Source organism: Vreelandella sp. L-15, assembly GCF_056857635.1.
Map to the genome: position 1 here is coordinate 1 of NZ_JBSXNN010000029.1, position 41,629 is coordinate 41,629.

The following is a 41,629-nucleotide window of genomic DNA, read 5'->3' on the forward strand; positions in this document are numbered from 1 at the left end:
CTGAGAAAAACCAACGCACAAAAAACGGAATCGGTTGACCCATCGTGACCGCTCAGCGTACAAAACTCTCTCCAGCGTGAAGGCCGTGTGCAAATCGGTCACGATCACCGTAATGACCGGTCACGTTCGCCGGAATACGCAGTTGGGCCAGATTGTCATCAAAGCCGAGTTTTCCCAACTTGGTTCTGGCCGTGCCGCGAAGATCGTGGACGCGGCGCTTGTCGAATGAGAAGAGCTTTTTCTCAAAGAGCTTCTTGAGCGCATGGTTCAGCGTGTTTTCACACACATGCGGAGTCCGTGCCTTTTTACTGATCCTGCGAGCTGGAAACACCCAATCACTCCCACAGGAGCGTACTTTCAGTTCATTCAACCATTCCACGGCGGGTTCCGCCAACGGGATATCGATGGCCCTTCTCTTTTTGGTCCTTTCCTCGGGCAGGTACCAGATACGGCTCTCCAGATCGAATTCCGACCAAGGCGCTGCCAGAAGCTCCATTTTTCTCGTACAGGTCGCAATCAACAAAGCACAGGCCAGGTAGTTTTCACGGCTGAACTGCGCCGGAATCACCCGGAGCTTGTTGAAGAACTCGATAACCTCGGGTTCCGTCATTGGGTAGTTGGCGGCCTTCTCCTCCCCGCCGGCGTCCCGGGGGCGGAATGGCGAGGCTGGATTGAACCTGGTGACGTCCAATTTGATGCCATGATCAAACAGGTTTCTCAGCAGGCGCATCAAATCATTTGATAGGGTTGGGCGGGGCTTATTGTCGTCATAGCCAGTGGCCACGTCCCGCAGGATTTCACTGATATCCACTGGTCGGATCTTTTCAAGTTCCACCTTTCCGATGCGCCAGGCGACCTCACGCTCGTACAGGCTCTTCTCTTTATGGTGGGACGCGATTTCTCGTTTGCGAAGCTCGTAGTAGTCCGCGTACAGGTCATTTAGCGTTTTGAAGGGGTTTTGGTTGACCTTCTGCCGCTCCTGAACCGGGTCAGCACCCTCACGCTTGATCGCCAACCTCAGCTTCGCCGCCTCATCACGGGCGTCGGCCAATGACCAGTCGTCCACCTTGCCGATGGTGTATTCGCGCCGGAGCTTGGTAGCTGGGGTGGTATAGCGCAGCATCCAGTAGGCATCGCCGCGCTTCGGGGTCATGAGGTAGAGGCCATTGCCGTCGGCATGTCGCACGGATGGATTCTCTTTGATCAGTTTCTTGACGGTCTTGTCGTGTAGCTTGCCCACTTTCCTGCCTTAAAAAAATTGGGGAGTACAATCTCGCTGATACAATATAGCGAGAAAATACTCCCCAATCTACTACCCATCACTACCCAAACTTGGCAGAACTTACATGAACGCGGTGACTGTAAAAATTACATAACCATTTGATTTTTAAAGAACTAAAGAACAACGATAAACACCCAAGAACATCACTCTATGTTTTGAATCTGCTCCCGCATCTGCTCGATCAACACCTTCAGCTCCACCGCGCAGCGGGTCGTCTCTGCTACCACCGATTTTGACGAGAGCGTATTGGCTTCCCGGTTAAGCTCCTGCATCAGGAAATCCAGGCGGCGGCCTTTGGGGCCTTTTTGGGCGAGCTGGTGGCGCACTTCTTCAATGTGCGCGGTCAGGCGGTCGAGTTCTTCATCCACATCGGCTTTTTGGGCGACCAGTACCAGCTCGGCTTCCAGGCGTTGGGGATCGAGTTCGGTTTTGGCGACTTCTAAGCGCTCTAGCAGCTGGGCGCGTTGGCGTTCCAGAATCTGCGGCAGCAGGCTGCGTACGGTGGCTACTTGCTCGCTGACGGCGTCCAGGCGAGTGGTGATCATCTCGGCCAGTTTTTCGCCTTCCCGGGCACGGGCGTCGATCAGTTCATCCAGCGCTTGGTTAAAGAGCGCGTTGGCGGCGGCTTTGATGGCGTCTTGGTCGAGGTGCTGGGTTTCCATCACGCCGGGCTGGTTGAGCAGTGCCAGCGTGGTGGGCGGCACGGCGCTGGGCACCTGCTGCTGAATGGCAGCCAGGGCGTCTGCAATCTCTTTTAGGCGCTGGGCGTTCACTGCCGGTGCTTGGGCGGTGTCGGCGCTCTCGAACCGCACGCTGCACTCTACCTTGCCTCGGGCCAGGCGCGTGCGCAGTGCTTCGCGCAGCAACGGCTCTAAATCTCGCAGGCTTTCATGAAGGCGAAAGTGCGGCTCTAGGTAGCGCTGGTTCACCGAGCGAATCTCGACCTGCAGGGTGCCAAACGGGGCGGCCTGCTCGGTGCGGGCGAAGGCGGTCATGCTGTGTACGCGGCGGGAAGCGGCCATAAGTCGATGCATCCTTTCCATCAATGTGATTCCGGACAGTCTAACCGATAGGCCCATCCGCGCACGCTCAGACGTGTACAATAGAGGGCTTTTCCACTTTTAAGATGATGTGAGGTGCTATGCGTCCTGATGTAGTTCGCCCCAGCGGTCGCGAGGCCGACCAGCTCCGTGAGATTCGCTTGACCCGTGATTACACCCGCCATGCGGAAGGCTCCGTGCTGGTGGAGTTTGGCGATACCAAGGTGCTGTGTAACGCGAGCGTGGAAGCGGGCGTGCCGCGCTGGCTGCGCGGTAAAAATCAGGGCTGGATTACCGCCGAATACGGCATGCTGCCCCGCGCCACCCACTCCCGCAGTGGCCGCGAAGCGACCCGCGGCAAACAGGGTGGCCGCACGCTGGAGATTCAGCGGCTGATTGGCCGCAGCCTGCGCGCAGCGGTGAATTTGAAGAAGCTGGGTGAGTTCACCATTACCGTGGATTGCGATGTCATCCAGGCCGATGGCGGCACGCGTACGGCGGCGATTACCGGCGGCTGCGTGGCGCTGGTGGATGCGCTTCGCTACCTGCAGCGAGAAAAGAAGATCAAGGGCGACCCCTTCAAGCAGCTGGTCAGCGCGATCTCGGTGGGCATCTACAAAGGCGTGCCGGTGCTGGACCTGGATTACCCCGAAGATAGCAAAGCCGACACCGACCTGAACGTGGTGATGACCGAAAGCGCCGAGCTGATTGAAGTACAGGGCACGGCGGAAGCGGGCGCGTTCAGCCGCCAGGAACTGAACGCCATGCTGGACCTGGCCGAAAAAGCCGGTGAAGAGCTGCGCGAGAAGCAGCGTGAAGCGCTGGGCATCCGCGGTTAAGGGAACTCGGTATTACGGAGTCCTGAACGCAACAGGCCAGCGGTAAGCTGGCCTGTTGCCGGTGCGACGCGGGAAGTAGCTAACGCTTAAAGCGCTAGATCATACTCAACGATCAGCGGTGCGAACTCGGAGAAGGTCGCATCGTAATCAATCCACGCGTCGACCACGTGACGACGGAAGTTGGGGCCGACCAGTTGGTAGTCGATCCGCCAGCCTTCTTGACGATCACGGGGCACGTCTTGGTCAAGTTTTGGCCACCAGGTGTACTCGCCTGCATCGCGATTAATTTCGCGGAAGGTGTCGATAAAGCCGGTGGGGCCAAGCACCTGATCCATCCAGGCACGCTCTTCCGGGCGGAAGCCCGAGGTGAGCTGGTTGTCCGACCAGTTGGCCAAATCGATGGTTTTATGGGCGATGTGCCAAGTACCGCAGATGATGTATTCGCGTCGTTTGCGGGACATCTTCGTCAGGTACTCTTGGTACTGCTCCATAAACGCCTGTTTGGCTTTTTGGTCACTTCCATCAGGCATCAAGAACGTGGCGATGCTGAAGCGGTCATAATCCGCTTGCAGAAAGCGCCCTTCGTGATCGCACTGAGGGAACCCCAAGCCATACATAATGGCTTTGGGGATTTTGCGGCAATAGAGTGCCACACCGGAGAAACCATCCTCCTCGGCATCCAGGAAGTAGCCTTCGTAGCCTTCCGGATAGAGGATGTGGTCACCCAATTCGAAACTTTTCGCCTTGATGTTCTGCACGCAGACCACGTCGGCATCCTGCTGAGCCAGCCAGTCCAGGAAGCCACGGTCGACGGCATCACGTATACCATTGACATTGATGCTGGCAATTTTCATAAATCGTCCCTTTTGCGTCGCTGCTGTATGATACCCGACGTTTAGACGTTTGGGTAAAGGCAGCGAGTAAAACTTGCCATTTACCCTACTTTTATTGTTGCTTTCGTGCCGATTGAAACCTACCGCTTAGTGAGGAATGCCGTGGCCACCACTCTACAACCCTACCAGCGCGATTTCATTGCTTTTGCCATTGAACAGGGCGTACTTAAGTTTGGCGAGTTTACGCTGAAATCTGGCCGCGTTAGCCCCTACTTTTTTAATGCTGGGCTGTTCCAAACCGGTCGGGCGCTGGCCAAGCTAGGCCGCTTTTACGCCCAGGCCATTGTAGATAGTGGCTTGAAAGCCGACGTGCTGTTTGGCCCGGCCTACAAAGGCATTCCGCTGGCGGCGGTCACCGCGGCGGCGCTGGCCGACCACCACGACCTGGATATGCCTTACTCCTTCAATCGCAAAGAAGCCAAAACCCACGGCGAAGGCGGCAACATTGTGGGCGCGCCGCTGTCTGGCGATATTTTGATCATTGATGACGTGATCACCGCAGGCACCGCGATCCGTGAAGTAATGGGCCTGATTGAGCAGAGCGGTGCCCGTGCCGGTGGGGTGATCATTGCCCTGGACCGCCAGGAGCGCGGCCAAGGCGAACAGAGTGCCATTCAAGAAGTGCAGGCGCAGTATGGCATGCCGGTGGTCAGCATCGTGTCGCTTGAGCAAGTGCTCACGTATCTGGAAGAGCACGCGGGCGGCGAGATGCTCGCCTACGCCGATGCGGTACGCACTTACCGCGACCAGTACGGCATTGCCGGGTAAGTCTAGATCGCGAGGGCGCCGGCGTAATCCTGCTGGCGCCACGCTTCATAGCTCACCACCGCTACCGCGTTGGAGAGATTCAAACTACGGTTATTAGGCTGCATGGGGATGCGCAGTTTATGTTCCGCCGGAAGCATGGCGTGCACTTCTGGAGAGAGCCCGGCGGTTTCGGAGCCGAACAGCAGCACATCCCCCGGTGCGAAGTTGGCATCACTGTGGGCGCGGGTGCCCTTGGTGGTAATCGCCCAGATGGTGCGCCCCTGCATGGCGGTGTAAAACGCCGTAAAATCCGCGTGACGGGTCACGTTGGCAAGGTCGCGGTAGTCTAAACCAGCGCGGCGCAGCTTTTTCTCTTCGAGATCAAAGCCCAGCGGCTCGATCAAATGGAGACGGCAGCCGTTGTTCGCCACTAGGCGCATAATGTTGCCCGTATTGGGAGCCATGCGCGGCTCGAATAGCGCTACTTCAAACATCACCACCTGCCTATGAGTTACCTGCTGTATTAGCCTGCTGCGCCTTCGTCAGCGCTGCTGATTGTAATAGAAATTGCCCCGAAACACTTGTAGAGGTCACCCTTCGCCATGACGCCCCAACCGCCAAAGAGCATTCTTAGCCGTATCAAAGGGCTCAACCCACGCCAGCAAGAAGCGGTGCGCTATATCGATGGCCCCTGCCTGGTACTGGCGGGTGCGGGGTCGGGCAAAACCAGCGTGATCACCACCAAGATTGCCTACCTCGTGCAAGAGTGTGGCATGAGCGCACGCAAAATTGCTGCAGTGACCTTTACCAACAAGGCCGCCCGAGAGATGAAAGAGCGGGTGGGCCAGATGCTGAAGGGCAAGGAGGGCCACGGGCTGACGGTCTCGACCTTCCACAACCTGGGGCTCAACATCATTCGCGGCGAGCTGAAAACCTTGGGCTACAAGCCGGGGTTTTCGCTGTTCGACCCGGAGGATGCCAAGGCGCTGCTGCGCGACTTGATGAATAAAGACGCTCAGGTGGATGCCGAGCAGATCAACGCCGTGCAGGCCAAGATATCCCAGTGGAAAAACGACCTGGTGCTGCCCGGGGATGCGCTCTCGTTCGCTGCCGACGATGATGAACACTTCGCCGCGCGCGTCTATGAAGCCTACGTTCGCCACCTGAAAGCCTACAACGCGGTGGATTTCGACGACCTGATTCTACTGCCCGTGGTGCTCTTGCAGCGTGACCCGGAAGCGCTGGCCCGCTGGCGGCGAAAAATCCATTACATGCTGGTGGATGAGTACCAGGACACCAACGTCTCCCAGTATCTGCTGGTAAAGCTGCTGATGGCCGAACGCGCCACCTTTACCGTGGTCGGCGACGACGACCAGTCGATTTACGCCTGGCGGGGCGCACGGCCGGAAAACCTGGTCACCCTGGGGGAGGATTTCCCGCGCTTGAAAGTCATCAAGCTGGAGCAGAACTACCGCTCTACCGGCACGATACTGCGCGCCGCCAACACGCTGATTGCCAACAACCCCCACGTCTACGACAAAACCCTGTGGTCGGAGATGGGTGACGGCGCGCCGATTCGCGTGGTGGTGAACCGCCATGAGGAGGCGGAAGCGGAGCGGGTGGCCAGCGAGATGCTGACGCGTCGCATTAAAGAAAACGCCGAATGGCGGGATTTTGCGGTGCTTTACCGGGGCAACTTCCAGGCGCGGCTGCTGGAATTGAAGCTGCAGCACTACCAGATTCCGTACAAGCTCTCCGGCGGCACGTCGTTTTTCTCCCGCAACGAGATCAAAGACGCCATGGCGTATCTGCGCCTGCTGATCAACCCTGCCGACGACAACGCCTTTTTGCGCATCGTCAACGTGCCCCGCCGCGAAATTGGCCCCGGTACGCTGGAAAAACTCGCCAACTATGCCACCGAGCGCTCGATCTCGCTGTTTGCTGCCTGCCATGAGCTAGGGCTTGAACAAACCCTGCCTACCCGCGCCGTGGAGCGCCTCTCGCGCTTTACCCACTTTATTGATGGTGTGCGCAAGCGGATGGATCAGGGCGATGCCATTGCCGCGATCCGCGATATGCTGCGGGATATGGATTACGAGGCGTGGCTCTACCAAAACGCCAGCACCCCTACTATTGCCGAGCGGCGCATGGCCAACGTATGGATTTTGATTGATCAATTAGAGAAGTCGCTGAACCGCGATCCGGAAGACGCAGATGACTCTACCGCAACAGAAACCGACGGCGTAGAAGCGGCCATTTCACGCTTAGTGCTGCGGGATATTTTGGAGCAACAGGCCGAAGAGGATGACTCTGACCGGGTGCAGCTGCTCACCATGCACGCCTCGAAAGGGCTAGAGTTCCCCCACGTTTACTTGATGGGCCTGGAGGAGGATCTGCTGCCCCACCGTAACGCTATCGAAATGGGCACCGTAGAAGAAGAACGGCGTTTAGCCTACGTGGGCATTACCCGCGCCCGACGCACGCTAACGCTGACGCTGGCCCGCCAGCGCAAGGCCTATGGCGAGCTGATGGACTGCCAACCCAGCCGCTTTTTGGATGAGCTGCCCGCGGATGATTTGGAGTGGGAGGGCCGCGCCGATAAAGAGGACCCGGAGAAAAAGCAGGCACGCGGCAAGGATGCCATTGCAGGGCTGCGCTCGCTGCTGGGATAAGCGTGCTGGGCAAGCGCTATGTATCGCGCAAAAAAATATCCACAGAGGGTTTGGAGCACCCACCTGTGGATATTTTATAACGCCTGGCCTCCCCACCCCATGAGGGCGGGCTGCTAACGCTTACTGTACTTGCGAGACCATGTAATCAACCACGGCCATAATCTCTTCATCGGAAGCGCTGCTACCACCACGCGGCGGCATCACGCCTTTACCGTTGAAGACGCTTTGGTAGAGTGCATCGGTACCCTGCTCAATACGCGGCCCCCAAGCTTCAGCGTCGCCAATCTTCGGTGCACCCGCCACGCCAGCGGCGTGACACGCCACACAGCCCACACTGGCGTAAAGCGCTTCACCGTCTAAACCGCTGCCACCGCTGGAAGCGTCTTCTTCACTGGCGACTGCTTCATCTTCGCTGGCCACAGCATCTGCCGTCGCCATCTCGTCGCTACCACTCTCGTCAGTTGCTTCGGCAGCCGCGCCTTCATCACCGCCACCTAGCTCAGGAACTTCCATGACAGGCTCGACCATATACGCTGTCACCGCTTCCATTTCTTCGTCTGACAGGTTGGGGTTGCCGCCACGGGCAGGCATTGCGCCAATACCATTAATGGCGTGGTCTAGCAGCGTGGCAAAACCTTGCTCAGTACGCTCAGCCCAGGCCGCTTCGTCACCGCGCACCGGTGCTCCAGCGGCACCCGTTTCGTGGCACGCCATACAGACGTTGTTGTAAATACCGGCACCGTCAATTTCACCACCACCGCCACTGCTGGCCGCGGCCGGAGCTGCCGCCGTACCACAGTCTTGGCCTTGAAGGCAGAGTTGTCCTACCGGCGCTAGGCGCTCAGCGATTGCGTCACGCGCTGCATCTTGGGCATAAGCACCGGATGTGCCTGCCATGACGCCGAGGGCCGCCAGCCCGCTCATGATCAGCTTAGATTTCACTCTCACCACCTCTTGAGTTTTATGTAATAAACGCGTTGCGCTTCAAAACGAGTGCGTCCGTTTTTGCTTATGCTGACTACCTAGCGCTTGGAGACACCGCTCTTGCCGAAGTGCGGCCATGCCACTGTCGATGAACGCTGCCACCGGGACACCGAAACGCCAAGACATACGTATAGAGTTAGTATACCGAGAACATAAAGGGTAAGAAAATGCTACTAAGCGCGGCAATTCAACCCACGGTAATGGTGCTCATTCGTTGCGACCGCTGAAGACGACTTCAATACCACCCTAACAGGCGCTCGCGCCCCCGTAGTTCGAAGCCTGTGTGGTCATATACACGCCGTGCGGGTGTGTTTTGCGCATCGACCGTTAAGCTCAGGCTCTGCGCCCCAGCCTCGGCGGCCAACGTTTGCGCATGGCCGATGATGGCTCTCCCCAACCCTTGGCCCCGCCATTCGGGCACCAGCCCCATCAGTTGCAGGCTCCAGTGTGAGGAAGAGGTGCCCAGTAACAATACCCCCACCTCTCGCTGCTGGTACGTCAACCCAAACCAATGCGATGGTTGAGACGACCCCGCCTGAGCCTGGAACCCCGCCAGCAAAGTCGTCACGGGCAGTGCATCGCGCAGCGCTGGGCAATCCAACGACGCTTCCCCCACCCGCGCCAACAGCGCATGCTGCTCAGCCAGAGGAAACATCGTGAACGGACGTAACCCCAGCGATGGCTGGGGAGCAACGGGAGTTTGGCATGTCCATACCCGATGCTCCAGCGTGGCCATGGCCCGCATTCCGCCATGAACCAGCGTTCTTTCCCATGCATCCCACAGCGCGGGTAGCACCACATGGCACAACGCGATGGGCTCGCGACTTACCCACTCTCGTAGGGCGTTTAACAAGGGCAGCGCGGCATCGACGTGTCTGGGCAACCATAGCTGCGCCGTTTGGCTCGACAGCGGCTGCACCCAAGCAGCCGCGAGAATATGCTCGCCCGTCATGGCCACCCATAGGCCTCGCCAATCGGCCGAGCGGGCCGTGGTCAGGGCGTGCTGCAAATCCGCCTGCTGGGTAGTGTCATGAACGGCTGCCAAGTGCAGCAGTGCCTCGCGACGTCGATGCTCGGGGCAGGGCATTACCTGATAGCCGCTGGCGTGCTGGCTCTGCGCGTCATTCGTCACCGTATGCTTCCTTGGTTTGTAGACCTTTGAGATAGATCACCCTACGAAAGAATAGTAGGCCTTTTCGAGCCGCTTAAGTTTTCGTTAAGTAAGCTCAGCGAGAGTGTCGGGAAATACGATGGAGATCGCCCGATGACTCATCTACGTGCACTGCCTCTAACGCCGTTATGCTGGCGAGAAGCGCTCAGTGACCAGGAACACGCACAGCTAAAGCACCTGATACGAGCGCGTTTTGCTCAGCAGCATCAGGCCACGATTCAGCACTTTTTACCGCGCCTGTTCGGGCTGTGGCAGGCCGAGCAGCCTCATGCCGCAGTGGGCGTTCGCATCGCCGACGGTGAACCGCTTTTTTTAGAACGCTACTTGAATGCCCGCGCCGAGCACGTGCTCGACGAACGCTTCGGTAGCGCTCCGCACCGCCAGGATATCGCTGAGATCGGCAATTTAGCCAGCCTGCGCCCTGGTTTGCAGCGCCCACTGTTCCTCCATTTAGCCCACCAGCTTGCCGCAGAAGGCATCGCTTGGCTGCTGTTCACGGCCACCCCAGAAGTCGCCAACGGCCTGCGTCGGTTAGGCTTCGAGCCTCAACCGATCACCCCAGCCGACCCGACCCGCCTGGGGGATGAGCTTCCGCTATGGGGACGCTATTACGCGCATCACCCGTGGGTGATGGCGGGCGACTTACAGCGCGCCATGCGCACGTTTCAGGCCTCTCGTATGCCGTCGAACCTTACTTGGCAGGAGGTGGCTCATGCCCACTCAGCCTAACGCCTTGCTGGCACGTATCGAACGCTATGCGTCCAGCGCGTCTCAACGAATCGCACTGACCGACGGCCGTCTGGCGCTCTCGTACGCGGACGTCCTCGAGCAAATCGGTCGCCGCCGCCAGCGGCTGCGCGACGTTGACGCACGGCGGGTCGCCCTGGCGCTGGATAACGGCTTGGAGTGGGCACTATGGGACTTGGCGCTGATGATGGAAGCATGCGTGGCCGTGCCCATTCCCGAGTTTTTCAGCGACCAGCAGCGCCGCCACATCGTACAGCAAGCCGGTCTCGATAGCTGGATTGGCCACGGCGGCGCCCCCTACGGCTTTGAACCCAGCGATGACGCTGCCATCCAGCGACGTCACGTCGAACATCCTCCCGCGTTACAGACAGGCACCACACGCATCACGTTTACCTCGGGCACTAGCGGCGCGCCTAAAGGGGTGTGCTTGGATAATCAGGCGCTACTGGCCGTCACGGAAAGCCTTGCCAGCGTCGTGGCACCGCTCGATATCCGTCGTCATCTCGCCCTGCTGCCGCTCTCCACGCTGTTGGAGAACATCGGTGGCCTTTATCTACCGCTGTGGTTAGGGGCCTGTAGCGTGCTGCCCGGCATGGCAGAACTCGGTTGGCAGGGTGCCAGCGGTTTTCAAGCTCCCCTCGCCCTCGAGGCAATCGACCGTTACCAGCCCAATAGCCTGATCGCCGTTCCACAGCTGCTACAGGCACTGGTGGATGAAGCCCCCAAGGCGCCCCGTAGCCTCTGCTTTGTGGCGGTGGGCGGGGCGACGGTGGCACCGACCCTTCTGGCCAATGCCCAGCAAAGCGGCTGGCCGGTGTACGAAGGCTACGGTTTATCGGAGTGTACGTCGGTGGTGTGCCTGAACCGGCCTGGCGAACCGAACTGCGGCGTCGGCCGCCCGTTGCCACACGCGCAGGTTCGGCTGGATGACAACGGCCAGCTGCTCGTGCGCGGCGCACTGATGCTGGGCTATCTCGGTGAAGCGCCCAATGGCGAGTGGTATGCCACTGGCGATATCGGTCAGTGGCACGGCGATGCGATTTTGCTCGACGGCCGCCAACGGGAGGTGTTCATCACCGCTTACGGGCGCAACGTCAATCCGCAGTGGGTCGAGGGCGAGCTCTGCACGCAGCCCGTCATTGCACAGGCCATGGTCTACGGCGAAGCGTTGCCCGCTAACCGTGCGCTGATCGTCCCCGCCTCTGCCCGCATCACCGATGCCGATATTAGCGCAGCCATAGAGGCTGCCAATCGAGCGCTGCCCGACTATGCCCAGGTGCATGCCTGGCAGCGTGCCGCCCCTTTTACTCCGCACAACCAGCAACTGACGGCCAATGGCCGACTGCGCCGCGACACGCTTTTGGCAGCCTATGGCCATTGGCTTCAGAGCGCCCCACACACCCTCAAAGAAGGAGCAACACCATGACCGCTTACCAACAGCTGCAAGACGCCACCCAAGAAGCACGTCATTGGCTACTGACGACGCCCATCGTCAATCGCGCCCTGGCGGGTAACGTCACACGAGAGGAGTATCTTGCGTTTCTCGGCCAGGCGTATCACCACGTGCGCTTCACCGTACCACTGATGATGGCCTGCGGTGCACGACTGCCTGACCATCTGAACTGGCTACGTACTGCGCTGGTCGAGTACATCGAAGAGGAGAACGGCCACGAGCAGTGGATTCTGGACGATATCCGCGCCGCTGGCGGTAACGCGGACGCCGCCGCAGCGGCCACCCCAGACCCCGCCACGCGGCTGATGGTGGCCTGGATTCGCGATACGGTCGAGCACGGTAATCCCGTGGCCTTTTTTGGCATGGTGCAGGTACTCGAGGGCACCAGCACGGCGCTGGCGACCCAGGCCGCCGAACGCTTACAGGCGAGCCTCTCGCTGCCCGATAGCGCGGTGCGCTATCTCACTTCCCACGGCAGTCTGGATATTGGCCACCTGGCGTTTTTCGAAGAACAGATCAATCGGTTAGGCACGGAGGACCTGGCCGTGGTGATCGATAGTGCCAACATGTTTTATCGCCTGTACGGCGCGATGTTTAGAGGCATCGAGGCACGCTGTGCAGGTCACAGCGCGGCAGAGGAGCTGAGCCATGCGCTGGCCTAGCGAGGGGACGCTGACTGACGGGTGGGCCAACCAGCGGGTGCTGTTGACCGGGGCTAGCGGCGGCATCGGTGCCGCCCTGGCCGAGGCACTGGTTCAGCGTGGCGCACGGCTACTGATCACGGGCCGCAACCCAACGGCACTCGATGCGCTGGTCGCGCAGTTTCCCGAGCACATCGACGCGGTGTGCGCCGACTTGACCCTTGCCGAGGATCGCCACCGCCTCATCGGAGCGGCTCATCTAGCTGGCTGCAACATGCTGATCAATGCGGCGGGGAGCAATCAGACAGGCTTTTTCGACACGACCACTGACGCTGACATCGAGCAGCTCATTACCATCAACCTGACCGCCACACTGCAGCTGACCCGCGCCCTGCTGCCGCAACTGATGGCCCATCCCCAGGCGACCATCGTGACGCTCGGCTCTACGTTTGGTCAGTTGGGTTATCCAGGCCAAGTCTCCTACTGTGCCACCAAGTTCGCGCTACGCGGCTTTAGCGAAGCGTTACGACGTGAACTGGCCGATACGCGGGTACGAGTCATGTACATCGCTCCTCGCGCCACGCGCACTGCCATGAATTCGCCGCAAACCGACGCGCTGAACGCGGCGCTGGGTAACGCCGTCGATATGCCCAGCGCGGTGGCGCTGGCAATCGTCCGGGCTGTCGAACATCGCCGCGAGGAGCTGCAAATTGGTCGACAGGAGCGTTTCTTTACCCGCTTGAACTCCCTTTGGCCAGGCGCGGTGGATCGCGCCCTGCTACGTCAACTTCCCATGATTCGCCGCTTTGTGACTTCGAAGGAGCCCACACCATGACGCGTTCGATCGACATGTTCACTACGAAGGCTTTGCGTCGCACGCTGTTCGCCACCGCTGTTGGACTGTTCAGCCTGCCCAGCGTTGCCAGCGACCTCGACACGCCGACAGTCGCCGACACCCTAGCAGAGTTACAACAGCGCTGGGCAGAGATTCAATACGCCTTACCACAGGAGCAGCAAGAAGCCGCCTTGAGCCAGTTAGGGGATTACGCCGACCAGTGGGTCGAGCGCTATCCGGAAGCTGCCGAGCTGCATATTTGGGCAGGTATCGTTCGCTCCAGCGAAGCGGGGGCCAATGGTGGGCTGGGCGCGCTGGGACTGGTGAAGGAAGCCAAACGAGAGTTCGAGACGGCGCTCGAGCTCGATCCGCTGGCGCTCGAAGGCTCGGCGTATACCAGCTTGGGAGCGCTCTACTACCAAGTACCCGGCTGGCCGATTGGGTTCGGCGATGACAAGAAAGCCGAGTGGCATTTGCAGCGCGCTTTGGCCATTAATCCCGAAGGGATCGACAGCCTCTATTTCTGGGGCGACTATTTACATGAGCAAGGCCGCGATGCCGAAGCACGCCAAGTCTTGGAGAGTGCGCTCTTGGCACCGCCCAGAGAGGGCCGCGAATTGGCCGATAGCGGCCGCCGTGGCGAGATACGTCAGCTACTCGCTGAGCTAGAATAGCCCCGATAGAACAAGGAGCCTTATGCGCATTTTGTTGGTAGAAGACGACCCTAGCTTAGCCTCGGGTATCCGTTTGGCGTTAAAGCCCGAACACTACACCGTGGACCACCTGAGCGATGGGGCGACCGCGCTCAATGCGCTCACCGAGGGCGAGCCGTTCGATGCGGTGATTCTTGACCTGGGATTACCGCGCCTGGACGGCATGGAAGTGCTGAATGCCGTGCGTCGTCACGGCAGTCACGTTCCCATTCTCGTTCTCACTGCCCGCGATGCGGTGGATAACCGCATCGCGGGGCTCGACGCAGGGGCCGACGACTACCTCATCAAACCCTTCGAGGTGGCTGAGCTCAAGGCCCGTTTGCGCGCTCTGTTACGGCGCAGTCAAGGACAAACCAGCAGCCTGCTCACCTATCGGGGGATTACGCTAGATCCTCATACGCTGCACGTTGGCTACCAGGGGGCGTCCGTAACGCTATCTCGCCGCGAGCTGACGCTACTGCAGGAGTTCATGAGCCATCCCGGCCGCGTCTTCACCCGCGACACGCTCACGCGGCTCGTCTACGGCTGGGAAGAGGACGTCGAGAGCAATGCCATTGAGGTGCACATTCACCACCTGCGGCGAAAACTGTTTTCCGATGTTATTCGTACCGTACGCGGCATCGGCTACGTCATGGATAAACCCACTAAGGACGAGGCATGACATCGATTCGTCAACGCACCTTGGGGCTGGCCCTCTTAGTATTTGGTGCCAGCATGCTAGTGATTGGTTTCATTAGCTATCGCTATGCCGCCCATGAGATCGAAGAGCTTTATGATGCCAGCCTGGCCCAGAATGCACGCCTGCTAGAAGGGTTACTGCAAGCACCGCTGCCCGATGACGACCGCGATGTTCTACTAAACAGCTTGGAAAATGCGCTGCTACGCGCCGAGCAGTCGGATAAACGCTTTGCAGGGCACCGTTATGAAAGCAAGCTGGCCTTTCAGCTATGGGAAGAGGACCGACTGTTACTACACTCCGCCAGTGCCCCCGATGCTTCGCTAGCGCAGCAACCCGTTGGCTACTCCACGCTGACCGTTGGGGAGCACGACTGGCGAGTGTATGTGCTAGATGTGCCAGACTCCTCAAGCCGTGTGGTGGTCAGCGAACGTGAAGACGTGCGCGGCGAGCTAATCAGTGCCGTGGCGCTGCGCACCTTGCTGCCGGATCTTATCGGTTTGCCTTTCTTAACACTGCTGCTTTGGTGGTCGATTGGCTGGGGGCTGGCCCCTCTATCTCGCATGGCGGAGCAAATCCGCGACCGCGACCCGCATAATCTAAAGCCCCTATCACTCTATCCACTGCCCCAGGAGCTAGACACCATAGCCGGTGCGCTCAACCGGCTGCTGGAGCGGCTGCGCCAGCTGCGCGTGCGCGAGAAACGCTTTATTGCCGACGCCGCCCACGAGCTGCGCACCCCGCTGGCCGTGCTGGACCTTCACGCCCAGAATGCTCTCACCGCCGATAATGCGGAGGACCGCGAAGAGTCGCTGCACCACCTGCGCAGCGGCGTTGCCCGCTCGACGCGGCTGGTCTCCCAACTGTTAACGCTGGCCCGCCTGGACCCTGAAGAGGAACCGTTGCCTGAACTGCGCCATGCCAACGTGCTGCTGGAAACCCGAGAAACCCTGGCCAAGCTCTCGCCACTGGCGGCAGAGCGCCAACAGCAACTGCTGTTAGATGCCGATGACCAAGCCGACTGGACGATGGAAGAGGAGCCTGGCGCGATTGAAACCCTAGTGCAAAACCTCGTCGGTAATGCGATTCAACACTCTCCCGAGCAAAGTACCATCACGGTTACCCTAGAATCGGACTTACTGGGCATCACGCTGATGGTAGATGACCAAGGGCAGGGCATACCGATTCACGAGCGCAGCCGGGTAGTAGAACGCTTTCAGCGCGCAGGCCCAGGGGCGGGAGCAGGGCTAGGGTTATCCATCGTCGAGCGTCTAGTAAAGCGCCATGAAGGCTTACTGCGACTCGAAGATGCCCCCGGTAATGGCCTGCGCATCAGAGCAGTATTAGCAAGAGACGCGCTGACCCAGCGCCATGCAAAAGAATGAGAAAAAATGTAACACCGGCGGACTCTTAAGATTGTGATAAGAATTCCGTGCAAATGTGAAGGTACAGAGCAGGCGTGTGGTTAATGATCTGCTTCTTCACACCACGGAGGTACCCCCGATGACTACATTACTGAACACCCATAAGCCGTTAGTGCAATTTGGCGCCACCCCGTTACTGACCACACCCGCGCCCAAGCACTTAACCCCTGAAAGCCCAGCGATGTCCGTGCTGACCGATTTTACCCAGGTTATGCCGCAGTCCATTGCGGGCGATACCCCGATTGATGACGCCCACCTGAAAATGCGCCATGGCGGCATTCGCTTACTGTTCGTGATGGACAAACAGGCTCACTGTGTCGGTGTAATGACCGCCAAAGAGGTGATTGGCACTCGGCGTATCAACCTTGCCATGCAGCAGCGCAACCTGGAACGCGCAGAAGTCACCGCCGCCATGATCATGACGCCCTGGGAAAAGCTCAGCGCCATGCCCTTAGAGCAGTTGGCATCGCTGACCATTGAAGATTTATTGCTCTCCATGGAAAGCTTCACCGAACAGCACCTGCTGATCACCGAGCGTAAGCCGAATCAGGAATTGAGCGTTCGCGGCATCATCTCTGCCACTGATATTCAGACAGTGATGGGTAGCCGAATCCCCGCCAAGCTACCCACCACGGTGGTACCCATGGCGCGCAGCTTTGCAGATATCTGCCAAGTGATTACCGGACACGATCTATAAGCCCTAAAATTAAAGGCACTGATATTAATAGTACTGTGATTAAAAGTACTGTGATTAAAAATACTGTGATGAAAGTAACCCGTTTTTAAGCAGTTTATGCACGCAAACGCCCCTTATCGAAAGATAAGGGGCGTTTTGTTTGCCTGCTTAGCCGTCCTGCTTAGCCATAGAGGCTAAGCAGGCCAAGGTGCTAACAAACGGGTTAGAACATACTTGCATTCACCAAGAGATGCGCTGCGATGCTGGCCACGTAGCCCAGAAAAATAGCGGGCACCCAGCGCAGGTGAACCGCAAAAGTGTAGATGCCTCGTGCCTGGCCCATCAGTGCCACGCCAGCAGCGGACCCCATGGAGAGCAGGCTACCGCCTACCCCTGCGGTCAGCGTAATCAGCAGCCAGTTGCCTTCCGACATCTCCGGTGCCATCGAGAGCACGGCAAACATCACGGGGATGTTATCTACCACTGCAGAAATTAGCCCCAACACAACGTTGGCCCATACCGGGTCCCAGCCGCCGTAGAGTGTCTCGGAGAGCAGGCTCAGGTAGCCCATAAACCCAAGGCCCCCCACACACATCACCACTCCGTAGAAGAACAGCAGCGTATCCCACTCGGAGCGGGCAATTTTGCTGAAAATATCAAACGGCACCACGCTACCCAGTTGCTCCAGCTTTTGCCAGTCGCCACGGCGAGAGTAGCGCTCACGCTTGCGTTCCAGAGAGCGCGGCAGGCTGCGGCGCAGGTAGTAGCCGAAGAACTGCAGCAGCCCTAGACCAAACATCATGCCCATGGCAGGCGGTAGGTAAAGGATTGAGTGGCATAGCACCGAGATCGCCACGGTAATTAAAAACAGGACGATGATGCGTTTAGCGCCACGTTTCATCCAAACGTTCTCGGTGAGCGCGGCTGGCTGACGGTTAACAAGGAAGAAGTTCATGATTACCGCAGGCACCATGAAGTTTACTATCGCGGGGATTAACAACGCGAAGAAGCCTTCAAAGGGCACTTGTCCTGCCTGCCACACCATCAGCGTGGTGATATCACCAAACGGGCTAAACGCACCGCCTGCGTTGGACGCCACGACGACGTTAACGCAGCAAAGGCTAATAAATTTGTTATCCCCTTCCGCCACCTTTAGTACGACCGCACACATCAGCATGGCAGTCGTCATGTTGTTGGCGATGGACGAAATACCGAACGCCAAACAGCCGGTAATCCAGAATAGGCTCCGGTAGCTAAACCCCTTGCGCACCAGCCACGCACGCAGTGCATCGAACACACGACGCTCTTCCATGGCGTTGATGTACGTCATCGCCACCAGGAGGAACAGCAGCAGCTCGGTATACTCGAGCAGCGTCTCTTTGAAGGCGCTCTCTGCCTCATGGGGCATACCTGCTTGTACGTAGACCCACGCGACCATAGCCCAGATCAGGCCAGCAGCCACCAGAACCGGTTTGGATTTACGCATGTGGATGATTTCTTCACTCATGACCAGGGCATAGGCCAGAATGAAAATGGTCACGGAGACAATACCGGCAAGTGAGGTGGTGAGATCGAGGGGGCCAGCAGCAGCAAAAGCAAGAGAAGGAAAAGCGAAGAGGCAGAGTGCGGTCAACAACCAAGCAACGCGGCAAGCGGGATGCCGAGTTGCGAGGGCGTTAGGTGGTTTCATAGCAGCATGATCCTGGCAAGGTGAGAGAGTACCGCCACGATAATAAGCACACTAACTATGTGCTGCAACGCAGCGATGGCGCATAAGATGCGGCCATTCGCCGCATCTTGTAAAGCGCTTTATGCCAGCTAACTGTTATTAATTGTGACTCGCTGATTATTCGACGGTCACGCTCTTGGCGAGGTTGCGCGGCTGATCCACATCGGTGCCTTTTAGCACCGCTACGTGATAGCTCAACAGCTGCAACGGTAGCGTGTAGAGCAGTGGTGCCAACGCTTCGTGTACTTCGGGAAGCTCCAACACACGGATATCATCTTGAGGGCTGATTCCCACCTTTTGGTCAGCAAACACAAACAGCTGGCCGCCGCGGGCGCGCACTTCTTGAAGGTTGGATTTCAGTTTTTCCAGCAAGTCATCATTGGGTGCTACTGAGATTACCGGCATCTCGCTATCCACCAGTGCCAGCGGGCCATGCTTCAGCTCCCCGGCTGGATAGGCTTCGGCATGAATATAGGAGATCTCTTTGAGCTTTAACGCGCCTTCCAAGGCAATGGGATAGTGCGCGCCGCGTCCTAAAAAGAGTGCGTGATTCTTTTCGGCAAATGCCTGGGAGAGCACTTCAATCTGCTTATCGAGCGCTAGCACCTGTTGGCAGAGCGCCGGCAGCGCTTGTAGCGCGGCAATAATTTCTGGCTGCTCGGGCTGGCCTTTCGCTTTACTAACAGACAGCGTCAGCAGCATCAGTGCCACGAGCTGGGTGGTAAACGCTTTGGTCGAGGCAACGCCAATTTCGGGGCCTGCGCGGGTCATCAACGACATGTCTGATTCACGTACCAGCGAGCTGCCGGGCACGTTACAAATAGCCAGCGAGCCGACATAGTTGAGCGTTTTAGCAAAGCGCAGTGCCGCCAGCGTATCGGCCGTTTCCCCAGATTGGGACAGCGTCACAAACAGCGTGCCCTCCGGTACCACCGGGTGGCGGTAGCGGTACTCAGACGCCACTTCGACCTGTACCGGCACCCCGGCATAGCGCTCCAGCCAGTAACGCGCAACCAAACCCGCATGGTAGCTGGTGCCACAGGCAATAATATGCACATGGCGCGTTTTCTGGAACAGCGCCAGCGCATCCGGCCCAAAACTCTCTACCAACACGCCGTGGCTACTTAAACGCCCTTCCAGCGCGGCACTAATAACGGCGGGCTGCTCAAAAATCTCTTTGAGCATGTAATGACGATACTCGCCTTTGCTAGCCGCGCCGTCGCCATGTTCAAAGGTATGGATAGGGCGCTCAACGTCGTTGCCTTGGCGGTCGACAATGCGAATCACCCCATGCTCACGCAGCTCGACCAAATCGCCCTCTTCCAGGTAGATAAAGCGGTCGGTCACTTGAAGCAGCGCCAGCGGGTCCGAGGCTAAAAAGGCTTCATCAATACCAACACCCACCACCAAGGGGCTGCCTTGGCGTGCGCCCACGACCACGCCGGGCTCGGCTGCACTCATCACCCCCAGGGCGTAGGCACCGCCCAAGCCACTGACAATCTCTTGTGTCGCATCAAACAGCGTCTTGCCCGTAGCGAGTTTGTCCGCCAGTAAATGGGCAATCACCTCGGTATCGGTTTCCGAGGTGAAGGTATAGCCACTGCCCTGCAGCGTCTCTTTAATCTGCTCGTAGTTTTCGATAATGCCGTTATGCACCACGGCGACGTTATCTCTGCTGTGGTGCGGATGGGCATTGGCCTCGGAGGGTTTGCCGTGGGTGGCCCAGCGTGTATGCGCGATACCGCTGTTGCCTGGCAGCGCGGCGGCGTCCAGCTGTTCAGCGAGCGCCGCGACTTTGCCCAAAGCCCGGTGACGCGTTAACGCACCGCTGTTAAGCACCGTCATGCCAGAAGAGTCGTATCCGCGATACTCCAAGCGTTTCAGCCCTTCCAACAAGATTCCCTGCACATTGCGCTGCGCAACCGCCGCGACGATGCCACACATAACTCTTTCTCCTAGGGCGTTTGCACGCCGTATTATTCAACGTGTCGATGCACTTATTTAGTCGTTTTCACCGGGCGCGGCCAGTCGGGCTTCTCTAGCTGTCGGCTGCGGGTGACCGCTAATGCATACTCAGTCACATCTTTTGCAATCGTGGAACCAGCGCCCACAGTGGCACCCTTACCTACCGTGACAGGTGCCACTAAGGCAGTGTTGGAGCCGATGAAGGCGTTATCGCCAATTTCGGTGCGATGTTTGTTCACGCCATCGTAGTTGCAGGTAATGGTGCCCGCGCCCACGTTCACATCGCGCCCCAGGCGCGCATCACCCACGTAGCTTAAATGGTTGATTTTACTGCCTTCACCCACGTCGGCATTTTTGGTTTCGACAAAATTTCCCACCTTGGCTTTCACGGCTAAGCGCGTGCCAGGACGCAGCCGTGCGTAGGGGCCGACCTGGTTAAGACCCGCCGCCACGGTCGTGTCGATGACACTGTGGCTGTGAATCTCACTCTCTGCGCCAATGGTGCTGTTTTTGATAATGCAGTAGGGGCCTACCCGCACGCCTTCGCCAAGTTCGACGTCCCCTTCAAAAACACAGCCTACGTCGATGAAGACGTCGTGGCCGCAGGTAAGCTTACCGCGCACATCAATTCTCGCTGGGTCAGCCAAGGCAACGCCTTGGGCCATGAGCGTCTCTGCCGTCTGCTGCTGGTAAGCGCGCTCCAAGCGGGCCATTTGCGAGCGGTTATTGACCCCCTCTACCTCGGTGGCGTTATGGGGCTGCGCCGTGGCGACCTTGACGCCTTCGCTGGCTGCCATGGCGATAACGTCCGTCAGGTAGTACTCGCCCTGGGCATTTTCCGCTGATAGCTGGGGCAACCAGCGCTTCAACTGGGCACTGGTCATGGCCATGATGCCGGTATTGCACTCGTTAATCGCCAGCTGCGCCTCATTGGCATCTTTCTGCTCGACGATCGCCACGGCGTGGCCCTCGGCATCGCGCACGATACGCCCATAGCCACTGGGGTCTTCCAGCGTGACGGTGAGCAGGCCCATGTGCTGCTCATCCACCTTGGCCAGCAGGTCGGCCAACGTATCGCGACGAATTAGCGGCACGTCGCCATACAGTACCAACACGATACCGCTGCCCAACTGAGGCTGCGCCTGAGCCACCGCATGTCCGGTGCCTTTTTGCTCTTCTTGCAGTGCAAACGAGACATCATACTCCGCCAACGCGTCGCGAAGTTGGTCAGCACCATGGCCAATCACCACGTGGGTACGACTCGGGTTCAGACCACTGGCCGTTGCCAGTACGTGCTCTACCATGGGCTTACCCGCTAGCGTGTGCAGTACTTTGGGCAACTGAGAGCGCATCCGTGTGCCTTTACCTGCGGCTAAGATGACGATATCGAGGTCGTGCATGTTATTCACCTGTCTCCGTTTGGCGATTCGCCGTGGGCGCCGCCCAGGGTTCGATGCCCAATTCGTCGATCAGCGCATCACCGAAATAGTTGACGAAGGCCGGACTCGCCAGGCTGCGCCAGCGATCCCCTTCGCGTACTAGCATCAAAATATTGAGATTGTTTTCGACGGCCAGCTGCATCCCCTGTTCGCTCCCGACGACGGTGAGTGCCGTGGCCCAGGCATCGGCCCAGGCGTTCGAGGGGTGAAACACCGATACCGACGCCAATTGATGCTTGATGGGCCGCCCGGTTCGCGGGTCCAGAAGATGGGAGAAGCGCTCACCGTCGACTTCAAAGTAGTTACGGTAATCACCGGAGGTAGCCACTGACATGCCCTCCAACGCAATCACATGTTGCGCTTCCGGTACCCCGCTTTGCGGCACTTCAATGCCGACACGCCAAGGCGTTTGATCTTCGATGTCCCGGTAACCACGGGCAATCAGCCCGCCACCGATATTGACCAGGTAATTATCGATGCCCTCCTGATCCAGATACGCCGCCACGCGATCGGTAGCGTGGCCTTTGGCGACGCCAGAGAGATCGGCAAATACATCCCGGAGGCGACGCGCCTGCATCCGCTGGGTATCCACCTCGACTGCATCGAACCCAATCGTGGCCATGCGCTCGCTTAACTCGGCCTCGCTAGGCACCTCTTCGGGACGTGCCTCGGGACCAAAGCTCCATAGATTCACCACATCGCCAATGGTGATATCAAACGCCCCTTTGCTTGCTTCCGACACCGAGCGGCTTATCGCCAGCACTTCGATCAGCTCGTTAGAGAGCGGCTGCCACTCGTTGAGCGGCGCGTCGTTAAAGGCGACTAGTTCTGAATCGTCACGGTAGGTCGACATCGCTTGGTCAACGTCTTCCATCTCGGCCAATATGCCCTCTTCCAAAGCATTGGCTTCGCCCTGCGTCAGCGGGTCGACCAGAGTAATTTGATAATAGGTGCCAAAAATACCGCCTTCAAAGCGCACTGGTGGCTCCAGCGGCCGATCATTTTCTGAACAGCCCGCCAGCAAAACGCCCACCAGCGTCACGACGCCCAGTCGCCTACACGCAGTTTGATAGCCTTTCATCCGATGTCCTTCATTGAACGCGCGGGTTAGAAATGAAAAAACCAGAGTAGCCAGGCACCAAACAGCACGCGGTATACCACGAACGGCTGCATCCCCAGCTTTTTGATTACGACGAGAAAGTAGTGAATACACACGAAGGCGCTGATACCCGATAAAAGCACCCCTATTAGCATAGCGGGTACGTCGATCGAGTGAGGCGCTTTGACGAGATTCACCGCTTCGAGGCCACCGGCGAGCACGATGACGGGAATCGAGAGCAAAAACGAGAAGCGCGCGGCGCCTTCTCGATTCATGCCAACCATCAGCGCCGCGGTCATCGTGATCCCCGAGCGCGACGTACCGGGGATCAGCGCTAATACCTGAGCGCCGCCGATGATCAGTGCGTCTTTTAGCGTCAACTGATACTCGCTGCGGGTACCGCGCATTTTCCAGTCGGCGTAGCCTAGCAGTAAGCCGAACCCTATCAGGCTAAGGCCGATGATCAGCGTCGAGCGCATGTAGCCTGCGATCAGGTCATGGAGGAGAAAGCCGACGATGCACACCGGCAAGGTGGCCACGACTACCCAAAACGCTAGACGCGCATCCTCATTGACGCCGTTGCCTCTTACCGCCGTGAGGCTGCTGGCGATCATTTGCCAAATTTCCTGGCGAAAATAGAGGACGACGGCGCTCAAGCTACCCAAGTGGAGTGCCACATCGAACGCGAGACCTTGATCTTCCCAGGTGGTGAGCACCGGCACCAAAATCAGATGAGCGGAGCTGGAAATCGGAAGAAATTCTGTGAGCCCCTGCACCACCGCCAATACTACCACTTGGAGCCAATCCATAGGTCGTCCTGTCTATGTTCTGTGTTGCGTTATGAAATGAGGTCGTCTCACCTGCAGCGGCGCTTAGGATACACATCCCAACTTTCATTGTCCGCACCGGTAACGCCTGAGAATGCACAAGAGGGTATAGAGCTTGCCCGGCGGTAAGCTACAATGGGCGTCTATTGGAAGTATGCGTCCCTGCAGGTACCTCATGACTCAGACCGTAGAAACGCCAGTGGTTCCCAATCGCGAGTTAGATAGCCAAGAGGCTAAGCGCGTAACCTATATCGGCGCTTGGCTGGACGGTTTGCTGAGCATTATCAAAGTCGCCGTTGGTTTTTTTGTCGGCTCTGCTGCGCTGATTGCCGATGGTATCCATTCGCTCTCTGATCTTGTGACCGATGGGTTCGTGCTGGCAGCCATTCACTATGGCCGCCAGGAGCCAGATAACGATCACCACTACGGCCATGGCCGAATCGAAACCCTCACCACGCTGCTATTAGGCAGCGTCCTAATCTTCGTGGCGGGGGGTATTGCGTGGTCAAGCGTGGATCGCCTGTTGAGCGGCACAGAAGTGGGCGCCCCGGGGGCGCTTGCGATCGTCATCGCCATACTGGCACTGATTAGCAAAGAGTGGATTTTTCGCTACACCATGCGGGTCGCGAAACGCTTGAAATCCAAGCTTTTAGAAGCCAACGCTTGGCACTCGCGCAGCGACGCACTTTCAACCGCCGTGGTGCTGGTGGCTTTAGTAGGCGCACAGTTTGGCTTGGGCTGGCTAGATGCTGTGGCCGCCATTATCGTTGGCCTGATGGTCGGTAAAGTGGGTTTAGACCTGTTGTGGGAGTCCGCTCGCGAACTGGTCGACACCGCACTCCCCGAAACAGTACAGCAGCAGATGCATGACGTGGCGTGTAGCGTCCCCGGCGTGGATAGCGTGCACGACCTGCGCACCCGTCAATCGGCAGGTTGGGTGATGGTCGATCTGCATGTGGTGGTGGGGCCTAAAATTACCGTCTCGGAAGCTCATGAAATCGGTAATGAAGTGAGCCGCCGTTTGCGCCACGAGTTTCCTTTGCTCACAGATGTTATCTTCCACGTTGACCCAGAAGATGACGCCGGTGAAGGCGACCCCAGCCGCCTACCAGGCCTGCCGCTGCGTCCAGAAGTGGAAGCGGCGCTGAACGAGCGCTGGTACAAACATCCGGTATGGCGCACGCTGAACGAGCTACAGCTCCACTACTTAGAAGATAAGGTATCGGTATCGCTGATTATTGGCGACGCCGTTCACCAGCCGCCTCAGTGTTTGGCGAGCCAGCTCAAGGCGCTCGCCAGCGACATCGAGTGGCTGGGTCATGTGGAGGTCATGTTCATCACCCGGGCGGCCAGCAGCGCCATGCGCTAGGCTACCCTAACCCAGGTCAGACGCCGGCAAGTATGGCCGTTGCAATACTGAAGTAAATCAGTACGCCGGTGGCGTCGATCAGCGTGGTCACCAGCGGAGCCGAGGCCGTCGCGGGGTCTACTTTGAAGCGCTCCAAAACGAACGGCAAGCACATGCCGATCAAGCTGCCAAACAGCACGATGGTCACCATGCTGAGCGCCACGATGATGGCCACCGCTTCCCCGCCACGAAAAATCCCAATGGGGGCGACGGCAATGGCCATGGTCAAACCCAATGAACCAGCCACCAACAGCTCACGCCCCAGCATCTTGCTCCAATCCTTCACGCCTACGTCCCCGGTGGCCATGCCACGCACCATCAGCGTGGCGGCCTGCGCACCGGCATTACCGCCGCTACCGATCAGCAGCGGTAAGAAAAATACCAGCGCCACCTGAGCAGCAATGGTCTCCTCGAAATAAGCGATACCAGCCCCCGAAAAAAGGTTGGCAAAGACCAGTAAGACCAGCCAAAACACGCGTTTGCGGTAAAGACTCCACAGCGGTACCCGGCTCACGCCATCCTCTAGCTGACCGATGGACATCCCTTTGTGGATATCTTCGGTGGCCTCTGACTCAGCAACATCCATGGCATCATCGTGAGTCACGATGCCTACCATACGGCCATCGGCATCAACCACGGGCAGCGCCAGTAAGTCATACCGAGCCACAATTCTCGCCACCTCCTCCTGCGCTTTATCCACAGGGATTTTGATGACATCTTTGATCATGATGTCATCCACCAACGCCCCAGGGCGCGCGACCATCAGTTGACGCAGCGACATGGTGCCGATCAGATGGCCATCATTATCCAGCACGTAAAGCTGGTAGACCGTTTCCGCATCAGGGGCGGTTTGGCGCACGCGCATCATTGCTTGTGACACCGTCATGCCACTGGCTATGGCAACATAGTCAGAGGTCATGATGGCGCCGGCAGTGCCCTCTTCATAGCTCGCCAAGCGCTTGAGATCCTCGCGCTCCTGGTGCGCCATACGACGCAACAGCGCTTCGCGACGGTCTTCCCCAAGCCGGTTGAACAAATCCGCCCGCTCGTCGGAGCCCATCTCTTCGAGCAGTTTGAGCACCTGGCTATCGGACAGCTCTCCCACCACCTCGAGCTGGCTCTCTTTGGGTAGATAGCCCAACACATTGGCGGCTCGCTCGGTGGAGAGAATGTCCAACACCGTCAGGGCCGCACGTAGCTCCTCATCCTTCTCGATCAGCTCTTCCAGCACTTCCCCAATGTCGGCCGAGCGTATTTCAGCGAGGCGTTCCGCCAATTGCGCCTTGTTGGGCTCTTCCTTGACCAGCTCCTCGAGCAGCTCGGTTTTCAATTCCTGTAAGGCTTCTTCGTTTAGCGCCATCGCTCGCTCCTGAGACGTTCAACTCTGGGATGACTCACCCGCATATTAACAGACAAAAAAAACGCCCCTTAAACCCTGAATCGGGTTTAAGGGGCGTTTGATTACGCAGAGCGTCTAATTAGCCTTTACCCGCCTTCTTACGCAACTGCTGAATCGTTCGCAGTTGGGCAACGGCTTCGGCGAGTTCAGCGGCAGCGCGGGTATAATCCAGCTCCGCTGACTTCTCATTAAAGGCTTTCAGCGCCTGCTGACGCGCTTCTTCAGCAGCGGCCTCGTCGAGGTCGCTGGCACGCGCCGCAGCGTCTGCCAGGATCGTCACGACATCTGGCTGAACTTCCATGAAGCCGCCAGAGACAAAGAAGTTCTCTTCCTTGCCATCATCGTGGATCACGCGGATCGGGCCCGGCTGAAGCTCGGTCAGCAGCGGGGCGTGCCCCGGCAAAATGCCGAGGTCACCCATCATCCCGGAAGCAATCACCTGCTCAACCTTACCTGAGAAGATGGATGCTTCTGCGCTGACGATATTGCAAGTGAAGCTATTCGCCATAGCGAATCCCCCTAATGGACGGGATTACTTCTTCATCTGGTTGGCTTTTTCGACAGCTTCGTCGATGGAGCCGACCATGTAGAAGGCCTGTTCCGGCAGATCGTCGTAGTCACCCGCGAGGATGCCCTGGAAGCCACGGATGGTGTCTTTCAGCGACACGTACTTACCGGGCGAGCCAGTGAAGACCTCGGCCACGAAGAACGGCTGCGACAGGAAGCGCTGGATCTTACGCGCACGGGCAACGGCCAGCTTGTCTTCATCAGACAGCTCGTCCATACCCAGAATCGCGATGATGTCCTTCAGTTCCTTGTAACGCTGCAGAACGTTCTGCACGCCACGCGCTACGTCGTAGTGCTCTTCACCAACCACCAGCGGATCCAACTGACGCGAGGTAGAGTCCAGCGGGTCAATCGCGGGGTAGATACCCAGCTCAGCGATTGAACGCGCTAGTACTACAGTCGCATCCAAGTGGGAGAAGGTGGTCGCCGGCGACGGGTCGGTCAAGTCATCCGCAGGAACGTAAACGGCCTGTACGGAAGTGATAGAACCGGTTTTCGTAGAGGTGATACGTTCCTGCAGAACGCCCATCTCTTCGGCCAGCGTCGGCTGATAACCTACCGCAGACGGCATACGACCCAGCAGGGCGGATACTTCGGTACCGGCCAGGGTGTAACGGTAGATGTTGTCGACGAACAGCAGAACGTCGCGGCCTTCATCACGGAATTTTTCCGCAATGGTCAAACCGGTCAGCGCCACGCGAAGACGGTTACCGGGCGGCTCGTTCATCTGACCGTAGACCAGCGCTACCTTGTCGATAACGTTGGATTCGGTCATTTCGTGATAGAAGTCGTTACCCTCACGCGTACGCTCACCGACACCAGCGAATACAGAGTAGCCGCTGTGCTCGGTGGCGATGTTGCGGATAAGCTCCATCATGTTAACGGTTTTACCAACACCCGCACCGCCGAACAGACCAACCTTACCGCCTTTCGCGAAGGGGCAGACCAGATCGATGACCTTGATACCGGTCTCGAGCAGCTCGTTAGACGCTGCCTGATCGGCATAGCTCGGCGCTTTTCGGTGGATCGGCATGCGCTCTTGCTCACCGATCGGGCCAGCTTCATCGATCGGCTCGCCGAGCACGTTCATGATGCGACCCAGCGTTTCCTTACCGACCGGTACGGAAATCGCGGCACCTGTGTTGGTTACGTCCAAGCCACGTTTCAAGCCCTCGGTGGAGCCCATGGCAATGGCGCGTACTACGCCGTCGCCCAGCTGCTGCTGGACTTCGAGGATGGTCTCAACGTTGGAGACCTTCAGCGCGTCGTAGACCTTGGGCACAGAGTCCCGCGGAAACTCTACGTCAATCACCGCGCCGATGATTTGTACGATACGTCCGCTCATCTTGGTTCCTCTCAAAAACCTGCAAATGAAACCTGTCTGCCGGGAGCCACCTAAGCGATGGCAGGCTCCCTAGGCGTTATACGGCTGAAGCGCCGCCGACGATCTCGGAAATTTCCTGGGTGATGGCGGCCTGACGGGCCTTGTTATAAACCATCTCCAGATCGTCGATCAGGTTGCCCGCGTTATCAGTGGCACTCTTCATAGCGATCATTCGGGCGGCCTGTTCGCACGCACCGTTTTCGACTACCGCCTGATACACCTGCGATTCGATGAATCGAACCAACAGGCTGTCTAGCAACGCCTTGGCATCCGGTTCATACAGGTAGTCCCAGCTTCCGGGACGGGCGTTTTCTTCGTCATGCTTAGCGTCTGCGCCCATATCGGACGACAGAGGAAGAAGCTGACGCACTACCGGCCGCTGCGTCATGGTGTTAACGAATTCGTTATACACCACGTACAGGCGGTCTAGGCGTCCTTCGTCGTACGCTTCGAGCATCACCTTAACACTACCGATCAGACCCTCGACGGTCGGTGACTCTCCTAATCCGCTTTTCGCAGCAATCAAGTTGCCGCCGTAGTTGCGGAAGAAGGCACCGGCCTTCGAGCCGAGGGCGCAGAAGTCTAGCTCAGCGCCTTGCTGCTTCCAGGCAACAGCGTCTTTCACCACTGCCTTAAACAGGTTGACGTTTAAGCCGCCACACAGGCCACGGTCGGTGGAAACCACAATGTAACCAACGCGCTTTACCTCGCTACGCTCGACCATATAGTCGTGCTTGTACTCGGGGTTTGCGTCGGCAATGTGGCCTACCACGTTACGAATCTGCTTGGCGTACGGCTGGCCAGCCTTCATCAGATCTTGCGCTTTACGCATTTTCGATGCAGCCACCATTTCCATGGCACTGGTAATCTTCTGCGTATTTTTAATGCTCCCGATCTGGGTGCGTATCTCTTTTGCAGCTGCCATAGCGATCTACCCTTCGTTCGTGGCTCTCAGAAAGCATGCAAGCCCGCCCGCAGGCGGGCCGGACATTACCAGCTCTGAGTCGCCTTGAACTTCTCGAGACCTGACTTCAAGCCGTCCTGAATCTCGCCGTTGTAGTCGCCGGTCTGGTTGATCTTATCGAGCAGCTCGCTGTGCTCAGACTTCATGTAATCGTGCAGAGCACGTTCGAAGTCCAGCACCTTATCGACGCTCACGTCGTCCAGGTGGCCTTCGTTAGCGGCGTACAGAGACAGCGCCATTTCCGCCACTGACATCGGCGAGTACTGCTTCTGCTTCATCAGTTCGGTCACGCGTTGACCGTGCTCGAGCTGCTTGCGGGTCGCTTCATCCAGGTCAGAAGCAAACTGCGAGAATGCCGCCAGTTCACGATACTGAGCCAGAGCCAGACGCACACCGCCACCCAGCTTCTTGATGATCTTGGTCTGCGCAGCACCACCTACACGAGAAACCGAGAGACCTGCGTTAATCGCCGGACGAATACCGGAGTTAAACAGGTTGGTTTCCAGGAAGATCTGACCATCGGTGATGGAGATAACGTTGGTCGGAACGAACGCCGATACGTCACCACCTTGTGTTTCGATGATCGGCAGTGCGGTCAAGGAACCGGTTTTGCCTTTCACTTCACCGTTGGTGAACTTCTCAACGTAGTCAGCGTTAACACGCGCAGCGCGCTCCAGCAGACGTGAGTGGAGATAGAAAACGTCACCCGGGTAAGCTTCACGGCCCGGCGGACGACGCAGCAGCAGCGATACCTGACGGTACGCAACGGCCTGCTTGGAAAGATCGTCATACACGATCAGCGCGTCTTCACCACGGTCACGGAAGTACTCGCCCATGGTGCAGCCAGAGTAAGCGGCCAGGAACTGCATCGGTGCCGGGTCGGCAGCACCTGCAGCGACGATGATGGTGTGTTCCAGCGCGCCGTGCTCTTCGAGCTTGCGAACGACGTTAGCAATGGTCGACTGCTTCTGACCGATCGCTACGTAGACACAGGTAACGCCCTTGCCTTTCTGGTTGATGATCGCATCGATGGCAATGGCAGATTTACCAATCTGACGGTCACCGATGATCAGCTCACGCTGACCACGACCGATCGGCACCATAGCGTCGATAGATTTCAAACCAGTTTGGATCGGCTCATCAACGGACTGACGGGTGATAACGCCGGGCGCTACTTTTTCTACCGCGTCGGTCATTTTAGCGTTGATATCGCCCTTGCCATCGATGGGATTACCCAGCGCATCGACAACACGACCAATCAGCTCAGGGCCTACCGGAACTTCAAGAATGCGACCGGTACACTGAGCGGTCATGCCTTCTTCAAGCTGCAGGTAGTCACCCAGGACAACGGCACCGACGGAGTCACGCTCCAGGTTCAGTACCATGCCAAAGATGCTGTTGGGGAATTCGATCATTTCACCAAACATCGCGTCTTCGAGGCCGTGAATTTTCACGATACCGTCGGAAACGCTGACGATGGTGCCCTGATTACGGGCTTCGGATGCGACGTCAAGCTTCTCAATTCGCTGCTTGATGATGTCGCTGATCTCGGAAGGATTCAGTTGCTGCATGCCATGTCCCTCAGACTCAAGCGGTCAGCGCTTCGGAAAGTCGGTTCAATCGACCACGCACCGAACCGTCAATGACGGTATCGCCGGCACGCAGGATGACACCGCCAATAAGCGACTTGTCCACCTGAGTAGTAATGGAGATTTCGCGATTCAAACGTTTCTTGAGCGCGTCTGCTAGCTTGGTCTGCTGTTCGCCGTCCAGCTCATAGGCGGACGTAACGGTCACTTCAACACGCTGTTCATGTTCGGCACGCAGGTACTCGAACTGTTCAGCGATAAAGGGCAGTGCCGTCAGGCGACCTTGGTCGGCCAAGGTATCCAAAAAGCGTGACAAATCGTCGTTCTGCTGTTCCGGCAACATATCGGAAAGCAGCGCTACTTTTTTGTCATTCTCAAGTTTTGGACTGCCCATCAAGCGACGAAAGTCGCTGTTAGCAACCGCAGCGCTTAAAAAACTAAGCGCCTGAGACCAGCTATCAAGCGCCTCATGATCACGCGCGTATTCAAACGCCGCCTTAGCGTAAGGACGAGCGACGGTAAGTAATTCCGCCATGGGTCACCTCCTTACAGTTCAGCAGCAAGCTCATCAAGTAACTTGCGATGTGCTTTCTCGTCGACCGAAGCTTCTAATACACGCTCGGCACCAAGGATGGCGAGGTGAGAAACCTGGGCACGAAGCTCGTCTTTTGCACGATTCACTTCTTGCTCAATTTCGGAACGAGCGCTTGCCATCAGGCGTTCGCCTTCAGCGCGAGCCTGTTCGCGTGCTTCTTCGATCATTTGAGCAGAGCGCTTGTTGGCTTGCTCGAGAATTTGAGAAGCCTGCTCCTTGCTTTCACGCAGCGTTTGCTCAGCGCGCTCTTGAGCTAGCTCAAGGTCGCGAGTCGCACGGCTGGCTGCGTCCAAGCCATCAGCAATCTTTTTCTGACGCTCATGAAGCGCGTTGCTGATCGGAGGCCACACATACTTTATGCAAAACCAGACAAAGATCGCGAAGGCGATCGTCTGCCCGATAAGCGTCATGTTGATATTCACAGGGATGTACCTCTGACAAGTTCGTGGCGACCGGAGTGAAACAAAACCGAGCGGGTTAGCCGCTCGGCGATGCAATCATTAACCGGCAACAACGAAGATCAGGTACATCGCGATACCAACACCGATCATCGGAACGGCGTCCAGCAGACCGGCCATCAGGAAGGTTTTGGTCTGCAGTTGGTCGCCCAGCTCAGGTTGACGTGCAGTGGACTCGATCAGTTTGCCACCGAGGATAGCGAAACCGATACCGGTGCCCAAAGCGCCCAAGCCGATCATGATGGAGGCAGCAATGTAGATAAGTTCCATGGTAATGCTCCTAGTTTTTCAAGTTTAAGTGCAAGGTTGAGGGTTAAGGTTAAGGGTTAATCTCACGCAAGCGGTGCGCTTAGTGATGCTCGTGAGCAGCACTGAGGTACACGACGGACAGAACAGTAAAAATGAATGCCTGCAGGACAACGATCAGAATATGGAAAATCGCCCACGGCACATCCAACAGCCAAATTGCCCAGAACGGCAGCATGGCAATCAGAATGAAGATAACTTCACCCGCAAACATGTTGCCGAATAGACGCATTGCCAAGCTGAACGGCTTCACCAGCAGAGCGACAATTTCAAGCAACAGGTTGAAAGGAATCAGCGCCCAATGGTTGAACGGCGTCAACGACAGCTCCTTGGCAAATCCACCTACGCCTTTCACTTTGAAGCTGTAGTAGAGAATGAGGCCAAAGACGCCCAACGCTAAGCCTAGGGTGGCGTTAACGTCTGTTGTCGGCACGATTTTCATATAATCGACGCCTAACTTGCTGAACAACACCGGGAAGTAATCGACCGGAATGATTTTCAGCGTGTTCATGAAGAGAATCCACACGAACAGCGTCAGCGCTAGAGGGGCAATAATAGGATTGTGCCCCTTGAACGCACCTTTAATCATGTCTTCTACGAACTCGAAGACCATCTCAACGGCGTTTTGCAAACCGCCAGGCACCCCAGTAGTCGCCATTTTACCGGCTTTACGGAATAGGAAAATGAACAGCAAGCCCATGGCAATCGACCAGCCCATGGTATCCAAGTGGATCGCCCAAAAGCCCATTTCACTTGCTTCTTCAGCAGAGTGCGCCAACGACCAGCCATTCTCTGGGTGCTTACCAAAGGTTAAATTCTGCAAGTGGTGCTGGATATAGTAAGTCGTTGAGACTTCGTTACCTGCGGCCATAGACATGTCACCTCAATTAGTTGCGCGGTGCCTTAGCATCAGCAATGGAGCCAGCCAATGTGTCAGAACAATCGCGACATAAGCGCTAAAAAAGAAAGCTGGGTTTGAGGGGGGCACGGCAACAAATACGGCTGTAAAGAGTGCCACCGTCAAACCAAACTTACCTGCCTCGGCGCGCAGCAGCATCGCTGACCGCTGAGAAACGTTCGTATGTAAAAACCCCATCCGATAGACAAAAAAGGCATGTGGCAACAATGCGACAAGGGCGCCTTTCAGTACTGAGGTCACGCCCGCTAGCTGTGTCGATGAATACGCAAGCAACATAGCCATCAGCGTCACTAGCAGTTGAATAATGGCCAACCGTAGGATGTACGCTTTACGTCGCTGGGTCTCAATTCGCTGCATATTTCCCCAGTACGTCAAATGAACGGCCATTATTGCTTTGGCAGATAGGTGACTTAACACCAACCTGCACAAATCTTGCGCGATTATAGGGAAGCGCTATCACACCTTCAACCGAAGTTGCACGGAATTCGCGCGTTTCAGCCTCGACTTGCGACCAAAGGGCCAAAAATAGGCCGTATCTTTCATTAGCGTGCTATTTAATATGCGCTAGAATTCCATCCAGCTCTTCAAGGCTTGTATAACGAATAGTGACTCGGCCTTTGCCTTTTTGACCATGATCAATCGAAACAGGCGCGCCGAGAAGCTCGCCCAGATGGGTTTCTAAGCGGGCCACATCAGGTGTTTTGGCTGACTGCTTGGCAGAAGATACAGGCGCCTGATGGGTTTGCACCTTTTTCACCAGCGCTTCGGTGTCGCGCACGGTAAGGTCTTTATTGACCACTTCATGGGCGACTTGGCGCTGCTGTGCACTGGTTAACGAGAGCAGTGCGCGAGCGTGACCCATATCTAAATCGCCCCGCTCTAGCAGGGTTTGCACCTCTGGGTCGAGGGCCAGCAGACGAAGTAAGTTGGCAACCTGGGTACGAGACTTACCCACTGCATCAGCAATCTGTTGCTGAGTGAGCTCAAATTCATCGCCCAAACGCTTCAGCGCAATCGCTTCTTCAATCGCGTTGAGGTTTTCCCGCTGGATGTTTTCAATCAGCGCTAAGGCCAGCGCGACTTCATCACTCACATGGCGTATGACCGCCGGAATAACGTCCAGCTCGGCCAGTTGCGCGGCGCGCCAGCGGCGCTCACCGGCAATAATTTCATAGCGGTCTTTACCTACCGGACGCACCACGATGGGCTGCATCACGCCTTGGGCACGGATCGAGTCGGCAAGCTCTTCCAGGGCTTCAGGCTGGATGTCTCGGCGCGGCTGATACTTCCCACGCATCAGTTGCCCAAGTGGCAGACGCTCCAGGCGTTCAGCCATTGCGTCATCCACCGCCACGTCTGGCATCGGGGCGTCGGCGCTCTCAAGCGTTGCGCCACCGGTCAGGTCTAAACTGTCACGACGACGTGCGCCCGCACCAATCAGGGCATCCAGGCCACGTCCTAGCGCGCGTTTACGCGTCATTCGCTTTCCCTCGTACTTTTAACGTTATGTACTTTGAACGCTACAGCGGCAACCGTTACAGCGATAGACGCCGAATCATCTCTTTGGCCAACACGCGATAGGCTTGGCTCCCCCGCGAAAAACGCGCGTATTGAGTGACCGGTACGCCGTGGCTTGGCGCTTCAGCGACTTTCACGTTGCGCGGAATCGTCGTTTTCAAAAGCGCATCGCCGAAAAAGTCGCGTAGCTGCTTATCTACTTCTCGGGTGAGACTGGTGCGCTTATCGTACATGGTGCGCAAAATGCCGGAGACAGCCAGCTCAGGATTCACGCTTTGCTTGATCTGCTCCACCGTATCCAGCAGCGCCGAGAGCCCCTCTAGGGCGTAAAATTCACACTGTAGCGGAATCAGTACGCCATGCGCGGCGGTGAGCGCATTCACCGTCAGCATATTCAGCGATGGTGGGCAGTCGATCAGCACCACGTCGTAATCGTCCGCGACGCTGGCAAGTGCAAGCGATAGGCGGCTTTGACGTTGGTCGCTATCCAGTAATTCCACTTCCGCGGCGGTCAGGTCGCCGTTACCGGGTAGAACATCGTAATGAACCGGCAGCCCGCGAACGATAACCTCGCCCGCAGTGGCTTCGCCAAGCAACACGTCCAGCACGCTTTTCTCAAGATCGTACTTGTCGATCCCGCTGCCCATGCTGGCATGGCCCTGTGGATCCAAGTCCACCAGCAGTACGCGGCGGTCAAGAGCAGCCAGGCTGGCGGCCAGGTTAACGGCTGAAGTGGTCTTGCCCACGCCGCCTTTTTGGTTGGTCAGGGCAATGATCTGGCTCACTACTCAACTCCTTTTGGGGTCAGGATCAACAGCTGCCGCTCGGCCGTTTCAAAGGGTACATTCAACAGGTGGCGCTCGCTGAGTTCAATGCCTTCCGGCAGGTTACGCAGCTCGTCATCAGCACCGGGGCCTTTCATTGCTAGCCACTGGCCATTTGCAGATGGCAGGGGGCGCGTTAGCGTCACGAAATCCACCAAACTGGCAAACGCACGTGAGATCACCTGATCAAAGTGCTGGCCGGTGAACTGCTCTACCCGTGCCTGAGTAGGCGTCACGTTCGTCAGCGCCAACTCCATCACCGCTTGGCGCTGGAAGCGGACTTTCTTGCCATTGCTATCCAGCAGCGTCACCTGAAGTTCGGGCTTCATAATCGCGAGTACCAAGCCGGGTAACCCAGGCCCTGCCCCCACATCCAGCAGCGTTGGGCCGTGAACGTAGGGAGCAACGGCGGCGCTATCCAGTACGTGACGCGAGACCATTTCTTCAACATCACGCACTGCGGTGAGGTTATAAGCCCGGTTCCACTTGTGCAACAGCGCCAGTAAACCAAGCAGTTGCTCTCTCTGTTCAGCGCTAATCACAACCCCTAGCGCTGATAGGCCTTGATCAAGTCGTGATGCAACGCCATTGGGTAAGCTGTTGACCAGCGGCTGGAGTCGACTCATCCGTTGGCCACCTCGGCGTTGGTAATTAGGCGGCGTTTTTTCAGATGCACGAGCAGAATCGATATGGCTGCGGGCGTTACCCCAGAAATCCTGGCTGCATGTGCAAGGGTTTCTGGACGGGTATTGCTGAGTTTTTGGCGAATCTCGTTGGAGAGACCTTCCACCTGGTGATAATCAAGTTCCGCAGGCAGCGGCGTAGCTTCATGACGCTTAAGCTTATCGATCTCATCCTGCTGACGATCAATATAGCCCTGATATTTGGCTTGAATTTGCACCTGTTCGGCCACGGCTTCGTCGTGTACGTCACCGCTTTCCATACCGGGGAGCGAGGTAATATCGGCATACGTCAGCTCAGGGCGTTTCAGCAAATCACTTAAGCAGTACTCTCGGGGTAGCGGCCTGCCGGTTTTTTCAGCGATTTTTTCCGCCGCCGGGCTATTGGGTTGCACCCAAGTGGTGGCCAAGCGTGCAGTTTCCCGCTCGATGGCTTCGCGCTTTTGACTAAATGCGGCCCAGCGCGTGTCGTCGACTAAGCCTAGCTTGCGGCCTTTTTCGGTCAGGCGCAGATCGGCATTGTCTTCACGCAGCAGCAGTCGATATTCCGCCCGCGAAGTAAACATGCGGTAGGGCTCTTTGGTGCCCATGGTGATTAAGTCGTCTATCAAAACGCCGAGGTAGGCTTCATCACGGCGGGGGTACCAAGCGTCGAGCTGTTTAGCGCGGCGAGCGGCGTTTAAACCCGCCAGTAGCCCCTGGGCACCTGCTTCTTCATAACCAGTTGTGCCGTTGATTTGCCCGGCAAAAAACAGGTTGTGGATAAATTTGGTTTCCAGCGAGTGTTTCAAATCCCGCGGATCAAAGAAATCGTACTCAATGGCATAGCCAGGACGCGTGATGTGTGCGTTTTCTAACCCTTTGATCGAGCGCACCACCTGCAGCTGCACATCAAACGGCAGCGAGGTCGAGATGCCGTTGGGATAGAGCTCGTGGGTATCCAGGCCTTCAGGCTCGATGAACACCTGATGGCTCGATTTGTCGGCAAAGCGGTGCACTTTATCTTCAATCGAGGGGCAGTAGCGCGGGCCGATCCCTTCAATCACGCCAGAGTACATTGGCGAGCGATCCAAGTTACCCAGAATAATCTCGTGCGTGCGCTCGTTGGTGTGGGCGATATGGCAACTTACCTGCTGGGGATGCATCTCCCGGGAGCCGAGGTAAGACATCACCGGCGTTGGGGTATCGCCCGGCTGCTCTTCCAACTGCGAAAAATCGACGGTTTTGGCATCGATACGCGGCGGCGTGCCAGTTTTGAGCCGGTCAACATGAAACGGCAACGCACGCAGTCGTTCTGCCAGCGCGTTGGAGGGCGGATCACCCGCGCGGCCTCCGCGGCTTTGATCCAACCCGATGTGGATAACGCCACCTAGGAAGGTACCGGTTGAGAGCACAACGGATTCTGCGTGAAAGCGAATGCCGGTTTCAGTCACGACGCCGCGTACGGTGTCGTTATCCACAATGAGATCACCTGCCGCCTGCTGAAAAATCGTCAGGTTGGGCTGGTTTTCCAGCATGCCGCGAATGGCGGCTTTGTAGCGGATACGGTCGGCTTGGGCACGGGTTGCACGTACCGCTGGCCCTTTGCGTGCGTTGAGCACGCGAAACTGGATGCCGCCTAAATCCGTGGCTAGCCCCATTGCACCGCCGAGCGCATCAATTTCTTTCACCAAATGGCTTTTGCCGATGCCGCCAATGGCGGGATTGCACGACATTTGGCCAAGCGTCTCGATGTTGTGGGTTAGCAATAGGGTTTGACAGCCCATACGAGCAGAGGCCAGTGCGGCTTCAGTTCCCGCATGGCCACCGCCGATGACAATCACGTCAAAGCGGTCGGGGTAGTTCAAGAGACACCTCGTCTTGTGCCTGTTGGCACGGATGATGTGGTCAGCATATCGGCGCTGATGGAATAAGCCCGCCAGTATAAACCTCCTGTGGGTAACCGTCAGGTTTTTCCACACCCCGGTTTAAGGGTTCTGTCTTTATTAATAACAAAATAAAAATAAATAAGAGAAGTTCTGTTGATGTAGTAACTACTGGTGTGGACAAAATCTGTTGATAAGTCTACTAACGCTAGTTTTATCAATATTTTACATTGTTGACCTTTAGGTGATTAAGCAGCGGAGTGCCTGCGTAGAAGCGGTGTTGGAGCTGTGGATGAAAGTGCGACTTACCCACAAGGCTGACTGACAACGGGTTATCCACCGCTGGGTACCTGGCTTGTTACCGCACCTGTGAACAACCTGCTTCACATACTCAAATCATGCTGATAAGCGCTCATGGTGGGCTTCGTGGCGAAGTAGCGAGGAGCGTGTAAAAAATAGTATCCACAGGCAAAAAAAAATGGCCTGTCATGAAGACAGGCCATTAGATAGGACGTTTTAAGCGCAATATTGGCGATTTAAGAGCGCATGGTTAGCACGACATTAGTGCTTCAGTACCCGTGCCAGGAACGACTGAGTGCGTTCGTGTTGAGGGGAATCGAAGAGCTGCTCAGGGGTGCCTTGTTCGGCAATTTCGCCTTTATGGATAAAGATGATGCGGTCGGCTACCTCACGTGCAAAGCCCATCTCGTGAGTAACAATCACCATGGTCATACCCTCTTTGGCAAGCTCCCGCATGGCGTCTAGCACTTCGCCAATCATCTCGGGGTCAAGGGCTGAGGTTGGCTCATCAAACAGCATGAGGCGCGGCTCCATGGCCAACGCACGCGCCAGCGCCACACGCTGCTGCTGGCCACCGGAGAGCTGGCTGGGGTACTTATTTGCCTGGTCGGCAATACCTACGCGATCAAGTAGCCGCTTGGCAGTCTCTTCGGCATCCTGACGGCTCCAGCCACGCACCTTCATCGGTGCGAGAGTGACGTTATCGAGTACGCTAAGATGCGGGAACAGATTGAACTGCTGAAACACCATGCCCACTTCGGTGCGGATGGTTTGTAGCGCCTGACTGCTTTTACCGTTCGGTAGCAGCGTATTGCCGTCCACATCCAGGCTGCCTGACTGAAACTCTTCTAAGCCGTTGATACAGCGAATGAGTGTGGATTTACCCGAGCCGCTGGCCCCGATGACCACGACGACTTCACCAGGCACAATTTCCAGGTCGATATCTTTGAGTACGTGCAGGCTGCCAAAGTGCTTGTGGAGCTTTTGCATACGCACAATGGGCGTTTGAGTAGAAGTCATTGTGCGCTCCTTATTGTCCGGCGAGGCCGCGGCGCTCGATTTGGCGCAGCACCAGTGAGAGGGTCCAGGTAATGGCGAGATACATCAGTGCCACCATGAAGTAGACCTCCAGTGCGGTGAAGGTGGTGGCGATATAGATCTGCCCTTGGCGTACCAGCTCACTGACCCCGATGACGGAGAAAAGCGAGGTATCTTTGATACTGATAATGCCCTGGTTACCCAGTGGTGGAATCATACGGCGCAGTGCCTGCGGCCAGATCACATAGCGAAACGCCTGCACCCGAGAGAGGCCAAGCGATAGCGATGCTTCCCGCTGGCCGCGCTCGATGGACTGAACGCCGCCGCGCACAATTTCAGAGATATAGGCACCGGAGTTGACGGCAATGGCCGCTATACCCGCTACCAGGGCGTTGATGGGCCCACCCAACAGTTGCGGCAAGCCGTAAAAGATAAACAGCACTTGGACCAAAATAGGGGTGCCGCGGAATACTTCAACATACACAACCGCAGGCCAGCGCAGCCAGCGTACCGGGCTAATACGCAGCAACCCAAAGAAAATACCGATGAAAAAACCAATCGCCAGGCCGCCAAATGAAATCAGTAGTGTCCAGGGAATACCGGGTAACAAGTAGGGGATCGACCCGAATGCAGCCGACCAATCAAACTGAAAGTTAACGTCCACGCGTTATCTCCAGGCAAGAGGAACAACGACACAGGGCCGGGGGTAAATGGCCGCCCGGCCCTGTGGTGAGAGTCGCTTTAAGCGTTGGTTATGGCATATAGCGCTAATTACTCAGCGCTGGGTGCTTCACCGAACCACTTTGTGTAGATCTCATTGTAGGTGCCGTCTTCACGCATAGCGGCCAGCGCTTCGTTGGTCGGCTCTACCCACTCGCTGCCTTTGTGAAATACGATGCCGTACTGCTGACCTTCGTACAGCGGGCCGACGACTTTAGTGCGACCTTCGCCACGGGTTTGTGAGAAGTAAGCTACGTTGGGCGCATCGTAAAGTACGGCGTCGACGTTACGGCCCAGCAGCGCCATGTACATATCAGCGGTGCCTGGGTAGGGCGTGATATCGGCGTCTTCGCCAAGCTCTTGTTGTAAGAAGTCGTAGCTGGTGGAGCCGATTTTGGTGGCCACTGACAGTCCTTCGAGATCCTCGATGGAGGAGACCTCTTCGTTATCAGCACGTACGATGATTTGCAGACCGGAGTCGTAGTAGGGATCAGAGAAGTCAACGACCTGAGCACGCTCTTCGGTGATGGTCGTGCCAGCAATGGCAATTTCCTGGCTGCCGGTTTGCACCGCAGGAATGATGCCCGAGAACTCCATGGTGGTGAGGTTGACGTCAAAGCCAGCGCGATCAGCGACTTCATTGATGATGTCCATATCAAAACCGATCATTTCACCGGTCTCGGGGTCGAGCATCTCAAAGGGCACAAAGCTTGGGTCAGTGGCCACGTTGACGGTAGGCGTTTGTGCAAACGCGGTGGTACTGCCCAAACCCAGTGTGATGGCGGTCGCAATAGTAGAGGTAGTGAATAGGTGTTTCATTAGTTTCCCCATGTTTTATGTGGTTAGCCGCGCAATTTATAGAATTTTTTTTCTTATAAATTGGCTAGCAGTCTGTCGGACTTGAGGTTAATGGATGAGCTGAGGCGTGGGTTCTTCACCCCCCCTGTGTTGGTGTTGGTGCTGTTGTGTGGCTCTTAACCTGCCCCTCAGCTTCTGCAAGGCGGTTCTGACGCCTTGCCTGTTGGCCGGTTGGGCGCGGCGAGCCCTCAGCCCCCCGTCAACCGGTGCATCCGCTTGATATTCCACGCCATCGTGGCCAATCGCCACCCGCCGCTGCCCTTATCCAGTCCGCGTAGCGACAACTGCCGGAACCCCATCACGTGTTTGATGATCCCGAAGACCGGCTCCACGGTATGTTTGCTCAATGGCACCCCGACCCAGTGTCATGTGCCCTCTGACACAA

The 41,629-nt window shown here is 57.2% G+C and carries 40 protein-coding genes and 1 pseudogene; 12 read left to right on the top strand and 29 right to left on the bottom strand.

The annotated features are described in order from the left end of the window. Positions 1-52: 52 nt before the first annotated feature. Positions 53-1,240 carry a tyrosine-type recombinase/integrase gene (locus AC13CY_RS02950; RefSeq protein ID WP_483052274.1) on the bottom strand — a complete coding sequence of 396 codons (1,188 nt, stop codon included), beginning with the start codon at positions 1,238-1,240 and terminating at the stop codon, positions 53-55. Between the two features lie 185 nt (positions 1,241-1,425). Continuing rightward, positions 1,426-2,304, bottom strand: a complete 879-nt coding sequence (locus AC13CY_RS02955) for a YicC/YloC family endoribonuclease (protein ID WP_213262518.1) — start codon at positions 2,302-2,304, stop codon at positions 1,426-1,428. A gap of 119 nt (positions 2,305-2,423) precedes the next feature. On the opposite strand from AC13CY_RS02955, the gene rph reads away from it, so the two are divergent. Then, positions 2,424-3,161: a ribonuclease PH gene (gene rph / locus AC13CY_RS02960; RefSeq protein WP_213262517.1), complete on the top strand. Its 738-nt coding sequence runs from the start codon at positions 2,424-2,426 to the stop codon at positions 3,159-3,161. An 86-nt stretch (positions 3,162-3,247) separates the two neighbouring features. Here rph and AC13CY_RS02965 read toward each other — a convergent pair whose 3' ends face one another. Further along, a complete protein-coding gene (locus tag AC13CY_RS02965; RefSeq protein WP_054640729.1) occupies positions 3,248-4,015 on the bottom strand; it encodes an exodeoxyribonuclease III in 768 nt (255 codons plus the stop codon). A gap of 141 nt (positions 4,016-4,156) precedes the next feature. Here AC13CY_RS02965 and pyrE point away from each other — a divergent pair, with 141 nt between their 5' ends. Beyond that, positions 4,157-4,822, top strand: coding sequence for an orotate phosphoribosyltransferase (gene pyrE, locus AC13CY_RS02970; RefSeq protein WP_213262516.1), 666 nt, complete (start codon positions 4,157-4,159; stop codon positions 4,820-4,822). A gap of 2 nt (positions 4,823-4,824) precedes the next feature. Here pyrE and AC13CY_RS02975 read toward each other — a convergent pair whose 3' ends face one another. Continuing rightward, entirely contained in the window at positions 4,825-5,295 is a 471-nt protein-coding gene (locus AC13CY_RS02975) for a tRNA (cytidine(34)-2'-O)-methyltransferase (RefSeq protein WP_137094592.1), read from the bottom strand. Positions 5,296-5,403: 108 nt separating this feature from the next. Between AC13CY_RS02975 and rep the strand changes: the two genes are divergently transcribed. Then, complete coding sequence (rep, locus tag AC13CY_RS02980; RefSeq protein WP_228219277.1) at positions 5,404-7,473, top strand: DNA helicase Rep; 2,070 nt, start codon at positions 5,404-5,406, stop codon at positions 7,471-7,473. 120 nt (positions 7,474-7,593) lie between these two features. On the opposite strand, the gene AC13CY_RS02985 is transcribed toward rep, so the two are convergent. Both AC13CY_RS02985 and AC13CY_RS02990 read right to left on the bottom strand, forming a co-directional pair. Further along, positions 7,594-8,415 carry a c-type cytochrome gene (locus AC13CY_RS02985; protein WP_172515140.1) on the bottom strand — a complete coding sequence of 274 codons (822 nt, stop codon included), beginning with the start codon at positions 8,413-8,415 and terminating at the stop codon, positions 7,594-7,596. A 277-nt stretch (positions 8,416-8,692) separates the two neighbouring features. Beyond that, entirely contained in the window at positions 8,693-9,589 is an 897-nt protein-coding gene (locus AC13CY_RS02990) for a GNAT family N-acetyltransferase (protein WP_463004607.1), read from the bottom strand. Between the two features lie 132 nt (positions 9,590-9,721). On the opposite strand from AC13CY_RS02990, the gene AC13CY_RS02995 reads away from it, so the two are divergent. The 8 genes from AC13CY_RS02995 (at position 9,722) to AC13CY_RS03030 (ending at position 16,814) form a co-directional block, all read left to right on the top strand. Further along, complete coding sequence (locus AC13CY_RS02995; protein ID WP_463004606.1) at positions 9,722-10,357, top strand: thermostable hemolysin; 636 nt, start codon at positions 9,722-9,724, stop codon at positions 10,355-10,357. Continuing rightward, positions 10,341-11,801 carry an AMP-binding protein gene (locus AC13CY_RS03000; protein ID WP_463004605.1) on the top strand — a complete coding sequence of 487 codons (1,461 nt, stop codon included), beginning with the start codon at positions 10,341-10,343 and terminating at the stop codon, positions 11,799-11,801. Before AC13CY_RS02995 ends, AC13CY_RS03000 begins: the two co-directional genes overlap by 17 nt. Beyond that, positions 11,798-12,490, top strand: a complete 693-nt coding sequence (locus tag AC13CY_RS03005; protein WP_058577348.1) for an iron-containing redox enzyme family protein — start codon at positions 11,798-11,800, stop codon at positions 12,488-12,490. Before AC13CY_RS03000 ends, AC13CY_RS03005 begins: the two co-directional genes overlap by 4 nt. Further along, the gene (locus AC13CY_RS03010; RefSeq protein WP_463004604.1) at positions 12,477-13,304 is read left to right on the top strand and encodes an SDR family oxidoreductase; all 828 of its coding nucleotides are present in this window, start codon (positions 12,477-12,479) and stop codon (positions 13,302-13,304) included. The genes AC13CY_RS03005 and AC13CY_RS03010 overlap by 14 nt, the downstream gene beginning before the upstream one ends. Next, entirely contained in the window at positions 13,301-13,978 is a 678-nt protein-coding gene (locus AC13CY_RS03015; RefSeq protein ID WP_290673791.1) for a tetratricopeptide repeat protein, read from the top strand. Before AC13CY_RS03010 ends, AC13CY_RS03015 begins: the two co-directional genes overlap by 4 nt. Positions 13,979-14,000: 22 nt before the next feature. Continuing rightward, the gene (locus AC13CY_RS03020; RefSeq protein ID WP_483052275.1) at positions 14,001-14,678 is read left to right on the top strand and encodes a response regulator transcription factor; all 678 of its coding nucleotides are present in this window, start codon (positions 14,001-14,003) and stop codon (positions 14,676-14,678) included. Then, entirely contained in the window at positions 14,675-16,078 is a 1,404-nt protein-coding gene (locus tag AC13CY_RS03025; protein ID WP_483052276.1) for an ATP-binding protein, read from the top strand. Before AC13CY_RS03020 ends, AC13CY_RS03025 begins: the two co-directional genes overlap by 4 nt. A gap of 118 nt (positions 16,079-16,196) precedes the next feature. Further along, positions 16,197-16,814: a CBS domain-containing protein gene (locus AC13CY_RS03030; protein WP_483052277.1), complete on the top strand. Its 618-nt coding sequence runs from the start codon at positions 16,197-16,199 to the stop codon at positions 16,812-16,814. Positions 16,815-17,016: 202 nt separating this feature from the next. Here the strand turns inward: AC13CY_RS03030 and nhaD are convergent, their stop codons facing one another. From nhaD to AC13CY_RS03055, 5 genes are all read right to left on the bottom strand, one after another. Beyond that, positions 17,017-18,483, bottom strand: a complete 1,467-nt coding sequence (nhaD, locus tag AC13CY_RS03035; protein ID WP_483052278.1) for a sodium:proton antiporter NhaD — start codon at positions 18,481-18,483, stop codon at positions 17,017-17,019. A gap of 156 nt (positions 18,484-18,639) precedes the next feature. Continuing rightward, a complete protein-coding gene (glmS, locus tag AC13CY_RS03040; RefSeq protein WP_483052279.1) occupies positions 18,640-20,466 on the bottom strand; it encodes a glutamine--fructose-6-phosphate transaminase (isomerizing) in 1,827 nt (608 codons plus the stop codon). Between the two features lie 53 nt (positions 20,467-20,519). Beyond that, positions 20,520-21,887, bottom strand: a complete 1,368-nt coding sequence (gene glmU / locus AC13CY_RS03045) for a bifunctional UDP-N-acetylglucosamine diphosphorylase/glucosamine-1-phosphate N-acetyltransferase GlmU (protein ID WP_483052280.1) — start codon at positions 21,885-21,887, stop codon at positions 20,520-20,522. A 1-nt stretch (position 21,888) separates the two neighbouring features. Further along, positions 21,889-23,007 (bottom strand): FAD:protein FMN transferase, encoded by a 1,119-nt coding sequence (locus AC13CY_RS03050; RefSeq protein WP_137094513.1) that lies wholly within the window; start codon positions 23,005-23,007, stop codon positions 21,889-21,891. 26 nt (positions 23,008-23,033) lie between these two features. Continuing rightward, a complete protein-coding gene (locus AC13CY_RS03055) occupies positions 23,034-23,834 on the bottom strand; it encodes an undecaprenyl-diphosphate phosphatase (protein ID WP_044628609.1) in 801 nt (266 codons plus the stop codon). Between the two features lie 193 nt (positions 23,835-24,027). Between AC13CY_RS03055 and AC13CY_RS03060 the strand changes: the two genes are divergently transcribed. After that, on the top strand, positions 24,028-25,221 hold the full coding sequence (locus AC13CY_RS03060; RefSeq protein ID WP_044628608.1) for a cation diffusion facilitator family transporter: 1,194 nt from the start codon (positions 24,028-24,030) through the stop codon (positions 25,219-25,221). 16 nt (positions 25,222-25,237) lie between these two features. On the opposite strand, the gene mgtE is transcribed toward AC13CY_RS03060, so the two are convergent. The 18 genes and pseudogenes from mgtE to AC13CY_RS03150 form a co-directional block, all read right to left on the bottom strand. After that, complete coding sequence (mgtE, locus tag AC13CY_RS03065) at positions 25,238-26,620, bottom strand: magnesium transporter (protein WP_074211251.1); 1,383 nt, start codon at positions 26,618-26,620, stop codon at positions 25,238-25,240. A 118-nt stretch (positions 26,621-26,738) separates the two neighbouring features. Continuing rightward, a complete protein-coding gene (locus AC13CY_RS03070; RefSeq protein ID WP_089675878.1) occupies positions 26,739-27,167 on the bottom strand; it encodes a F0F1 ATP synthase subunit epsilon in 429 nt (142 codons plus the stop codon). Between the two features lie 24 nt (positions 27,168-27,191). Beyond that, entirely contained in the window at positions 27,192-28,571 is a 1,380-nt protein-coding gene (gene atpD / locus AC13CY_RS03075; protein WP_062361064.1) for a F0F1 ATP synthase subunit beta, read from the bottom strand. A gap of 76 nt (positions 28,572-28,647) precedes the next feature. Then, complete coding sequence (atpG, locus tag AC13CY_RS03080; protein WP_074211250.1) at positions 28,648-29,535, bottom strand: F0F1 ATP synthase subunit gamma; 888 nt, start codon at positions 29,533-29,535, stop codon at positions 28,648-28,650. A gap of 65 nt (positions 29,536-29,600) precedes the next feature. After that, a complete protein-coding gene (gene atpA, locus AC13CY_RS03085) occupies positions 29,601-31,145 on the bottom strand; it encodes a F0F1 ATP synthase subunit alpha (protein ID WP_289108826.1) in 1,545 nt (514 codons plus the stop codon). A 16-nt stretch (positions 31,146-31,161) separates the two neighbouring features. Beyond that, positions 31,162-31,698: a F0F1 ATP synthase subunit delta gene (locus tag AC13CY_RS03090; protein ID WP_172515149.1), complete on the bottom strand. Its 537-nt coding sequence runs from the start codon at positions 31,696-31,698 to the stop codon at positions 31,162-31,164. A gap of 11 nt (positions 31,699-31,709) precedes the next feature. Next, positions 31,710-32,180: a F0F1 ATP synthase subunit B gene (locus AC13CY_RS03095; protein ID WP_044628601.1), complete on the bottom strand. Its 471-nt coding sequence runs from the start codon at positions 32,178-32,180 to the stop codon at positions 31,710-31,712. Positions 32,181-32,258: 78 nt separating this feature from the next. Next, positions 32,259-32,486: a F0F1 ATP synthase subunit C gene (gene atpE / locus AC13CY_RS03100; RefSeq protein WP_038479860.1), complete on the bottom strand. Its 228-nt coding sequence runs from the start codon at positions 32,484-32,486 to the stop codon at positions 32,259-32,261. A 79-nt stretch (positions 32,487-32,565) separates the two neighbouring features. Then, a complete protein-coding gene (gene atpB / locus AC13CY_RS03105; RefSeq protein ID WP_172515718.1) occupies positions 32,566-33,393 on the bottom strand; it encodes a F0F1 ATP synthase subunit A in 828 nt (275 codons plus the stop codon). A 12-nt stretch (positions 33,394-33,405) separates the two neighbouring features. Then, complete coding sequence (locus tag AC13CY_RS03110; protein WP_172515150.1) at positions 33,406-33,798, bottom strand: ATP synthase subunit I; 393 nt, start codon at positions 33,796-33,798, stop codon at positions 33,406-33,408. 193 nt (positions 33,799-33,991) lie between these two features. After that, complete coding sequence (locus tag AC13CY_RS03115; protein ID WP_172515151.1) at positions 33,992-34,921, bottom strand: ParB/RepB/Spo0J family partition protein; 930 nt, start codon at positions 34,919-34,921, stop codon at positions 33,992-33,994. 55 nt (positions 34,922-34,976) lie between these two features. Continuing rightward, positions 34,977-35,744 carry a ParA family protein gene (locus AC13CY_RS03120; RefSeq protein WP_054640719.1) on the bottom strand — a complete coding sequence of 256 codons (768 nt, stop codon included), beginning with the start codon at positions 35,742-35,744 and terminating at the stop codon, positions 34,977-34,979. Further along, complete coding sequence (rsmG, locus tag AC13CY_RS03125) at positions 35,744-36,409, bottom strand: 16S rRNA (guanine(527)-N(7))-methyltransferase RsmG (protein WP_062375233.1); 666 nt, start codon at positions 36,407-36,409, stop codon at positions 35,744-35,746. Before rsmG ends, AC13CY_RS03120 begins: the two co-directional genes overlap by 1 nt. Then, on the bottom strand, positions 36,406-38,310 hold the full coding sequence (gene mnmG / locus AC13CY_RS03130; protein ID WP_483052281.1) for a tRNA uridine-5-carboxymethylaminomethyl(34) synthesis enzyme MnmG: 1,905 nt from the start codon (positions 38,308-38,310) through the stop codon (positions 36,406-36,408). The genes rsmG and mnmG overlap by 4 nt, the downstream gene beginning before the upstream one ends. 579 nt (positions 38,311-38,889) lie before the next feature. Beyond that, positions 38,890-39,648 (bottom strand): amino acid ABC transporter ATP-binding protein, encoded by a 759-nt coding sequence (locus tag AC13CY_RS03135; protein ID WP_054644921.1) that lies wholly within the window; start codon positions 39,646-39,648, stop codon positions 38,890-38,892. 10 nt (positions 39,649-39,658) lie between these two features. Continuing rightward, positions 39,659-40,330: an amino acid ABC transporter permease gene (locus AC13CY_RS03140; RefSeq protein ID WP_054640716.1), complete on the bottom strand. Its 672-nt coding sequence runs from the start codon at positions 40,328-40,330 to the stop codon at positions 39,659-39,661. Between the two features lie 107 nt (positions 40,331-40,437). Further along, positions 40,438-41,205, bottom strand: coding sequence for a transporter substrate-binding domain-containing protein (locus AC13CY_RS03145; protein WP_172515153.1), 768 nt, complete (start codon positions 41,203-41,205; stop codon positions 40,438-40,440). A gap of 227 nt (positions 41,206-41,432) precedes the next feature. Continuing rightward, a pseudogene (locus tag AC13CY_RS03150) lies at positions 41,433-41,591 on the bottom strand (transposase); the annotation flags it as partial. Positions 41,592-41,629 lie beyond the last annotated feature (38 nt).

What these genes read in the sequence shown, in the direction of transcription:
- AC13CY_RS03015 (WP_290673791.1), top strand. Translation starts at nt 13,301, where the DNA reads ATGACGCGTTCGATCGACATGTTCACTACGAAGGCTTTGCGTCGCACG.
- AC13CY_RS03110 (WP_172515150.1), bottom strand. Translation starts at nt 33,798, where the DNA reads ATGCAGCGAATTGAGACCCAGCGACGTAAAGCGTACATCCTACGGTTG.
- glmU (WP_483052280.1), bottom strand. Translation starts at nt 21,887, where the DNA reads ATGCACGACCTCGATATCGTCATCTTAGCCGCAGGTAAAGGCACACGG.
- AC13CY_RS03135 (WP_054644921.1), bottom strand. Translation starts at nt 39,648, where the DNA reads ATGACTTCTACTCAAACGCCCATTGTGCGTATGCAAAAGCTCCACAAG.
- nhaD (WP_483052278.1), bottom strand. Translation starts at nt 18,483, where the DNA reads ATGAAACCACCTAACGCCCTCGCAACTCGGCATCCCGCTTGCCGCGTT.
- AC13CY_RS02955 (WP_213262518.1), bottom strand. Translation starts at nt 2,304, where the DNA reads ATGGCCGCTTCCCGCCGCGTACACAGCATGACCGCCTTCGCCCGCACC.
- AC13CY_RS03115 (WP_172515151.1), bottom strand. Translation starts at nt 34,921, where the DNA reads ATGACGCGTAAACGCGCGCTAGGACGTGGCCTGGATGCCCTGATTGGT.
- atpE (WP_038479860.1), bottom strand. Translation starts at nt 32,486, where the DNA reads ATGGAACTTATCTACATTGCTGCCTCCATCATGATCGGCTTGGGCGCT.
- atpA (WP_289108826.1), bottom strand. Translation starts at nt 31,145, where the DNA reads ATGCAGCAACTGAATCCTTCCGAGATCAGCGACATCATCAAGCAGCGA.
- AC13CY_RS03010 (WP_463004604.1), top strand. Translation starts at nt 12,477, where the DNA reads ATGCGCTGGCCTAGCGAGGGGACGCTGACTGACGGGTGGGCCAACCAG.
- AC13CY_RS02975 (WP_137094592.1), bottom strand. Translation starts at nt 5,295, where the DNA reads ATGTTTGAAGTAGCGCTATTCGAGCCGCGCATGGCTCCCAATACGGGC.
- AC13CY_RS03090 (WP_172515149.1), bottom strand. Translation starts at nt 31,698, where the DNA reads ATGGCGGAATTACTTACCGTCGCTCGTCCTTACGCTAAGGCGGCGTTT.
- AC13CY_RS03145 (WP_172515153.1), bottom strand. Translation starts at nt 41,205, where the DNA reads ATGAAACACCTATTCACTACCTCTACTATTGCGACCGCCATCACACTG.
- AC13CY_RS03055 (WP_044628609.1), bottom strand. Translation starts at nt 23,834, where the DNA reads ATGGATTGGCTCCAAGTGGTAGTATTGGCGGTGGTGCAGGGGCTCACA.
- AC13CY_RS02965 (WP_054640729.1), bottom strand. Translation starts at nt 4,015, where the DNA reads ATGAAAATTGCCAGCATCAATGTCAATGGTATACGTGATGCCGTCGAC.
- rsmG (WP_062375233.1), bottom strand. Translation starts at nt 36,409, where the DNA reads ATGAGTCGACTCCAGCCGCTGGTCAACAGCTTACCCAATGGCGTTGCA.
- AC13CY_RS03070 (WP_089675878.1), bottom strand. Translation starts at nt 27,167, where the DNA reads ATGGCGAATAGCTTCACTTGCAATATCGTCAGCGCAGAAGCATCCATC.
- AC13CY_RS03025 (WP_483052276.1), top strand. Translation starts at nt 14,675, where the DNA reads ATGACATCGATTCGTCAACGCACCTTGGGGCTGGCCCTCTTAGTATTT.
- AC13CY_RS03020 (WP_483052275.1), top strand. Translation starts at nt 14,001, where the DNA reads ATGCGCATTTTGTTGGTAGAAGACGACCCTAGCTTAGCCTCGGGTATC.
- AC13CY_RS03005 (WP_058577348.1), top strand. Translation starts at nt 11,798, where the DNA reads ATGACCGCTTACCAACAGCTGCAAGACGCCACCCAAGAAGCACGTCAT.
- rph (WP_213262517.1), top strand. Translation starts at nt 2,424, where the DNA reads ATGCGTCCTGATGTAGTTCGCCCCAGCGGTCGCGAGGCCGACCAGCTC.
- AC13CY_RS03060 (WP_044628608.1), top strand. Translation starts at nt 24,028, where the DNA reads ATGACTCAGACCGTAGAAACGCCAGTGGTTCCCAATCGCGAGTTAGAT.
- mgtE (WP_074211251.1), bottom strand. Translation starts at nt 26,620, where the DNA reads ATGGCGCTAAACGAAGAAGCCTTACAGGAATTGAAAACCGAGCTGCTC.
- glmS (WP_483052279.1), bottom strand. Translation starts at nt 20,466, where the DNA reads ATGTGTGGCATCGTCGCGGCGGTTGCGCAGCGCAATGTGCAGGGAATC.
- atpD (WP_062361064.1), bottom strand. Translation starts at nt 28,571, where the DNA reads ATGAGCGGACGTATCGTACAAATCATCGGCGCGGTGATTGACGTAGAG.
- AC13CY_RS02995 (WP_463004606.1), top strand. Translation starts at nt 9,722, where the DNA reads ATGACTCATCTACGTGCACTGCCTCTAACGCCGTTATGCTGGCGAGAA.
- atpG (WP_074211250.1), bottom strand. Translation starts at nt 29,535, where the DNA reads ATGGCAGCTGCAAAAGAGATACGCACCCAGATCGGGAGCATTAAAAAT.
- AC13CY_RS03030 (WP_483052277.1), top strand. Translation starts at nt 16,197, where the DNA reads ATGACTACATTACTGAACACCCATAAGCCGTTAGTGCAATTTGGCGCC.
- rep (WP_228219277.1), top strand. Translation starts at nt 5,404, where the DNA reads ATGACGCCCCAACCGCCAAAGAGCATTCTTAGCCGTATCAAAGGGCTC.
- AC13CY_RS03000 (WP_463004605.1), top strand. Translation starts at nt 10,341, where the DNA reads ATGCCCACTCAGCCTAACGCCTTGCTGGCACGTATCGAACGCTATGCG.
- AC13CY_RS03050 (WP_137094513.1), bottom strand. Translation starts at nt 23,007, where the DNA reads ATGAAAGGCTATCAAACTGCGTGTAGGCGACTGGGCGTCGTGACGCTG.
- atpB (WP_172515718.1), bottom strand. Translation starts at nt 33,393, where the DNA reads ATGGCCGCAGGTAACGAAGTCTCAACGACTTACTATATCCAGCACCAC.